47 protein-coding genes and 1 riboswitch (2 of these 48 cut by a window edge) are annotated in these 57,671 nt (G+C 64.9%); of the genes, 15 read left to right on the top strand and 32 right to left on the bottom strand.

Going from position 1 to position 57,671, the window contains the following annotated elements; translation table 11 throughout:
- Together AC3WLY_RS00260 and AC3WLY_RS00265 are read left to right on the top strand one after the other, a co-directional pair.
- Window positions 1-821, top strand: the 3' portion of a protein-coding gene (locus AC3WLY_RS00260; protein WP_175958622.1) for a LysR family transcriptional regulator. It extends 103 nt beyond the left edge of the window; 821 of the gene's 924 nt are visible here — the last part of the coding sequence; the start codon falls outside the window, past its left edge; it ends in the stop codon at window positions 819-821.
- A gap of 98 nt (window positions 822-919) precedes the next feature.
- Window positions 920-1,321, top strand: a complete 402-nt coding sequence (locus tag AC3WLY_RS00265) for an OsmC family protein (protein WP_034185134.1) — start codon at window positions 920-922, stop codon at window positions 1,319-1,321.
- Window positions 1,322-1,425: 104 nt separating this feature from the next.
- Here AC3WLY_RS00265 and AC3WLY_RS00270 read toward each other — a convergent pair whose 3' ends face one another.
- Complete coding sequence (locus AC3WLY_RS00270; RefSeq protein ID WP_310131772.1) at window positions 1,426-2,307, bottom strand: Dyp-type peroxidase; 882 nt, start codon at window positions 2,305-2,307, stop codon at window positions 1,426-1,428.
- Window positions 2,308-2,842: 535 nt separating this feature from the next.
- On the opposite strand from AC3WLY_RS00270, the gene AC3WLY_RS00275 reads away from it, so the two are divergent.
- Entirely contained in the window at window positions 2,843-4,705 is a 1,863-nt protein-coding gene (locus AC3WLY_RS00275) for an ABC transporter ATP-binding protein (RefSeq protein ID WP_175958621.1), read from the top strand.
- A gap of 209 nt (window positions 4,706-4,914) precedes the next feature.
- Window positions 4,915-5,625 carry a riboflavin synthase subunit alpha gene (locus AC3WLY_RS00280; RefSeq protein WP_492308461.1) on the top strand — a complete coding sequence of 237 codons (711 nt, stop codon included), beginning with the start codon at window positions 4,915-4,917 and terminating at the stop codon, window positions 5,623-5,625.
- A gap of 84 nt (window positions 5,626-5,709) precedes the next feature.
- On the opposite strand, the gene AC3WLY_RS00285 is transcribed toward AC3WLY_RS00280, so the two are convergent.
- The 11 genes from AC3WLY_RS00285 to AC3WLY_RS00335 all read right to left on the bottom strand — a co-directional run bounded on the left by AC3WLY_RS00285 (window position 5,710) and on the right by AC3WLY_RS00335 (window position 21,505).
- A complete protein-coding gene (locus AC3WLY_RS00285; protein WP_492308460.1) occupies window positions 5,710-6,951 on the bottom strand; it encodes a voltage-gated chloride channel family protein in 1,242 nt (413 codons plus the stop codon).
- A 79-nt stretch (window positions 6,952-7,030) separates the two neighbouring features.
- Window positions 7,031-7,134: riboswitch (Fluoride riboswitch) on the bottom strand.
- A gap of 82 nt (window positions 7,135-7,216) precedes the next feature.
- Entirely contained in the window at window positions 7,217-8,236 is a 1,020-nt protein-coding gene (locus AC3WLY_RS00290) for a chemotaxis response regulator protein-glutamate methylesterase (RefSeq protein WP_175958618.1), read from the bottom strand.
- Window positions 8,233-10,527 carry a hybrid sensor histidine kinase/response regulator gene (locus tag AC3WLY_RS00295; protein WP_175958617.1) on the bottom strand — a complete coding sequence of 765 codons (2,295 nt, stop codon included), beginning with the start codon at window positions 10,525-10,527 and terminating at the stop codon, window positions 8,233-8,235. Before AC3WLY_RS00295 ends, AC3WLY_RS00290 begins: the two co-directional genes overlap by 4 nt.
- Window positions 10,524-11,231, bottom strand: a complete 708-nt coding sequence (locus AC3WLY_RS00300) for a chemotaxis protein CheW (RefSeq protein WP_425131818.1) — start codon at window positions 11,229-11,231, stop codon at window positions 10,524-10,526. The genes AC3WLY_RS00295 and AC3WLY_RS00300 overlap by 4 nt, the downstream gene beginning before the upstream one ends.
- A gap of 40 nt (window positions 11,232-11,271) precedes the next feature.
- A complete protein-coding gene (locus tag AC3WLY_RS00305; protein ID WP_492308459.1) occupies window positions 11,272-12,666 on the bottom strand; it encodes a CheR family methyltransferase in 1,395 nt (464 codons plus the stop codon).
- Window positions 12,663-13,175: a chemotaxis protein CheW gene (locus AC3WLY_RS00310; RefSeq protein ID WP_175958614.1), complete on the bottom strand. Its 513-nt coding sequence runs from the start codon at window positions 13,173-13,175 to the stop codon at window positions 12,663-12,665. The genes AC3WLY_RS00305 and AC3WLY_RS00310 overlap by 4 nt, the downstream gene beginning before the upstream one ends.
- Window positions 13,172-14,848 (bottom strand): methyl-accepting chemotaxis protein, encoded by a 1,677-nt coding sequence (locus AC3WLY_RS00315; RefSeq protein ID WP_175958613.1) that lies wholly within the window; start codon window positions 14,846-14,848, stop codon window positions 13,172-13,174. The genes AC3WLY_RS00310 and AC3WLY_RS00315 overlap by 4 nt, the downstream gene beginning before the upstream one ends.
- A gap of 126 nt (window positions 14,849-14,974) precedes the next feature.
- Window positions 14,975-16,108, bottom strand: a complete 1,134-nt coding sequence (locus tag AC3WLY_RS00320; protein ID WP_492308458.1) for a hybrid sensor histidine kinase/response regulator — start codon at window positions 16,106-16,108, stop codon at window positions 14,975-14,977.
- A 479-nt stretch (window positions 16,109-16,587) separates the two neighbouring features.
- Window positions 16,588-18,171, bottom strand: a complete 1,584-nt coding sequence (locus tag AC3WLY_RS00325; RefSeq protein ID WP_492308457.1) for a Na+/H+ antiporter — start codon at window positions 18,169-18,171, stop codon at window positions 16,588-16,590.
- A 230-nt stretch (window positions 18,172-18,401) separates the two neighbouring features.
- Window positions 18,402-19,835 carry an aldehyde dehydrogenase family protein gene (locus AC3WLY_RS00330; RefSeq protein ID WP_175958610.1) on the bottom strand — a complete coding sequence of 478 codons (1,434 nt, stop codon included), beginning with the start codon at window positions 19,833-19,835 and terminating at the stop codon, window positions 18,402-18,404.
- A gap of 29 nt (window positions 19,836-19,864) precedes the next feature.
- Window positions 19,865-21,505, bottom strand: a complete 1,641-nt coding sequence (locus AC3WLY_RS00335; protein ID WP_492308456.1) for an acetolactate synthase large subunit — start codon at window positions 21,503-21,505, stop codon at window positions 19,865-19,867.
- Between the two features lie 388 nt (window positions 21,506-21,893).
- Between AC3WLY_RS00335 and AC3WLY_RS00340 the strand changes: the two genes are divergently transcribed.
- Together AC3WLY_RS00340 and AC3WLY_RS00345 are read left to right on the top strand one after the other, a co-directional pair.
- Window positions 21,894-22,172 carry a type II toxin-antitoxin system RelE/ParE family toxin gene (locus AC3WLY_RS00340; protein ID WP_175958608.1) on the top strand — a complete coding sequence of 93 codons (279 nt, stop codon included), beginning with the start codon at window positions 21,894-21,896 and terminating at the stop codon, window positions 22,170-22,172.
- Between the two features lie 12 nt (window positions 22,173-22,184).
- The gene (locus AC3WLY_RS00345; protein ID WP_175958607.1) at window positions 22,185-22,487 is read left to right on the top strand and encodes a HigA family addiction module antitoxin; all 303 of its coding nucleotides are present in this window, start codon (window positions 22,185-22,187) and stop codon (window positions 22,485-22,487) included.
- Between the two features lie 33 nt (window positions 22,488-22,520).
- On the opposite strand, the gene AC3WLY_RS00350 is transcribed toward AC3WLY_RS00345, so the two are convergent.
- From AC3WLY_RS00350 to AC3WLY_RS00375, 6 genes are all read right to left on the bottom strand, one after another.
- Window positions 22,521-23,807: a DUF445 domain-containing protein gene (locus tag AC3WLY_RS00350; protein ID WP_492308455.1), complete on the bottom strand. Its 1,287-nt coding sequence runs from the start codon at window positions 23,805-23,807 to the stop codon at window positions 22,521-22,523.
- Between the two features lie 91 nt (window positions 23,808-23,898).
- Window positions 23,899-25,119 carry an anthranilate 1,2-dioxygenase system ferredoxin--NAD(+) reductase gene (gene andAa, locus AC3WLY_RS00355; RefSeq protein WP_492308454.1) on the bottom strand — a complete coding sequence of 407 codons (1,221 nt, stop codon included), beginning with the start codon at window positions 25,117-25,119 and terminating at the stop codon, window positions 23,899-23,901.
- Window positions 25,109-25,435, bottom strand: coding sequence for an anthranilate 1,2-dioxygenase ferredoxin subunit AndAb (gene andAb, locus AC3WLY_RS00360; RefSeq protein ID WP_034185113.1), 327 nt, complete (start codon window positions 25,433-25,435; stop codon window positions 25,109-25,111). The genes andAa and andAb overlap by 11 nt, the downstream gene beginning before the upstream one ends.
- A 17-nt stretch (window positions 25,436-25,452) precedes the next feature.
- Window positions 25,453-25,929: an anthranilate 1,2-dioxygenase small subunit AndAd gene (andAd, locus tag AC3WLY_RS00365; RefSeq protein ID WP_175958604.1), complete on the bottom strand. Its 477-nt coding sequence runs from the start codon at window positions 25,927-25,929 to the stop codon at window positions 25,453-25,455.
- Between the two features lie 14 nt (window positions 25,930-25,943).
- Window positions 25,944-27,215 carry an anthranilate 1,2-dioxygenase large subunit AndAc gene (gene andAc / locus AC3WLY_RS00370; protein ID WP_492308453.1) on the bottom strand — a complete coding sequence of 424 codons (1,272 nt, stop codon included), beginning with the start codon at window positions 27,213-27,215 and terminating at the stop codon, window positions 25,944-25,946.
- A 69-nt stretch (window positions 27,216-27,284) separates the two neighbouring features.
- Complete coding sequence (locus AC3WLY_RS00375) at window positions 27,285-27,428, bottom strand: hypothetical protein (RefSeq protein WP_175958602.1); 144 nt, start codon at window positions 27,426-27,428, stop codon at window positions 27,285-27,287.
- Between AC3WLY_RS00375 and andR the strand changes: the two genes are divergently transcribed.
- Window positions 27,427-28,386: an anthranilate 1,2-dioxygenase regulatory protein AndR gene (gene andR / locus AC3WLY_RS00380; protein WP_310131727.1), complete on the top strand. Its 960-nt coding sequence runs from the start codon at window positions 27,427-27,429 to the stop codon at window positions 28,384-28,386. The genes AC3WLY_RS00375 and andR overlap by 2 nt on opposite strands.
- 144 nt (window positions 28,387-28,530) lie before the next feature.
- On the opposite strand, the gene AC3WLY_RS00385 is transcribed toward andR, so the two are convergent.
- Window positions 28,531-29,421, bottom strand: a complete 891-nt coding sequence (locus tag AC3WLY_RS00385; RefSeq protein WP_175958600.1) for a LysR family transcriptional regulator — start codon at window positions 29,419-29,421, stop codon at window positions 28,531-28,533.
- A gap of 91 nt (window positions 29,422-29,512) precedes the next feature.
- Here AC3WLY_RS00385 and AC3WLY_RS00390 point away from each other — a divergent pair, with 91 nt between their 5' ends.
- Genes AC3WLY_RS00390 through catC form a run of 3 tightly spaced genes read left to right on the top strand, consistent with a single transcriptional unit; the run spans window position 29,513 to window position 31,915 of the window.
- Window positions 29,513-30,646, top strand: a complete 1,134-nt coding sequence (locus tag AC3WLY_RS00390) for a muconate/chloromuconate family cycloisomerase (protein WP_175958599.1) — start codon at window positions 29,513-29,515, stop codon at window positions 30,644-30,646.
- A gap of 32 nt (window positions 30,647-30,678) precedes the next feature.
- Window positions 30,679-31,581 carry a catechol 1,2-dioxygenase gene (gene catA / locus AC3WLY_RS00395; protein WP_175958598.1) on the top strand — a complete coding sequence of 301 codons (903 nt, stop codon included), beginning with the start codon at window positions 30,679-30,681 and terminating at the stop codon, window positions 31,579-31,581.
- A gap of 43 nt (window positions 31,582-31,624) precedes the next feature.
- The gene (gene catC, locus AC3WLY_RS00400) at window positions 31,625-31,915 is read left to right on the top strand and encodes a muconolactone Delta-isomerase (protein WP_072439273.1); all 291 of its coding nucleotides are present in this window, start codon (window positions 31,625-31,627) and stop codon (window positions 31,913-31,915) included.
- 96 nt (window positions 31,916-32,011) lie between these two features.
- Here the strand turns inward: catC and tssJ are convergent, their stop codons facing one another.
- The 13 genes from tssJ to tssB all read right to left on the bottom strand — a co-directional run bounded on the left by tssJ (window position 32,012) and on the right by tssB (window position 51,080).
- Complete coding sequence (gene tssJ / locus AC3WLY_RS00405) at window positions 32,012-32,545, bottom strand: type VI secretion system lipoprotein TssJ (RefSeq protein WP_310131716.1); 534 nt, start codon at window positions 32,543-32,545, stop codon at window positions 32,012-32,014.
- A 13-nt stretch (window positions 32,546-32,558) separates the two neighbouring features.
- Window positions 32,559-33,683 carry a type VI secretion system baseplate subunit TssG gene (gene tssG / locus AC3WLY_RS00410; protein WP_492308452.1) on the bottom strand — a complete coding sequence of 375 codons (1,125 nt, stop codon included), beginning with the start codon at window positions 33,681-33,683 and terminating at the stop codon, window positions 32,559-32,561.
- A complete protein-coding gene (gene tssF / locus AC3WLY_RS00415) occupies window positions 33,680-35,494 on the bottom strand; it encodes a type VI secretion system baseplate subunit TssF (RefSeq protein ID WP_492308451.1) in 1,815 nt (604 codons plus the stop codon). Before tssF ends, tssG begins: the two co-directional genes overlap by 4 nt.
- Before the next feature lie 9 nt (window positions 35,495-35,503).
- Window positions 35,504-37,087, bottom strand: a complete 1,584-nt coding sequence (tssA, locus tag AC3WLY_RS00420) for a type VI secretion system protein TssA (RefSeq protein WP_492308450.1) — start codon at window positions 37,085-37,087, stop codon at window positions 35,504-35,506.
- Window positions 37,088-37,095: 8 nt separating this feature from the next.
- Window positions 37,096-40,902, bottom strand: a complete 3,807-nt coding sequence (locus tag AC3WLY_RS00425; RefSeq protein ID WP_492308449.1) for an ImcF-related family protein — start codon at window positions 40,900-40,902, stop codon at window positions 37,096-37,098.
- Window positions 40,899-42,050 carry a hypothetical protein gene (locus AC3WLY_RS00430; protein ID WP_492308523.1) on the bottom strand — a complete coding sequence of 384 codons (1,152 nt, stop codon included), beginning with the start codon at window positions 42,048-42,050 and terminating at the stop codon, window positions 40,899-40,901. Before AC3WLY_RS00430 ends, AC3WLY_RS00425 begins: the two co-directional genes overlap by 4 nt.
- Window positions 42,051-42,140: 90 nt before the next feature.
- The gene (locus AC3WLY_RS00435; RefSeq protein WP_492308448.1) at window positions 42,141-42,398 is read right to left on the bottom strand and encodes a PAAR domain-containing protein; all 258 of its coding nucleotides are present in this window, start codon (window positions 42,396-42,398) and stop codon (window positions 42,141-42,143) included.
- A gap of 29 nt (window positions 42,399-42,427) precedes the next feature.
- A complete protein-coding gene (locus tag AC3WLY_RS00440; protein WP_492308447.1) occupies window positions 42,428-43,084 on the bottom strand; it encodes a hypothetical protein in 657 nt (218 codons plus the stop codon).
- A gap of 318 nt (window positions 43,085-43,402) precedes the next feature.
- Complete coding sequence (locus tag AC3WLY_RS00445) at window positions 43,403-43,900, bottom strand: hypothetical protein (RefSeq protein WP_492308446.1); 498 nt, start codon at window positions 43,898-43,900, stop codon at window positions 43,403-43,405.
- Window positions 43,897-46,515, bottom strand: coding sequence for a glycoside hydrolase family 19 protein (locus AC3WLY_RS00450; protein ID WP_492308445.1), 2,619 nt, complete (start codon window positions 46,513-46,515; stop codon window positions 43,897-43,899). The genes AC3WLY_RS00445 and AC3WLY_RS00450 overlap by 4 nt, the downstream gene beginning before the upstream one ends.
- An 8-nt stretch (window positions 46,516-46,523) precedes the next feature.
- On the bottom strand, window positions 46,524-48,863 hold the full coding sequence (locus tag AC3WLY_RS00455) for a type VI secretion system Vgr family protein (RefSeq protein ID WP_492308444.1): 2,340 nt from the start codon (window positions 48,861-48,863) through the stop codon (window positions 46,524-46,526).
- Window positions 48,864-48,943: 80 nt separating this feature from the next.
- Window positions 48,944-50,494: a type VI secretion system contractile sheath large subunit gene (tssC, locus tag AC3WLY_RS00460; RefSeq protein WP_175960474.1), complete on the bottom strand. Its 1,551-nt coding sequence runs from the start codon at window positions 50,492-50,494 to the stop codon at window positions 48,944-48,946.
- Between the two features lie 73 nt (window positions 50,495-50,567).
- Entirely contained in the window at window positions 50,568-51,080 is a 513-nt protein-coding gene (tssB, locus tag AC3WLY_RS00465) for a type VI secretion system contractile sheath small subunit (RefSeq protein WP_034185094.1), read from the bottom strand.
- Between the two features lie 574 nt (window positions 51,081-51,654).
- On the opposite strand from tssB, the gene tssK reads away from it, so the two are divergent.
- The 5 genes from tssK to tssH form a co-directional block, all read left to right on the top strand.
- Window positions 51,655-53,004, top strand: a complete 1,350-nt coding sequence (tssK, locus tag AC3WLY_RS00470) for a type VI secretion system baseplate subunit TssK (protein ID WP_492308443.1) — start codon at window positions 51,655-51,657, stop codon at window positions 53,002-53,004.
- A complete protein-coding gene (locus AC3WLY_RS00475; protein WP_310131665.1) occupies window positions 53,004-53,759 on the top strand; it encodes a DotU/TssL family secretion system protein in 756 nt (251 codons plus the stop codon). The genes tssK and AC3WLY_RS00475 overlap by 1 nt, the downstream gene beginning before the upstream one ends.
- Entirely contained in the window at window positions 53,756-55,519 is a 1,764-nt protein-coding gene (locus AC3WLY_RS00480; RefSeq protein WP_492308522.1) for an OmpA family protein, read from the top strand. Before AC3WLY_RS00475 ends, AC3WLY_RS00480 begins: the two co-directional genes overlap by 4 nt.
- Window positions 55,520-55,613: 94 nt before the next feature.
- Window positions 55,614-56,099 (top strand): Hcp family type VI secretion system effector, encoded by a 486-nt coding sequence (locus AC3WLY_RS00485; RefSeq protein WP_006479553.1) that lies wholly within the window; start codon window positions 55,614-55,616, stop codon window positions 56,097-56,099.
- Between the two features lie 145 nt (window positions 56,100-56,244).
- Window positions 56,245-57,671, top strand: the 5' portion of a protein-coding gene (gene tssH / locus AC3WLY_RS00490) for a type VI secretion system ATPase TssH (RefSeq protein ID WP_492308442.1). 1,288 nt of this gene lie beyond the right edge of the window; the window shows 1,427 of its 2,715 coding nt (coding positions 1-1,427); its start codon is at window positions 56,245-56,247; its stop codon lies off the right edge, out of view.

Below are 57,671 nucleotides of genomic sequence, written 5' to 3' on the forward strand. Positions count from 1 at the left end.
AGCCCGCGGTTACGCACTCACTCAACCGGCTGCGTGCGCATTTCGACGATCCGCTGTTCGTGCGCCAGGGCAACCGCGTCGTGCCGACCGAGCGCACGCGGTCGATCATCGCGGACGTGCAGTTGCACTTGAAGGGCCTGCAAGGCACCGTGCGCGATCCATCGGCATTCGATCCCGCGACGCTCGACCTGAGCATCGCGGTCGGCATTCGCGACGTGCTCGAATCGATCGCGCTGCCGCGGATCGTCGCCGCGTTCGCCGACGAAGCGCCGGGCCTGCGGCTCGTGAGCCGCCGCATCGCAGTGCCCGACATCGAGCGCGAACTCGCATCGGGCAATCTCGATCTCGCGGTCGACCGTCGCGTGCAGACGAGCCCGCGCATCGCCACCGAACACCTGCTCGACGATTCGCTCGTCGTCGCGCTGCGCCGCGATCATCCGCTCGCGCGCGATCCGCTGCGGCGCGGCGACTATTTCGCGGCGCGGCATATCGCGGTATCGTCGTTCGGCGAACCGCAATCGCTCGACGTATTGCTCGGCAGCGACGGGCGCTTCCGCGATATCCGGCTCACCTGCCAGCACTATTTCGCCGCGTGCCAGATCGCCGCGACCGGCGACCTGCTGGTCACGCTGCCGCACACCTATGCGCTGCGGATGGCCGCGCTGCTGCCGATCGTCGTGCGGCCGCTGCCGCTGCGGCTCAGGCCGTTCCCGCTGCTCGCGTACTGGCACGAATCGCGCGACACCGATCGCGCGCACCAGTGGGTGCGCGAGCGCATCGCCGCGCTCGTGCGCAGCAGCGCGGGCGTCGCCGACGCGTAACCACGCTGCGTACGCCGTTACGATCGAAACGATATGCTGACGGCTTCGCGCCGCCATGCGGCGCCCGCTTCCTTCTTCCCGCTTACCGGAGACTTGCCATGTCGCTCATCCATGCCGCCGCCGTCCTCGATGCCGACGCGCCCGATTACGTCGTCCAGCTGCAGGCCGGCACGCACGCGCTGACCGGCGACGAAGCGCCGCGCGAAGGCGGCCAGGATCGTGGGCCGGCGCCGTACGAGTTCGTGCTTGCCGGTCTCGCGCAATGCACGGCCGCGACGCTGCGCATGTATATGCAGCGCAAGTCGTGGCCGGCCGCGCGCATCGACGTGCGCACCGAGTTGCATGCCGATCGCGAAGGCGTGCAATACGTGCGCCGCGTCGTGACGCTCGACGGCCCGCTCGACGACGCGCAACGCCAGCGCCTCGCCGAGATCTGCGAGAAGACGCCGGTGACGCAGTTCATCAAGCGCGGCACGCGGATCGAGACGACGTTGAAGTGACGTGCGCGGCGAGCGGCGCGCGGCACACCATCAGCGCCTGAAAAACAAAACGGGCGGGCCGCGCACGATGCGCAGCCCGCCCGTCCATCGATACAGCCAGGCGCTTACAGTCCGAGCGCGGACAGGTCCAGCTTGCCGTCCTTCATCGGCGGGCACCAGAAATACGCGCCCGTCAGCGGCCGCGTGAAGCGGAACAGGCCGTCGACGATCCCGTCGTCCGCGCCGCTCATGCGGCGCATCTGCACGTCGAACGCACGGAACGAGCAGCCGAACGCAACGAAGTAGAGGCCCGCGCGGCGCGCGTCCGACCACGGCGACGAACGGCGCAGCATGAACGCCTCCGGCTCGTAGCTTTCCTGCGCGGTGCGCTTCACGTGCGCGAACTCGGGCGCGTCGTCGAGTTCCTCGTTGTCCGAGCGGCGGCGCCCGATGATGTTGTCCATGTCGCCCGACGGAATGCGCTCCATCTGGTCGAAGTCGTGCAGCCACTGCTGGACCGCGACGAAGCTCGAACCGTCGAGCCCCGCACCCTGCCCCGCCACGATCGCCGCGTCGAGCGCGTCGTCGCCGGTCGGGTTCTCGGTGCCGTCCTCGTAGCCGGACAGGTCGCGATCGTTCGAATAGCGGAAGCCGTCGACGGCGTCCTGCAGCGCGAACGCCGGCGCCAGCACGCGTTCGATCGCCCGCGCGCGCAGCACGATCTCGCCACGATCGTCGGCGCGCAGCCAGACCCACACGTCGGCCGGCGTCGCCGGCAGCGTGCGGTCCTTCACCGCGAACGCCGGGTAGTCGGTCAGGCCCGGAACCGGGCGCCCGAGGTGCGCCGCCAGCGCCTGTCCGAAACCGACGACCGTGTCGCGTCCATCGACGATCTCGCGCAGCGCGGCCAGTGCCGCCGCTACATTGCCGTCATTCGAAATCGTGAAAGTGAGGTATCGGGCCGCCGTGTCGATCGGAGCCAGGATGCCTTGCTGAACGTCGCTCATCGTTTCCTCAGGAGTGTATCGGGGGTGAATCTTCGAGGGCCGCATCGGGCGGCCGCTCGTCGTGCCGGGCCGCGCCGGGACGCACGCACCGTGGCGTGCCGCGAACGCCGAAGTGTAATCGATGCGCCCGCCGGCCCCCCTGCGCCGCCGCTTCGCGGAAAGCCCTAAAAAGAAGGGCCGGAACCCTGAATACTAACCGTATCGACGCCGCAACGCCGCATTCGTCAGACGTTGCAGCGTGCAGAACACTGCTGATAGAATCTTTAAACGTCTTTTCGGCGTCCTTTCAACCGTTCACTTCAGGGGAGGTGCAGATGTTCCGAATGCCAGCAACCTTCCCGAACGTGGTCCCACGGCGCAGCTGATCCAGCCCGCCGTCCGCGCCGGCTCCCGAGTTTTTCGCTAACCCGTCAGCCGCGCTTTTCCCGACAGCCCGTTTCGTTCCGCCCGCGTTTTCCACGCGGCTCCGGCTGTTGCGTTTTCGACGTTCTCCGAACCGGAAAGTCCCGTCGCGCGATGCGCCGGGCAATGATAAATGACCAGAAAAACCTCCCATCTGGGCGGCCACGCATTCAAGGCCGTCTTCGGCTTCACCATCCGCTACTGGCGCAAGCAGCCGGCACGCATCGCCACGGTCGCGACCTTCGCACTGCTCGCCGCCCTCGCCGACGTGCTCACGCCGCTGTTCGCCGGCCGTCTCGTCGACGCGCTGTCGACCGGCCTGACCGACCGCGCCGCCGCGTGGCATTCCGCCGTCGTCGCGTTCGGCACGCTCGCCGCGCTCGGCATCGGCGCGACGGTGCTGCGGCAATGCGTCTACCTGAACATCATCACGCTCACGCTGAAGATGATGAGCGAGATCGCCGCCGCATCGTTCCACCGCGTGCAGCGCTTCTCGACCGACTGGCACGCGAACAGCTTCGCGGGTTCGACCGTGCGCAAGATCACGCGCGGCATCTGGGCGCTCGACCTGCTGAACGACACCGTGCTGATCGCGCTGCTGCCGTCGGTCGCGATGCTGGTCGGCGCAACCGTGCTGCTCGGCACGCACTGGCCCGTGATGGGGCTCGTCGTCGGCGCGGGCTCGCTGCTGTACATCGCGGTGACGGTCGCCGTGTCGCTCGGCGTCGTCGCGCCGGCCGCGCGGCTCGGCAACCTGTGGGATACGCGCATGGGCGGCGCGCTCGCCGACGCGGTGAGCTGCAACGCGGTCGTCAAGGCGTTCGGCGCGGAAACGCGCGAGGAAGCGCGGCTCGCGCGCGTGATCGGCAAGTGGCGGCAGCGCACGCGCCGCACGTGGGTGCGCGGCACGTTCAACGGCGGGCTGCAGGGCGCGATGCTCGTCGCGATGCAGGCCGCGATGATCGGCGTCGCGCTGCGGCTGTGGGCGAGCGACGAGGCGAGCGTCGGCGACATCGCGTTCGCGCTGACGATGTTCTTCATGCTGCAGGGTTACCTGCGCGACGTCGGCATGCACATCCGCAACCTGCAGCGTTCGGTGAACGACATGGAAGAACTCGTCGCGCTCGAACGCCAGCCGCTCGGCATCGACGATCGCCCCGGCGCGCCGGCCATCCGGATCGGGCAAGGCGAGATCCGCTTCGAGCACGTGACGTTCCGCTACGGCAACCATCCGGTGCCGCTGTACGACGATTTCTCGATGCGGATCGCGCCCGGCGAGCGCGTGGGCCTCGTCGGCCACTCGGGGTCGGGCAAGACGACGTTCATCAAGCTGATCCAGCGCCTGTACGACGTGTCGGGCGGTCGCATCACGATCGACGGGCAGGACATCGCGCGCGTGCGGCAGGATTCGCTGCGCAGCCAGATCGCGATCGTCCAGCAGGAGCCCGTGCTGTTCCACCGCACGCTCGCGGAGAACATCGCGTATGCGCGCCCCGACGCGAGCCGCGCGGACATCGAACGCGCCGCGCGTCTCGCCAGTGCGCACGACTTCATCGTCGCGCTGCCGGACGGCTATGACACGCTCGTCGGCGAACGCGGGATCAAGCTGTCGGGCGGCGAGCGCCAGCGCGTCGCGATCGCGCGCGCGTTCCTCGCCGATGCGCCGATCCTGATCCTCGACGAAGCAACGTCGAGCCTCGACAGCGAAAGCGAGCTGCTGATCCAGCAGGCGATGGAGCGGCTGATGGTCGGCCGCACGACGCTCGTCGTCGCGCACCGGCTGTCGACCGTACGTGCGCTCGACCGGCTGCTCGTGCTCGATCGCGGCAAGGTGATCGAGGAAGGCAACCACGACACGCTGATCCGCATCGCCGGCGGCATCTACCGCCGGCTGTTCGAGCGGCAGGCGCTGGAGCTCGCGAAGGGGCTTGCCGATTCGCCGCGGCGCATGGCGGACGATAACGCCGGGCCGCTGGGCGAGCCGGCGGAGGCTTGACGCAAGCGTGTCGCGATACGGCCCGGCAGTGGGATCATCACCGCCGGGCCGTGTTGACCCGACCGGAATCGGATCGAGGCCGTGCCACGTGCACGGCCTTTTTTGCGTCCGCGAATATCGCCGGCCGCCCCTGAGCCGCGCGCCGCCGCGTCGCTTTTTCCGGGATCACTTATCATGTCGACCAGGAAATTTGCGACGAGGGTTCGATCATGTTTACAGGAATTGTCCAGGGCGTTGGCGTCATCAAGGCCATCAAGGATCACGGGGAGCTGAGAACCTTCAGCATCGAATTCCCCGAGCGGTTTACCGACGACATCGAGATCGGCGCCAGCGTCTCCGTCGACGGCGTGTGCCTGACGGTGACGACCATCCATTCGCCGGAGCTGATCGACTTCGACGTGATGCTGCCGAGCCTGAAGATCACCACGCTGGCCGACCTGGCGACCGGCGCGCGGATCAACGTGGAGCGGGCCGCGAAGGACGGCGCGGAAATCGGCGGGCATCCGCTGTCCGGCCATGTCGACTTCCCGGGGACCATCCTGCACATCGCGTCGTCCGAGCACAACCGGATGATTCGCATCGGCGTGCCTGCCGAATTCAAACGATATATTTTCGCGAAGGGCTATATCGCGATCAACGGCTGCAGCCTCACGGTTTCGGACGTCAATCGAGACGAAGGCTGGTTTGAAATCTGGCTGATTCCGGAAACGCGACGCGCGACGACCTTCGACGCGAAGGGCGTCAACGACAAGGTCAACATCGAGATCGAGCGAAGCACGCAGGTCGTCGTCGATACGATCCGCGAATCGGTCAAGGAAACGCTCGGGGAGTTGACCGGCATCGTCACGGCGCTGCTGGCGGAAAAAGGCGTCGATATCGAGGAACTGCTGGCCCGCAACGTCGCGAAGCTGCCGAAGTAGTAACGGATGCCGGCGTGCCAGGTGATCCGATGGGTCACCGGGTACCGGCTTCCGTCGGCAAACACCTCGACCCACGGTTCCGCCTCACTCCGCCTCGGCCTGCGCCCCCTTCCCCACTGCCACGCGCTGCGCGCGATAAATCCCCGCGTGCCCCGAAAACAGATACGCGACGACGCACGCGACGATCGCATACACGCCGATATCCGCGCCGAACAGTTCGATCGCCATGATCGTCGACGCGATCGGCGTGTTGGCCGCACCCGCGAACACCGCGACGAAGCCGAGCCCCGCGAGCACGGGCACCGGTAGCGCCAGCACCTGGCCGAGCGCGTTGCCGAGCGTCGCGCCGATGTAGAACAGCGGCGTCACCTCGCCGCCCTTGAACCCCGACGCCAGCGTGACGACGGTGAACGCGAACTTGCCCGCGAAATCGTAGAGCGGCAGCGGCCCGTGAAACGCGGCCTTGATCGTCGGAATGCCGAGGCCGAGATACTGCGGCACGTTCAGCACGGTGGCCGCCGCCGCGACCAGCAGGCCGCCGAGCACCGGCTGCAGCGGCGCATAGCGGACAACGCGCCGGAACCACGCGGTCAGCGCATGCGTCGCAAACGCGAACAGCCGCCCGACGACGCCGAACGCGATGCCCGCGACGACCGTCACGGCCAGCCCCGTCGCCGACACGGCCGGCACGAACGGAATCGCATAGGCCGTGTGATGCACGCCCCACGCACGGCACACCACGTCCGCGACGATCGCCGACGCGACGCAGGTCAGCAGCGCGTCGTACCGCACGCGCCCGATCGCGAGCACCTCGAGCCCGAACACGGCGCCCGCGAGCGGCGTGCCGAACACCGACGCGAAACCGGCCGCGATGCCGCCCATCAGCAGCACGCGGCGATGCTCGCGATCGAGGCGGAACACGTGCGTGACGCGATCGGCGAGCGCGCCGCCCATCTGCACGGCCGTGCCCTCGCGGCCGGCCGAGCCGCCGAACAGGTGCGTGACGACGGTCGCGACGAGCACCAGCGGCGCCATCCGCTTCGGCACGAGCGCCTTCGGGTCGTGAATCTCGTCGATCAGCAGGTTGTTGCCGCGCGCGACCGACTGGCCGAAACGATGATAGATCCACCCGGTCGCGAAACCGGCGGCCGGCAGCCCCCACAGCAGCCACGGATGTGTCATGCGCGTACCGGTCGCCCAGTCGAGCGCGATCAGGAACAGCGCGGAAGCCGTGCCGGCCAGCGCGCCGAGCAGGGCCGAAAGCGCGAGCCAGCGGCACACGTAGCGCACGGTCGCGAGCAGGTCGGCAGAAGTCGTGAAAAACATGATTTCCAGATTCGACAGAACATCAAAACCTGGGCGGCAGAATACCGCATGAACGGCCTGCGACCTCCTGACAACCCAGGAACACGCAGGCATCATCAGCCGGGCAAAACCGGCGGTTGAGGGCCGCGCCGCGCGCAACGCGCCGCAACGACCGCAGGGAGGCATGCCATCTCCGCAGGCCGCGATTGTACGCGACGCCGCGCATCGCACGCAATGCAGCGCCAGCGCACCGGGCCGAAACGGTGACGCGCTCCCCGACGCGCGGTCAGTCGCGCGGCACGCGCGCGATGCGCGAAATCAGCTGCGGAGCGATCCGCTCGAGCGGCAGGATCGCCGATGCCGCGCCGATCGCCGCGGCCGCCTTCGGCATCCCGTAGACGGCGCTGGTCGCCTCGTCCTGCGCGATCGTGTAGCAGCCTTTCGCGCGCATCGCCTTCAGGCCGAGCGCGCCATCGCGCCCCATGCCCGTCAGCAGCACGCCGAGCGCCTCTCCCTGCCAGCCGTCGGCAACGCTGTTGAAGAACACGTCGATCGACGGCCGGTACGGCGTCTCCACCGGATGCCGCGTATAGCCGAGCACGCCGCGCGGCGACAGGGTCAGGTGATCGTCGGTCGCCGCGAGCAGCACCTCGCCGGCCTGCGGCACGCTGCCCTGCCGCGCGACCCGCACGGGCAGCCGCGTATAGCCGTCGAGCCATTCGGCCATCCCGAGCGCGAACGCCTGGTCGACGTGCTGGACGATCACGATCGCAGCCGGGAAATCGGCCGGCAGCGCGCGCAGCAGTGCGGTGAGCGCGGTCGGCCCGCCCGCCGACGCGCCGATCGCGACGAGCGCCGGCTGGCCGCGCGCGGGCGTCGGCCCCGGCGGCACGAGCGCCGCGGTGCGGCTTTCGAGCAGCCGGCCGATCTGGTCGATCTTCGCGAGCAGCGCCTGCGCCGACGCGTCGGTCGACAGCCCCAGCGCAAGCGTCGGCGTGTCGACCGCGTCGAGCGCGCCCGCGCCCATCGCCTCGTAGACCGACGACGTGTTCGCGCTGACGCTGACCGTCACGATCAGGATCGCGCACGGCGCGCGCGCCATGATCTGCCGCGTCGCCGCCACGCCGTCGACCTTCGGCATCACGAGATCCATCAGCACGAGATCGGGCGGCTGGGCGATGCAGAAATCCACGGCCTCGTCGCCGTCGGTCGCGACCCACAGCACGCGGTGGTCCGGCCGCAGCGCGAGCACGCGGCGCAGCGCCTCCACGGCCAGCGGCAGGTCGTTGACGATGCCGATGTTCATCCGCGCGCGCCCCCGATCAGGTCGTGCACGGCATCGAGCAGCGCCTCGTCGTGGAAGCTGCTCTTCGCGAGGTAGTAGTCGGCGCCGGCATCGAGCCCGCGGCGGCGATCCTCGTCGCGATCCTTGTACGACACGATCATCACCGGCACGCGCTTGAGCATCGGATCGCCCTTGATCAGCGTGACGAGCTCGATGCCGTCCATGCGCGGCATGTCGACATCCGTGACGACGAGATCGAATGCATCGCTGCGCACCGCGTTCCAGCCGTCCATCCCGTCGACCGCAACGGTCACGTCGTAGCCGCGCTTTTCCAGCAGCTTGCGTTCGAGCTCGCGCACCGTCAGCGAATCGTCGACGACGAGCACGCGGCGGCGCCGGTCGACGAGCGCGAACTGCGGGTCGCGCTTGAGCCGCGCGAGCTGCCCGCCGCGCACGAGCTTGTCGACCGAGCGGATCAGGTCCTCGACGTCGACGATCAGCACGGGGTCGCCGTTCTCGAGCAGCGCGCCGGCCGCGATGTTCTGGATCTTGTGCAGGCGGCTGTCGAGCGGCTGCACGACGAGCATCCGTTCGCCGAGGAAACGGTCGACGGCGACGCCGTACAGCTCGGGCTCGCCACCGACGACCACGACCGCCGTGCTCCCGCGCGCCCCGTCGGGTTCGCCCGCATCGAGCAACTGGTGCGCGGCGACGAGGCCCGCGCGCCGGCCGTCGAACGGAAAATGCGGCTGCCCTTCGAGCACGTCGATGTCGTCGTGCGCGAGCTCGAGCGTGCGACGCACGTGCGCGAGCGGGAACGCATACGGTTCGCCGCCGACTTCGACGAGCAGGCTGCGGATCACCGACAGCGTGAGCGGCAACTGCAGCACGAAGCGCATGCCCGCGCCCGGCTCGCTGAAGATCCGCACCGCGCCGCGCACGCCGCGCACCATCTCCTGCACCGCGTCGAGGCCGACGCCGCGACCCGATACGTCGGTCACCGCATCGCGCATCGAGAAGCCCGGCAGCAGCAGGAATTCGAGCAGTTCGGGATCGGACAGCCGCGCGGCCGTCTCGTCGTCGGTCAGGCGCTGGCGCACGACGGCCGCGCGCAGCGCGTCCATGTCGACGCCCGGCCCGTCGTCGATCACGCTGACGAGCAGCGAGCCGGCGCTGTGGCGCGCCTCCAGCGTCACGCTCGCCTCGGCCGGCTTGCCGCGCGCGAGCCGCGCGTCGGGCGACTCGACGCCGTGGTCGATCGCGTTGCGCAGCAGGTGGCCGAGCGGCGCGTCGAGCAGGTCGAGGATGTCGCGGTCGACCTGCGTGCCCTCGCCGACGATCGAGAAGCGCACCTGCTTGCCGAGCGAGCGCGCGAGATCGCGGACGATGCGCGGATACGCGCGCGTCGCATCGCCGAACGGCCGCATCCGGCATTGCAGCGCCTCGTCGTAGAGCTGCTCGGCGATATGCGTGCTGCGCCGCTCGAAGCGGTCGAATTCGTCCATGCGCTCGGCGAGCGAACGCTGCAGGTCATTGAGCATGTGCCGCACTTCGTTCATCGATGCGAGCATGCTCGCGTCGAGATCGTCGGCGAACTGTTCGTACATCAAATCGAGCGAACGGGCGGCGTCGCGCTGCGCACGCTTCACGCGCAGCATCGATTCGGCGAACGGCTTGAGCCAGCGCGATTCGACCAGCGATTCGCCGGACAGGCTCAGCAGCCGGTTCAGCGTATCGGCGCGCACGCGGCGCATCGCGCCGGCGCCGGCCACGCGGCCGGCCTGGACCGGATCGGGCACCGTGCCCGACACCGCGAGCGGCGGCACCGTGGCGCCGGCCCCGACGGACTCGTTCGCGGCGCCGTCGTGCTCGCGATACGGCACGGCCGACGGCGGCACGACGGCCGCCTGTATCGTCTGCGCGGCATCGGCGCCCGTCAGCGCCGCCGCGAACACGTCGATCTCGGTCGGCGACACGGGCGCCCCCTGCGGATCGCCGACGCGCACCAGCAGGTCGACGCCGGCGAGCAGCACGTCGACGTGCGTGGCCGTCAGCGCGATCGTGCCGGCCTGCGCGGCGACGAAGCATTCTTCCATCCGCCCCGCGATGTCGACGCCGAGCGGCACGCCGACGATGCGCGCGGCGCCCTTCAGCGAATGCGCGGCACGCATGCACGCTTCGAGCGCGACGGAATCGGGTTCGCCCGATTCGAGCGCGAGCAGCCGCTCGGACAGCGCCTGGGTCTGCGTACGCGTCTCCTCGCGATACAGCTCGAGCAGCGACAGGTGGCTCAGATCGTCGTCGCCGCTCATCGCATGCTCCGTGTCACGGCGTCGAACAGGCGATCGTCGTCGAGCAGGCCCACCGACTTGCCGCGCCACGACAGCACGCCGCGCGACAGGCCGGCGCTCGCGCGCCCGACTGTCGCCGGCACGGGCACCCAGTCGGATGCGCCGAAGCGCAGCACGCCCTCGACTTCGTCGACCGGAAACACGACCGGTTCGCCCTGGTGCGCGGCCACCAGCAGCCGCGTGAAACGGCCGTCGCCACCGCCGTTGCCGCCGTTGCCTGCGTCGAGACCGAGCAGCGCGCCGATCGAGATCGCGATGCGCAGCGTGCCGCGGATGTTGACCACGCCGCGCACGGCCGAATTGCGGCGATGCGGCAGCGAATGGATCGGGCGCGTGCCGGCGATCTCGCGCAGCACGCCGATCGGCAGCGCGAGCCATTCGTCGGCCACGCGAAACGCCAGCGCCGCGTGGCGCGTATCGCCGCCGTCGTCGCGCACGCGCGTCGCGCGGAACGCGCTCATCCGGCGTGTCGCGTCGGCCATCTCGGCATCGCCGAGCGGACGCTCGAGCAGCTTCGCAGCGTGATACGCGTAGACCGGGCAGTTCAGGCAGCGCTGGCAGTCGGCCAGCCGCTCGCACGAGCGGTCGCCGTGCGTGCCGATCCGGTTCCAGCAATCGTCGACGTCGATCGTCGTGTCGTCAGTGGCAGCGGCGTCGCGGTTCATGGATTCCTCTGGTCATCGCGGTGTCGGTCCCGTATTCGTGTCAGCCGGCCGAGCGCCGTGCGCGCTCGAGCAGCCATTGCGCGCCCGCGCGATCGCCGCCGACGTCGAGCAACGTCGCGAGATGGGTCAGCGCCTCGTGGTGCGTGGGCCGCAGGTACAGCGCCTTCCGGTAGAAGTCGCCGGCTTCCGCCGCGCGCCCGCGCGCATCCGCGATCAGCCCGTTCAGGTAGAACGCGTCGGCATGCGGCCCGACGCGCGCCGAGAACTGCGCGAGCACGCGTTCGGCCTCGTCGAACGCGCCGGCGTTCGCGAGCGCCTGCGCCTCCTCGAGCGTCGGCGCGACGTCTTCGGCGACCGGCGCGGCCGCTTCGACCGTCGCCACCCACCGGTCGGCCCGTGCATCGAGCGCGACCGTGCGCACTGCGGGCGCCGGCGGCGCGAACGGCTGCAGCCCGTCGCCGAGCCAGGCCGGCGGCGCGACGGCCAGCACCGGGCGCGTCGCCACGAGCGGCGCAACGGTAAAGCGCTCCGTGCGCCGGACCGCCGCCACCGCGGACAGCGGCGCCGCAGCCCGGGCCGCGCTCGCCGTCGCACCGGCAGACTCGCGATGAAATGCGAACGCGAGCGGCACGCGCGCCGAGCGCATCCCGTGCCGCATCGCGACGCCCGTTTCGGCCGGCCCGACGAACAGCATGCCGTCGTCGGCGAGGCACGCGTCGAGCGAGCGGATCACGCGATCCTGAGCGTCGCGGTCGAAGTAGATCAGCACGTTGCGGCAGAACACGAAATCGTAGCGAATGCCCGTATCGGCGATCGGTTCGACGAGGTTCGCGTGACGGAACTGCACGCACGCGCGCACGCGCTCGTCGAGCAGCCAGCCGTCGGCGGCCGGCGTGAAGTAGCGCGCGCGAAATTCCGTCGCGGTACCGCGAAACGCGTTGCGCCCGTAGCAGCCATGCCGCGCCTGCTCGATCGCGCGCGCGCTGAGGTCGATCGCGTCGATCGTGAAGCTGGCCGGTTCGAGCCCCGCGTCGAGCAGCGCCATCGCCGCCGAATACGGCTCCTCGCCCGTCGAGCACGGCGCGCTCAGCACGCGGATCACGCGCCCGGGCGTCGCGGCGAGCCGTTCGGCCGCGAGCCGCGCGAGCGTCGCGAAGGCCTCGCGGTCGCGGAAGAACCACGTCTCGGGCACGACGAACAGCTCGATCAGCGCACGCCGCTCGTCGGCCGACGCGTTGAGCTGCTGCCAGTACGCATCGAGCGCGTCCTGCGTCACGGGCGGCCGCGCCGCCGACGGCAGGCGCTCGCCGTCCGCCTGCAGTGCGTGCACGCGCTCCGTCAGCGCACGGATCAGAAAATCGTTGCCGAGCGAATCGGGGTCGATGCCGGTCTCGCGCAGCAGCCAGCCGCGAAATCGCGATTCGGACTCTTTCATGCGGACTCCTTCCCGTGGCGCGGCAGGCCGTCGAACAGATACAGGCGCGCAACGTCGTCGATCAGGTCGGCTACCGACACCTGCTGCACGACGCCGTCGGGCGTGTTCGCGACGAGCCCGAGCCAGCGCGTGCGCGCGGTCGAAATGCCGCTCGCGCGGAACGCCGCACGATCGATCCGCATCGTCTGCGTCGCGCGCTCGACGATCAGGCCGATCACACGCTCGCCGTCCGCGTGGCCCGCGCGATAGCGCACCATCACGAGCCGCGTCGAGCGCAGCGCATGCGCACGCCGCCCGAGCGCGAGCATCGGCACGTCGATCACCGGCACCGGCTGGCCGCCGCGCATCAGCAGCCCGGCGATCCATTCGGGTGCACCGGGCACGGCATTCGTGATCGCGAGCGGCAGCACCTCTTCGATGCCGGCCGCGTCGAGCGCATAGCGCTCGCCGTCGAGCTCGAACATCAGGAACAGCGCGTGTGCGCCGTTCTGCAGGTCGGCGCGCGTCACGCGTCGACCTTGAAGCGCGACACGCTGGTGCGCAACTGGTTCGCGACGAGCGTCAGGTCGTCGATCGCCTGCGACGACTGACGCAGCGACTCGGCGGTCTGCTGCGCGGCTTCCGACAGCTGCGACAGCGCCTGCGTGATCTGCTCGGCGCCGTTCGCCTGCGTCTGCATCCCTTCGTTGACCATCTGGAAGCGCGGCGCGAGCGTCTGCACCTCGGCGATGATCTGCGACAGCTGCCCACCCACCTGCTGCACGTCGAGCATCCCGCGACGCACTTCCTCGGAGAACTTGTCCATCCCCATCACGCCCGCCGACACGGCCGACTGGATTTCCTTCACCGTCTGCTCGATGTCGTAGGTCGCGACGGCCGTCTGGTCGGCGAGGCGGCGGATCTCGGTCGCGACGACCGCGAAGCCGCGGCCGTATTCGCCGGCCTTCTCGGCCTCGATCGCCGCGTTCAGCGACAGCAGGTTGGTCTGGTCGGCCACCTTGGTGATCGTCGCGACCACCTGGTTGATGTTCAGCGCCTTCTCGTTGAGGATCGCGAGTTTCGCGTTCACCGAACCGGCCGCGTCCATCACGCTGCGCATCGTCTCGCCCATCCGCGTGAGCCCGCTCTGGCTCACGCCCGCGAGCGTCGCCGACTGCTCGGCCACGCCGGCCACCTCGTTCATCGTGCGCAGCAGGTCGCGCGACGTCGCGAAGATCTCGCGCGAGGTCGCGCCGATCTCGGTCGTCGTCGCCGCGGTTTCGTTCGCGGTCGCCTGCTGCTCGCGCGACGTCGCCGCGATCTCGGCAACCGACGTCGTCACCTGCAGCGACGACTGCTGCGCGCGCGAGACGAGCTCGGTCAGCTCGTCGGCCATCCGGTTGAAGCCCGTCTCGAGCGTGCCGAATTCGTCGCGGCGGCGCAGGTCGAGGCGGCGCGTCAGGTTGCCGGTGCGCATCACGTCGTGCACCTCGACGAGCCGCGCCATCGGCACGGTGACCGAACGGTACAGCACGTAGCCGAGCCCGAGCGCGGACAGCAGCATGATCGCCAGCGCGGTCGCGAGCACGACCTCGGTATCCTGCACGGATTCGCGGATCAGCTTCGCGGACTGGTCGGCGAACTTGCGGTTCTCCTGTACCAGGACGTTCGCATTGCGCACGACCTCGCCCCACCCGGGCTGCACCTTCGCGTACGCGGCAACGGCCTCGTCGCGCGACATGCGGTGTTTCTGCACGGCTTCGTTCAGCAGCGGCAGGTAGCGGTCGTAGGAGCCGCGAAACGTCGCGAAGCGCTGACGGTCGTCGTCGCGGAACGTCGTGTTCTGGTATTCGACCGACAGCGACTCGACTTCCTTCAGCGCGTCGGAAATTTTCGCGAGATCGTGCTGCACGGCTTCGGGATCGGTGTCGACGAACGTTGCCTGCTGCAGCAGCATGAACGATTCGTTCACCGAGCCGCGCAGCGACGACGCGAGGTAGACGCCGGGCAGCGAGTCGCGCTCGATGCTGACGGCTTCGCTGTTGATCGCGCGCAGGCGCTCGTACGACACGCCGGCTGTCACCAGCATCAGCACGAACAGCACGCCGAAGCTGAGCAGGATGCGATTGCCGAGCGTCAGCCGGGCAGCGCCGATCGTCGGATGCAGGCTTTCATTGGTCGCGCGGGGCGTCACGGTGGCCATGTTCGTTATGGGCTTTCTAAAATCAGCGTTGAAAAAATCCACGCCCGCCTGCGCGCCGGACGGCGCGCCACGAGCGCCTCGTGGTCGGATGCGGACGACGCGGCGCCGGCGGGCCGCGCCGCGAAATCACCGCTCCGCTTGCGCCGGCAGTCGAAGCGCGACCATGAAGCCGCGCGCCGTATTGCGCATCAAAATCTGGCCGCGATGCCGCGCCGCCGTCGCGCGGACGAACGCGAGCCCGAGGCCGAAGCCGCTGCGCGCCGCGCCATGCGCGGATTCGAGCTGCACGAACGACTCGGTCGCGGCCGTGCGCTGCTCCGGTGCGATGCCGGCGCCGCTATCCTCGACGCCGATCAGCCAGGCGCCGTCCTCGCCGCTCAGCGTGCAGTGCACGTCCGTGCCGGCCGGGCCGTACTTCAGCCCGTTGTCGATCAGGTTCGCGACCGCACGCGTGAGCATCATGCGGTCGCCCATCGTCACGCACTCGGTATCGGGCACGTGCGCGACGACCCGGCTGCCGCACCCGGCCGCCTTCTCCCAAAGCTGGTCGACGGCATCGAGCACGATCTCGTTGAGACTCACGACCTCGTGCGCGCGGCGCTCGGACTGTGCGCGGGTCAGGTGGATGAAACCGTCGGCGAGCGCGAGCGCGCGCCGCGCATGGCCGGCGATGCGCTCCATGATCGCCGGCATGTCGCCGTGTTCGGTCCGGTAGACGTCGAGCAGCGCGAGGATCGACGTCTGCGGCGAACGCATGTCGTGCGACAGGAAATCGAGCGCCTCGTCGCGCTGCCGCGACATCAGATACGAATTCGAGTGATAGCGGATCCGCGCGGTCAGCTCCATCGCGTCGGGGAGCTTCACCAGATAGTCGTTCGCGCCGGCGATGAACGCCTCGCGCTTGACGATCGGCTCCTCCTTCGCGGACAGCACGATGATCGGCACCCGTGCGGTGCCGGCGTTTGCGCGCCATGCGCGAACGAGATCGAGGCCGTCGATCTCCGGCATCACGAGATCCTGCAGGATGACCGTCGGCTTCACGTCGCGCGCGACCGTCATCGCCCGGTGCGCGTCGGTGCACACGTGCAGGTCGATGTCGTGTTCGCTGCGCAGCGCGCGGCGGATCACCTCGCCGACGAACGGTTGATCGTCGACGAGAAGGACCGAAAGCCCCGATTCAAGACAATCCGGGGCATTATCACCGCTCGATTCTTTCATAAATACAGTTTCAAACGCCGAATCTCCAATCGATTCTTTCATAGGAGTTGTTTATCCGACTTGGACGCTATCTTATATTGGCGGCTGTTAAACCCGCCTGATTCTGCCGATTTGGCCTGTCGGCACTGCCTTGCGGGGCTTCGGGGCGCCGATTCCCCCCGTCGGCGACCACATTACCCTCTGCATTGTTTCTCTCAATAAACATAACCGGCTGATTCTAAATGAAATTAGAACACAGCATCTATCTCCTTCCGGTTTAGTTTTGCCAAATATGCGGAAAGAGCCGCAATCAGATAAATCTGATCATTTCCGGATTCGAAAGACGATAACGTTTGCGAGCCCGACGAAGCGAGGTTTGCATGCGCTGCAAGGCTCGATCGCGGCACGTATTGGGGCCTGATGAAAATGCATCGTATCGGCCGGAGGAAGGGAGAAAAAAATGCGGCGCGCCGGGCGAGGATCGCCCCGTACGCGCATCGGGCCGGCAGGGAGCCGGCCCGCGTGATGGCGGTGCGGCCCGCCTACCCGCGCGCGTGCTGCGCGGACACTTCCTGCAGGTCGAGATCGCGTTCGAGCATGTGCAGCATCTCGTCGTGGATGCGGCCCGAACGATGCAGGCGCAACAGTTCCGAGCGCCCGGCCTTGATTGCGGCCAGCACCACGTCGTAGTGCGCGGCGCGTACTTCCGCCGGATACGCGGGTTCGTTCTTCGTCCGCTCGGTCAGTTCCGCGCGATACGTGTATTGCTCGAGCAGGCGCGGATGGATCACCGCGCCGTTCTCGTCGCGTACGAGCGGCTGGATCGCCGCGAGTTGCGCGGCCTCGACGTACGCCCACGTCTGCGGCTCGGTCAGGTGATGCGCGGCGCGCTCTTCGCGTTGCGGCAGGCGCAGCAGCCGGATCAGCGGCCCGATCGTCGTACCCTGCAGCAGCACCGTGACGAGGATCACCGCGAACGACGCGACCAGGATCACGTCGCGGCCGGGCATCGCCTCCGGCAGCGACAGCGCGATCGCCAGCGTGACGACGCCGCGCATCCCTGCCCAGCTCATGATCGTCGCGGCCTTCCAGTCGGGCGCGTCGCCGCGCCGCGCGACGCCGCGCACAGGCCACTTCAGCGCCTCGACCGCGTAGATCCACACGAAGCGCGACACGATCACCGCCGCCAGCACCGCGAGCACCGGCGGCACCATCGTGGCGAGCACCTGCTCGAAGCCGCCGAGCCGGTGCATCGCGCCGCGCAGCGACAGCCCGATCAGCACGAACACCATCGCTTCGAGCAGGAACACGATGACCTGCCAGAACGCGGTGCCGCGCGTGCGCACGGCTGCCGAGAACACCTCGTGCTGATGCCAGCCGATGATCATGCCGGCCGTGACGGTCGCGATCACGCCCGATACCTCGACCATTTCGCCCGCGATGTACGCGATCCAGCCGGCGATCACCGCGACGGTGATCGCAAGATAGTCGTCGTCTAGCAGCTTCAGGAACCACACGACGAGCCTGCCGACCACGAAGCCGACCGCCACGCCGCCGAGCCCGAGCTCCGCGAAGCGCACGACTGCGTGCTCGAGGCTGAACGCGCCGGTCAGCGCGGCCGCGACCGCGAAGCGGAACAGCACGAGGCCGGCCGCGTCGTTCAGCAGGCTCTCGCCTTCGAGCAGCACCATCAGCCGGCGCGGCAGCGCGACCCGTTCGAGCACGGCCTTCGCGGCGACCGCGTCGGGCGGCGACACGATCGCGCCGAGTGCGAAGCACGCGGCCCACGGCAGCGCCGGCGCGACCCAGTGCACGGCGAAGCCGACCGCGAACGTCGTGAACACGACCGCGCCGATCGCGAGCAGCAGGATGCCGCCGACGTTGCGCTTGAATTCCTCCCACACGGAGAAATACGCGCCGTCCATCAGCAGCGGCGGCAGGAACACCAGCAGCACCAGCTCGGGATCGAGGTTGATCGGCGGCAGGCCGGGGATGAACGCGATGCCGATGCCGCCGATCAGCAGCGCGGCCGCGGGCGGCAGCCGCAGCCGCTTGGCGATGCATTCGAGCGCGACGATCGCCAGGAATGACAACAGAACCAGCTTGAATGCCGAGACGGGAGACATGAATCGACCTCGTGAAGAATGAATTCGCGCTTTCCGGCGTCGTACCCCGGTCGGCAGTTTGGCGCGATTACATCACGATGCGATGCCCGCAGTCGAGCGCGTTCGGGAGGCCCGCCACGCGGCACGGGCCCGACGCGGCCCGGTACGCGTGCCGCGATGAAAAACGGCACGCGGGCCGGCACGATCGCCGGCCCGCGTGCCGTCGCGGCACCGCGCTGCCCGCCTGCGCGTTACCGGCGCCGCACGACCATCAGCCGCGGCTCGGTCATGTCCTCGATCGCGTAGCGGATCCCTTCGCGGCCAAGGCCCGAATCCTTCACGCCCCCGTACGGCATGTTGTCGACGCGGAACGACGGCACGTCGTTGATCACGACACCGCCGACCTCCAGTTCGTCCCACGCGCGCTGCGCATGCGTGAGCGAATCGGTGAACACGCCGGCCTGCAGCCCGAAATCGCTGTCGTTCACGCGCGCGAGCGCGTCGTCGAACCGGTCGAATTTCTCGAGGATCGCGACGGGGCCGAACGCCTCCTTGCGGTACAGGTCCTGCTCGTGCCCGACGTTTTCCAGCAGCGTCGCCTCGAACATCGCGCCGTCGACCTTGCCGCCCGCGACGATCTTCGCGCCCGCCGCGACGGCCGCGTCCATCCAGCCCGACAGCCGGCGCGATTCGGATTCGGAAATCATCGGGCCGACGAACGTCGACGGATCCTTCGGATCGCCCATCTTCAGCGAACGCGTCTTCGCGATCAGCTTCTCGCGCAGCGCATCGTAAAGATCGGCATGCACGAGGATCCGCTGCACGCCGATGCAGCTCTGGCCCGACTGGTAGTACGCACCGAACGCGAGACGCTCGACCACGTAGTCGAGCCGGTCGCGCTGGTCCGCATCGACGATCGCGGCCGCGTTGCCGCCGAGTTCCAGCACGACTTTCTTCTTGCCGGCCTTCTCCTTCAGAGCCCAGCCGACGGCCGGCGAGCCCGTGAACGACAGCAGCTTGAAGCGCTCGTCGGTCGTGAAAAGATCGGCGCCGTCGCGATGCGCGGGCAGCACCGAGAACGCGCCCTTCGGCAGGTCGGTTTCCGCGAGCACCTCGCCGATGATCAGCGCGCCGATCGGCGTGCGGCTCGCGGGCTTCAGCACGAACGGACAGCCGGCCGCGAGCGCGGGCGCGACCTTGTGCGCGGCGAGGTTCAGCGGGAAGTTGAACGGCGAGATGAACGAGCACGGGCCGACCGGCACGCGCTTCGTGTAGCCCGTATAGCCCTGCGCACGCGCGGAGATCTCGAGGTTGATGATCTCGCCGTCGATGCGCACCGATTCCTCGGATGCGACGCGGAACGTGTCGATCAGCCGCGTCACTTCGCCCTTCGAATCGTTGATCGGCTTGCCGGCTTCGATGCACAGCGCCTCGGCCAGCTCGTCGAAGCGCTCGCGAAAGCGCGCGACGCAATGGTCGAGCACGGCCTGCCGCTTGAAGGCCGGCAGCTCGCGCATCGGCTTCGCGGCATCGACCGCCGCGCCGATCGCCGCATCGATCGCCTTCGCGTCGGCCAGCGCGACGCGCGTCGCGACCTCGCCGCTGAACTTGTCCGTCACTTCCAGATCGGTGTTCGCGTAGACGGCCTCGTTGGCGAGGTAGTACGGATAGGTTTCCTTCAACATGGAACGACTCCTTCCTGTGGACGGGGAATTCAGAGTTGCGCCGACAGCCGCTTGATCTCGCGGTTCAGCACGCGCTCGTTGTCCGAGTAGTCGATCGGCACGTCGATCACGTGCACGCCCGGCGACGAGAAGCACTCGCGCAGCAGCGGCTCGAGATCGTCGGCCGATTCGACGCGATGCCCGTGCGCGCCGTAGCTTTGCGCATACGATACGAAATCGGGGTTCTGCAGCGTCATCGCGAAATCGGGGAAATTCATGTTCTCCTGCTTCCAGCGGATCATCCCGAATGCGTCGTCGCGCAGGATCATCACGACGATGTCGAGCTTCAGCCGCACGGCCGTTTCAAGCTCCTGCGAATTCATCATGAAGCCGCCGTCGCCGCACACGGCGATCACCTTGCGCTGCGGATGCACGATCTTCGTCGCGATCGCCGACGGCAGGCCCGCGCCCATCGACGCAAGCGCGTTGTCGAGCAACAGCGAGTTCGGCTCGTGCGCGCGCCAGTAGCGCGCGAACCAGATCTTGTACATGCCGTTGTCGAGGCAGACGATCCCGTCGGCCGGCAGCGCGCTGTACAGGTCGTTGACGATGCGCACCGGGTACATCGGGAAGCGCGGGTCATGCTGGCCCTTCTGCAGGTGCGCGTCGAAATGCTCCTTGATCATCGCGAAGCGCGTGAAATCCCAGTGCGGCTGCGGCGCGAGCGTCTCCTTCATCTGCCACACCGCGTTCGCGATGTCGCCGACCACTTCGATCTGCGGGAAATAGACGGGATCGACCTGCGCACCGAGGAAGTTCACGTGGATCACGGTCTTGTCGTCCGCGCGCATGAAGAACGGCGGCTTCTCGATCACGTCGTGGCCGACGTTGATGATGCAGTCAGCCTGCTCGATCGCGCGGTGCACGAAGTCGCCGTCGGACAGCGTCGCGTTGCCGAGCCACAGCGGATGCGTCTCGTCGATCACGCCCTTGCCCATCTGTGTCGTGAAAAACGGGATGCCCGTCTTGTCGACGAACTCGAGCAGCATCTTGCAGGTCGTCTTGCGGTTGCCGCCCGCGCCGATCATCAGCAGCGGATGGCGCGCGGCCTGGATCGCGTCGACCGCGTGCGCGACCGCCTTCTCCTCGGCCACCGGCCGCCGGCTGTAGCTGCGCGGGATCGGCTTGCCGTCGCCCTCCTCGTGCGCGATATCTTCCGGCAGTTCGAGGTGGGCGGCGCCCGGGCGCTCTTCCTCGGCGCGGCGGAACGCCTCGCGCACGGCCGACGGGATGTTGCCGATCGACACGATCTGCCGCGTGAACTTCGTGAGCGGCTGCATCATGCCGACCACGTCGACGATCTGGAAGTGGCCCTGCTTGCTGGACTTGATCGGCTTCTGCCCGGTGATCATCAGCATCGGCATCCCGCCGAGCTGCGCATACGCGGCGGCCGTCACGAAGTTCGTCGCGCCGGGCCCGAGCGTCGCGAGACACACGCCGGTGCGACCCGTCAGGCGGCCGTAGGTGGCGGCCATGAAGCCGGCCGCCTGCTCGTGCCGGGTCAGCACGAGCTTGATCTTCGATCGCCGCAGCGATTCGAGCAGATCGAGGTTCTCTTCGCCGGGAATGCCGAACACGTACTCGACGCCTTCGGCTTCCAGCGCCTTCACGAACAGATCCGATGCTTTCATGGGGGACTCTCGGTTATGCCGCCTGCCCGGCCTACGGACACGCGGCGTACATGACGCGCGCCGGCCTACGGCACGCGGACGCTTTACCTACTGGACACAGACCACGGCACTTCCCGCCGCGCAACATGCAGCGCGCGGCGGCACCTCCGGGTACCGGAGGACGAACGGACCCGCCCGCGCGCGGCGGGCGCGCACGGGCGGAAAAGACGTTTTTGATTGTAGACGGATTCGGAAGATTTCGACTTCGACGGCCCGCAGGGGCTGGCCGAACGGCCAAACGGACCCATCGACAGGCAGGCAGCCCTATATTCGGGACAGTCGAGCCCGTTCATACCGCCCTTTTTCATTCCCATTGACGTATTACGGTTAACGTAATACGCTTTCCGTCATGATCCACTCGTTCCGATGCAAGGTCACGCAGTCGCTGTTCGCCGGAGAATCGCCCGGGCGCTTTCGCGCAATCGAAACCGTTGCTACCCGCAAACTGCAAATGGTCGCCGCCGCGAAAGAACTGCGCGATCTGCGGGCGCCTCCCGGCAACCGGCTCGAAGCACTGCATGGCGATCGGGAAGGCCAGCACGGCATCCGCATCAACGACCAATGGCGGATCTGCTTCGAATGGACCGACGACGGCCCCGCCAACGTCGAGATCGTCGACTATCACTGACTGGAGATTCGCATGCTCAAGAACGGAATGCGCCCGATTCATCCGGGTGAAATCCTGCGGGAAGAATTCCTCGTCCCGCTGGAAATAAGCGTCAACGCGCTGGCGCTCGCGTTAAACGTGCCGGCGACGCGCCTGCACGAAATCGTCAAGGAACGGCGTGGAATCACGGCCGATACGGCTTACCGGCTCGCGCGCTACTTCGATACGTCGCCGGAATTCTGGCTGAACCTGCAAGCCGCTTACGACCTCAAGACGCTGCCAACGCGCAGCGAGATCGACCGCAAGGTCGAACCGCGCGAACGCACGCACGCGTAAGCACACCGGCCGCCGTTCGCGGGCGTGGCCGCGTCAGTGCAGCCACCCGGCCGCCCAGCGCGGCACCAGCGACACCAGATACAACCCGAGCCCGATCAGCCCGCCGACCAGCGTGCCGTTAATGCGGATGTACTGCAGATCCTTGCCGATGTTCAGCTCGATCTGCCGCGACATCTCGCGCGCATCCCAGTTGCGCACCGTGTCGCGGATATGACGCATCAGGAAATCGGCGAAATCCGGCGCCATCTCGTGCACGGCCTTCTCGATATGCTCGTTCAGCGACGCGCGCAGCGCCGGGCTCTCGGCGAGCCGCGCACCGAGCCAGCCGCCGAGCGTCGCGGCCTGCCGGTGCAGCGTCGAATCGGGGCGTGCGAGATCGGCCTTCAGCCATGCGCGCAACTGGTCCCACAAGTCGCGCGCATACTCGTTGAACGCATCGCCGTCGCGGATGTAGCGCTTGATCTCCTCGCCCTTCGCGATGAACGCGGGATCATGCTTCAGCCGCTCGGTCAGCCGCGCGACCGTCCGGTCGAAGCGCTGCCGCAACTCGTGCTCGGGGTCGGCCGCCACGCCTTCCAGCACGCGGCTCACCGCGCTCGCGAGCATCCGCGCGCCGTTTTCGCCGAACCACTGCGTCGGCATGATCTTCTCGACCTTCGGGTACTGCGTCTTCAGCCATTCGACGATGAAGCCCGCGATCACCTCGCGGTTCTCCTCCTTGTCGAGCACGTCGACCACCTGTTCGATCGCATCGTCGAGCAGCGCCTGGTGGCGGCCGTCCTTCGTCAGCGTATCGAGGATCACGCCGGCCGATTGCGACAGGTCGACCCGGTCGATCACCGCGCGAAACGCGTCGTGGACGAACGACTGGATCCGCGCGTCGTCGGTCATGTCGAGTGCGAAGCTCATCAGTTTCGTCACATAACCGCCGAGCGCGTCGGTGTTCGCGGGCTCGCCGAGCCACGCGCCGAGTTTCTGCGCGGGATCGTGCTGGCGGATCTGCGCGGCAAGCGCATCGGGGCCGAGGAACTTCTCGCGCACGAACACCGCGAGGTTGTCGGCGATCTTGTCCTTGTTCTTCGGGATGATCTCGGTATGGCGCGACACGAACGGGATCGGCACGCGGCGGAACAGCGCGACGACCGCAAACCAGTCGGCGAGCGCGCCGACCATCGCAGCCTCGGCCACGGCCTTGACGCCGTCCACCCACGGGCCGCGCGGCAGCAGGATCGTCGTGACGAACACCGCAACCGCGGCCAGCAGCAGCCACAGCGCGCGGCGCTTGCTTCGTTTCAGTTCGAGGGCTTTGTCTGGCGGCATGGAGAACGGGCGGCTCGGCGATGCCGCTAATATCCCCGATTTCGCGTCAACCGACAAACGCGCGGGCCGAGCCGGCCCGCGCGCCCAGCCGTTACAGGAACGTCTTCAGGTTCACCGCCGGATCGGCGAGTTTCACCGGATCGGGCACCGCCCCCGCCGCGATCAGCCGGCGCGATGCGCCGATGTCGCGCCCCAAGTTCGCCGCGGCCACCGCGACGATTCTGCCGTCGTCGCCCAGCCCGAACACCGTGAACGGCCCGCTCGCCGGATCGCCGCGCACGACGGTCGTGCGTTCGCTGCCGAACAGCCCGAGCATCTGCAGATTGCAGTCGTACTGATCGGACCATAACCACGGCAGCTCGGCATAGGTCTCGTCGGCGCCGAGCAGGTTCGCGGCCGCGACGGCCGGCTGGTTTTCGGCGACCTGCCACGATTCGATCCGCACGTGACGCCCGAGCAGCGGATTGAAGTGCATCGTCACCTCGCCCGTCGCGAAAATCGCGGGATCGGCGGTGCGGCAGCCCGCGTCGACGCGTATCCCGTTGTCGACGTCGAGCCCGGCCGCCTGTGCGAGCTCGACATTGGGCACCACGCCGATGCCGACCACGACGATATCGGCCTGCACGTCGCCGCGATCGGTCTCGACGATCGCACCGCCGGACGGCGCACGGCGAACCGCACGCGGCAGCGTCGCCATCTGAAACACGACGCCGCGCGCGTCGTGCAACTGACGCGCATACGCACCGACGACTTCCGGCAGCGCACGCTGCAGCAATCGGGGAGCCGGATCGATCACTGTCACGTCGCAACCGAGCTGGCGTGCCGCGGCCGCGACCTCGAGGCCGATGAAGCCGCCGCCGAGCACCGCGACGCGGCGGCCCGGCGCAAGTTGCGCGCGCAACGCACGCGCATCGTCAACGGTGCGGACGTAATGCGGCGCGACGCCTGCGTCGATCGCGCCGCCGAACGTGCGCACCCGCGAACCCGTCGCGAGCACGAGCCGCGCGTACGGCAGCGTCGTGCCGTCGTCAAGCCGCACGCGCTGCGCGTCGCGCTCGATCGCATCGACGCGCGTGCCGAGCCGCAGCTCGATACGCTGCGTGTCGTACCACGCCGCGTTGCGCACGAACGCGCGCTGCTCGCCGCCGTCGCTCATCAGCGCATCCTTCGACAGCGCAGGCCGGTCGTACGGCAGCTCGTGCTCCGCGCCGATCATCACGATGCGCGCGGCGGTATCGCGTTCGCGCAGCGCTTCGGCCGTGCGCCGGGCCGCGTGGCCCGCGCCGACGATCACGAACGGATCAGCCGACATTGACTTCCACCTGCCCGTCGACGATCCGGAGCGGATAGGTCCGCACCGGCTCGGTGATCGGCGCGCATTTCGGCGCACCGGTGCGGATGTCGATCAGCCCCTGGTGCAGCGGGCATTCGACGCAACCGTCCTCCACATAACCTTCGGACAGCCGCGCATGGCCGTGCGTGCAGAGGTCGTGCATCGCGAACAGTTCGTCGCCGATCCGGAACACGGCGATCGGCTTCTGGCCGGCGACACGCGCTGCCGGCTCGTCTTCGGAGAATTCGTCGAAAGCGCCGAGCGGATGCCACTCGGCGAGCGTTGCTTCGGTCATGTCGGTTCCTTGCTTCGTCAGATCGGGGTTGCGAGCAGCGTCTGCACGCGCGACGTGTCGTAGATCACGCGCTTGGTCTTGTAGCGCAGCCCGTCGGGCGTGCGCACGACCGTGTCGTAGTACTTGCCGGCCTGGTACACGTTCGACTCGCCATTGCTGCGCGTCTGCACGACGACGTAGTTGCTCTCGGTGTCGATCTCGCCGTCGCGTTCGGCGACGATCGTCAGGCCCGACGTCATGTGCCGGTACGTGTGCTCTTCAAAGATGTTCGCGTGCCGCAGCGACACCACGCGGTCGCGCAGCATCCGCTGGTTCGTGCAGTGGACGATCCCGACCGGCAGCCCGAGATCGGCGTTCTCCTTCGGCACGATTTCGTACGTGCAGTCCTCGGTGAACATGTCCGGCCAGTGTTCGAGCCGGTCGTTGTCGAGGTGCCCGATGTAGCGGTTCTGGAGCATGTAAATCTCGAACCACGTCTTCATGTCTTCCGTCATTTCTCGCTCCCGCTTCAATAGCCCATCAGCTTCTGGTAGCCGACCCAGAACTTGCGGATCAGGCTTTCGGTGATCACCGTGTCCTGCTGGTCCGGATTGCCGCGCGACATCTCGATCACCGACGTCGCATCGCCGTCGCGCACCGTGCCGCGCTGCACGAGCTCGGTCGCCTCCGTGTCCTCCATCGAGATATAGCCGGCCGGCCCGACGAGGTTCGCCTGCTTGATGCGCAGCGCGCGCAGCTCGGGCGTGTCGTCCGCATAGCCGAAGAAATGGAAGATCAGCTCGAAGTTGTCGGGGCCCTTCGGCAGGATCTGTCGCGCGACCAGCGTGTTGTGGATCTGCTGGATCACGAGCTGCGGGAAGATCGGCTGGATATGGTTCGTGCAGTCCTCGTCGTATTCCGATACGAGATCGAGGATCGATTCGTCTTCGAGGTGGAACCCTTCGTCGAACGAACGGATGTTCTGCTGCTTGTACGCGGCCGACGTGTCGTCGTTCGTCTTCGTCACCGTGATGATGCTGTGCAGCCCGTGGTTCGCGTCCGGAATCGAACGCGCCTTCATCCCGACGCGGAAGATGTTGAAGGTCGTATGGAACAGATGCAGCATGCTCGCGTGATACGGGTCCTTCACGTTCTCCATGTACAGCTTCCAGTTCGACTTCGAATACTGGCGCGTGCAGCCGAGATACTCGATCGGCTTGTGGAAGATCCGGTCGATCCACGGGCGCATCTGCTCGCCGAGGTAGTCGGATAGCGGCATCACGTCATCGCTGAAGGTCGCGAACACCAGCCCGCGATAGCTGTCGACGCGCAGCTTGCGCAGCCCGTGCTGCTTCGGATCGAAATCCGCCGGCATCCCGGTCATCCCCTTCTGGCCGCGCCGGAACGGCACGCCGAGCAGGTTGCCCGTGTTGTCGAAGCTCCACTGGTGATACACGCACGTGTGCGAGCTCGCGTTGCCGCGCGACTTACGGCACACCTGTGCGCCGCGGTGCGCGCAGCGGTTCACCCATGCGGCGAGCGTGCCGTCCTCGGCGCGCGTGACGACCACCGGCGTGTCGCCGACGAACGTGCTCTTGAAGTCGCCTGGGTTCGGGATTTCCGCCTCCAGCGCGACGAAGTTCCACGTCGGCCCGCGGAAGATGCGTTCCTGCTCGCGGTCGTAGACGGCACGCGAGCTGAACACCTTGTACGGCACGCGCGAGCCGTCGTCGCGCGGAAAGCTCACGTCGGATGCGTCGTCGCGCGCGGCGAACACGACGGGCGATTCTGTCTGCTCCATGTCGGACTCCTGGTCGTTCCGTTTCATTAACAAGATGGAGCCCATTTTTGAAAAGCTAATATTCGCCGTCTATCCGGAAAGTGCGATTGCGGCGATGCAATATCCACTTTCGGCGGATTTCTGAGCTAGCATGGCGGCACACACGATGCGGCACTTGATCGAGACCCATTCGTCGGATCGAAGCGCGCCGTCCACAATCAGGCTGATGCCCATGTCCCCAACGTCGTTCGAGCCGCTCGCGCTGCGCGCGCACCGGCTGTTCGAATCCCGCGATCTCGACGAGACGCGCGAGCGGATCTCGCGCGTGATGCAGCCGCACGCGCTGCTGCCGAACGGCCGCGTGCACGGCGCGTCGCATATGGATTTCGTCAAGCTCGGCGGGCTCGGGATCGGCACGATCGCGTTCGGCGACGCGATGCGCGTGCAGGTGGACGCGGTCGACGGCTATTACCTGCTGATGTTCTGCCTGTCCGGCCAGGCCGAGGTGCGCGCGATGGGGCGGCAGCTCGGCGTCGACGGCCAGACCGGCGTACTGTGCGCGCCCGGCGAACGCTTCGACGCGGTGCTGTCCGCCGATTGCGAGCAGTTCGTGCTGCGCATCGACGCGGCGACCGTCGGCTCGCTGACCGGCGACCCGCGCGCACTGCTCGACCCCGTGCTGCACATCAGCGACGCCGCGCTCGCCGCGTGGCGCCAGCAACTGATGCTCGTCGCGCGTTCGCCCGAACTGCTCGAACGCGCGAACGCGAACCCGCGCGTCGCGTCGCAGCTCGAGCACCTGCTGATCGACCTGCTGATCGAAGGCCACCCGCCGTCCGTGCTGCACGCTTCGCACCGCGATCCGGCGCCGGGCTTCGTGCGGCGCGCGCAGGAGTTCGTGAACGCGCATTACGCGCAGCCGCTGCAGCTCGCCGATATCGTCCGCGCCGCCAACGTGCCGGAACGGACGCTGCGCGACGCGTTCCTGCAGTTCCGCGGGATGAGCCCGATGCAATACCTGCGCGCGACGCGGCTCGGCCATGCGCGCGAGCTGCTGCGCGGTGCGGCGTCCGGCCGGCGGATTGCCGATGTCGCGCTCGATTGCGGGTTTACCCACCTCGGGCGGTTCGCGATCGCGTACCGGGAGAAGTTCGGAGAATCGCCGTCGGAGACGCTCGACGGGAAGCGGTGACGACGTATCCGCCGCCGCACCCGGCAGCTTGCAACCGGCAACGGCTTCACACGGGACGGCGCGACACCGCGATGCCCTCTCCGCATTTGCCTGCGCACGCCGAAACAGACCGTTAGTTGCGGTTTATAAAACCGGCGACGACCGTTACCCCGCCGGCGCGAACATCTCCCGCGCGATCGCGCAGAACGCGGCCGTCGCCGCGCTTTCGCCGTGCAGCCGGCGGCTCATGATGATCGGCGACGTCGCCGCCGGTTCCGGCAGCCGCCGGTAGACGACGCCCCTCACGCGCACGCCCTCCACGCTCTCCGGCACCAGCGACACGCCGACCTGCGCGGCGACGAGCCCGAGCGCCGTCTGCAATTCGCGCACTTCATGGACGGCCGCCGGCACCAGCCCGCCGTCGCGCAATGCGGATAACTGCTGATCGGCGAAGCTCGGGCGCGGCGTACTCGGATAGACGATCAGCGTCTCGTTCGCGATATCAGCGAGCGCGAGCGGCCGGTCGGGATCGGCAAGCGGATGCCCGGCCGGCAGCGCCGCGATCAGCTTTTCCTCGATCAGCGCCTCGCGCACGAGCTGGTCGTCGTCGAAACGCAGACGGCCGAACCCGACGTCGATCCGCCCGCCCTTCAGCGCGCCGAGCTGTTCGAGCGTGAACATTTCGATCAGCGACAGTTCGACGTCCGGCTGCGCCTCGCGAAATGCGCGGATCACGTCCGGCAGCGCGCCGTACAGCGTCGACGGCACGAAGCCGATCACGATCCGCTCGGACAGTTGCGCGAGCCGCCGCGTCAACGGCCCGAGCTCGTCGGCCTGGTCGACGAGGCGCTTCGCCTGCGTATAGAACACGCGCCCGGCGTCCGTCAGCTTCAGCGGCCGCGCGCCGCGCTCGAACAGCGGCAGCCCGATCTCGTCCTCGATCGCCTGAAGCTGGCGGCTCAGCGGCGGCTGCGTCATGTGCAGCCGCTCGGCAGCCCGCGTGATGTTCATTTCCTCGGCGACGGCGATGAAGTAGCGGAGCTGACGCAATTCCATTTCATGCCTCAAAGGTATGGAAGTAGTCGGAAAGAGTGTTGGACGACGCGGGGCGGGCATTCCTACCATGTGCACCAACAGGAGGAATCGCATGATAGCAACTGCCGCCACCATCGAACGCATCGAGACGCTGCTCGTCGACGTGCCGACGATCCGGCCCCACAAATTGTCGGTCGCCACGATGAATTGCCAGACCCTCGTACTGGTCCGAGTTCGATGCACGGACGGTATCGAAGGCGTCGGCGAGGCGACGACCATCGGCGGCCTCGCGTACGGCGAGGAGAGCCCCGAAAGCATCAAGGTCAACATCGACACCTACTTCGCGCCGCTGCTGCAGGGCATGGACGCGACGCGCCCGGGCGCCGCGATGGCACGCGCGCGCAAGCTGTTCCAGGGCAACCGCTTCGCGAAGTGCGCGATCGAAACCGCGCTGTTCGACGCACAGGCGCAGCGTCTCGGCGTGCCGCTGTCCGAACTGTTCGGCGGCCGCAGGACCGATGCGGTGGACGTCGCATGGACGCTCGCGAGCGGCGACACGCAGCGCGACATCGCGGAAGCCGAAGCAATGCTCGAAGCGCGCCGCCATCGCGCATTCAAGCTGAAGATCGGCTCGAACGCGGTCGATGACGACGTCGCGCACGTGGTCGCGATCAAGCGCGCGCTCGGCGAGCGCGGCGACGTGCGGGTCGACGTGAACCAGGCGTGGAGCGAAACCGACGCGATCCGGGCCGGCGCGCGGTTTGCGGAAGCCGGCGTGAGCCTGGTCGAGCAGCCGATCGCCGCGACCAACCGCGCGGGGCTGAAACGCCTCACGCAGCTCGCACAGGTTCCGATCATGGCCGACGAGGCGCTGCACGGCCCCGTCGATGCGTTCGCGCTCGCGCAGGATCGCGCGGCCGACGTGTTCGCGGTGAAGATCGCGCAATCGGGCGGCCTGCAGGGCGCGGCGAGCGTCGCGTCGATCGCGGCGGCCGCCGGCATCGAACTGTACGGCGGCACGATGCTCGAGGGCGCGGCCGGCACGATGGCGTCCGCGCAACTGTTCAGCACGTTCGACTCGCTGAAATGGGGCACCGAGCTGTTCGGCCCGCTGCTGCTCACCGAGGAAATCCTCGTCGAGCCGCTGCGCTACCAGGATTTCAAGCTGCACCTGCCGGCGACGCCCGGCCTCGGCATCACCTTCGACTGGGCCCGTATCGAACGGATGCGACGCGACGCCCGCTGATCCCCACACGACAACCGAAACCGGAGACACAGATGAACAAGCAAGCCATCGACGCCCTGCTGAAGACCTTCGACGACGCCGCCGAGAAGCCCGGCAACCCGCGCGTGCGCGCGATCGTCAACCGGATCGTGAAGGACATCTGCTACACGATCGAGGACTTCGACGTGCAGCCGAGCGAGTTCTGGACGGCCCTCAACTACCTGAACGAAGCGGGCCGCGAATTCGGTCTGATCGCCGCAGGCCTCGGCCTCGAGCGCTTCCTCGATGTGCGGATGGACGAGGCCGAGGAAAAGGCCGGCATCCAGGGCGGCACGCCGCGCACGATCGAAGGGCCGCTGTATGTCGCCGGTGCGCCGGAATCGGTCGGCCATGCGCGCCTCGACGACGGCACCGACCCGGGCCAGACGCTCATCATGCGCGGCCAGGTGCTCGGCACCGATGGCGCGCCGATCGCGAATGCGCTGGTCGAGGTGTGGCATGCAAACCATCTCGGCAACTATTCGTACTTCGATCAATCGCAGCCCGCGTTCAACCTGCGCCGCTCGATCCGCACCGATGCCGAGGGCCGCTACAGCTTCCGCAGCGTGCTGCCGGTCGGCTACAGCGTCCCGCCGGGCGGCAAGACCGAGCAGTTGCTCGACCAGCTCGGCCGCCACGGCCATCGTCCGGCGCACATTCACTTCTTCGTTTCGGCGGACGGTTATCGTAAGCTGACGACGCAGATCAACATCGAAGGCGATCCGCACATCTGGGACGACTTCGCATTCGCGACCCGCGAAGGGCTGATCCCGAAGATCAAGCAGGCCGAAGGCGCGGAAGGCAAGCCGTATGGTGTCGACGGGCAGTTCGCGCTGATCGACTTCGATTTCTCGTTGCTCAAGGAAAAGCCCGACGTGCCGGCGAGCGAAGTCGAGCGGGCACGCGCGCAGGCCTGAGCGGCCTTCCCGTTCGACGAATCGATAACGCAAGGAGTGCAGGATGCTGTTTCATGTGGAAATGACGGTCCGTCTGCCGGCGGACATGGATCCGGTCAAGGCGGCGACGCTGAAGGCGGAAGAAAAGGCGATGTGCCAGCGGCTGATGAACGAAGGGATCTGGCGGCATCTGTGGCGAATCGCGGGGCGGTACGCGAACGTCAGTATTTTCGATGTCGAGAGCGTGCAGCAACTGCATGATCTGCTCAGCCAGTTGCCGCTGTTTCCGTATATGGAGATGGAAGTGCGGGCGTTGTGCCGGCATCCGTCTTCGGTTCGGGAAGACGATCGGTAAACAAGCGTGAAGGATGTCGGCGACGGCATCCTTCACTAATTCGTTCCGCTCGTTGCTTGCCGCGCAGATTCAACTCGTTGTGAAGAGCGCCGGCGGCTATCGGCTGGTCCCGTACTCCCCGGAATCGCGACCGCCCGCCAATTCGGTCATCGACAATTCGAGCTTGAGCGGCTTGTCGGCGTCGAGCTTCTTCTTCTCGACGATGCGTTTCCAACCATCCCTGTTTCCCGGAGCGCGATAGAACGCGACGACTGCAACGTATCGCGTATCGGCCTTCATCGGCTGAGACAGGCTTGCCGATGCCCCGGGGCTCACGACCGTCGACATATCTGCCTGCAGATCCTGGGCGAGCACCGTCCGGTCGTGCTTCAACAGATCGTCATACGATGCTGTATCGAACAACTTGCGGTCCTTCAGTTGGTAGACGCGAATGGCCACCGATGTAGGCCGCCCCGCGTCGTCCGGGTTCAGTGCGGCGCGCGCAGACAGATCGACGTCAAGCACCTTCACCTGCTTGAAAAATACGGCGCGATACGCATTCGATGACGCGTCCGACACGGACTGCCAGGCACCGCAACCTGACAGCAGCAATACGGCGGCAGCGGTAACCGCACTCATTCGATGGAACATGGAACCTCCAAAATCAGATCGTGTGCGGCACGAGGTGCGGGTTGGGTTGCGGTACGGGAAACGCCTCGTACACGCCAAGCGCGATGCGAATCACGCGTTCATCGACTGACGGCAGCACCGTCGTCCAGCCGAGACGCGGCGCCGGGTCGGCACGTTCGACGCCGACGGTCGGGTGCGGAACGAACCGCGACGACACTTCCATCCGCAAATGCACATCGGCCTTGACGCCGACATACAGCTGGATGAATGCCATCACCTCCCGATGCAGCCGCGCACCGGGCAACAGGTCCTGAGCCTGCCGCTCGTCGACCGGCCGCAATGTCATGCGCACCGCTCGGCTGCGATACGTGAGGCGCCTGCCGAGCACGTAGCCGCCGCCGAGCCCGCTGCGCCTCCCTTCCGCCAGCACGTCCGCATCCGGCTCCGCCGACGTCAACGACGTCGGTCGCCCGGTACTCGTCGTCACCGCCCAGAACTCGTCGACGCGAACATCGACCCCGGGCGCCGCGAGCGCCACCACCCCGGCCAGCCCTTCCGATGTACGCGTGCGCTGGATCAGCAAACCCAGCAACGCAAGCATCCGGGAATTCGGCAAGCCCGCCCGCAACGGCTTGTCGCCCCATCCGAATCCCGCCAGACACAGCAGGCTCTGCGAATAATCGTCGACACCGCCGGCCCGAAAACGCTCCGGATAGCGATACTTCTTCCATGCGCGATACAGCAGTGTCGCCGCGCGGTGATTGAACGGATCGAGAAATGCCTCGACCGCCTCGTGCCCCTCCTCCCGCAGCACGATCTCGTCGATCATGTGCGACGGCATGGCCGCGTCAACGCCGTATAGCCCCATGAAAGTCGTGCGTACGGTCGGAGGCGCATCGGGGTGCTCGTCGTCGAATTCGACAGCGGCCACCTCGCCCGCCGGAAACCCCAACCGCGGACGCGGCCGGAACCGCACCGGCTCATGTTCCGGCGTATCGCACATGCCGAACCCGGGACGTTCGGGCGCACATGCCTCCAGCAGACGACAGAACTGCATGAAAGTCATCTTCGGCGCCCGCCGGAACAGCGTCCCGGCAACCGTCGGCGGCCCCTTCGACGCGGCAGCTTCGGCCGCCATCCGATCGATCGAAGCCGTCATAGCGGTGCCCGCTGTGCCTTGCTGCGCGGCCATTCCGTCCGGGATCGGGACGGCAGGCTGACGATCGCCAGCTTCGTGAACAGATTGATCTCCGCATACGCGCCGAAGAACCGGTGCAGCAACTCGCCGAACAGCATCACGTCGCCTTCGCCGGAGAACGCATGCGAATCGAGCGTGACCTCGATCAGCACGCCGCGCTCGACCGCGCCGCCCGACACCTCCTCGATCATTTGCTGCGACACATGCAGGATGCCGGCGAGCCGCCGCCGGTTCAGTTCTTCGTTCGTCCAGTCGTACAGCGCCAATGCGCCGCGCAACACTTCCGCGTTCATCATCGACAGGAAATTCGGCGCCAGATGCGACAGCACGCGCCACTGGAAGCGATCCTCCGTCGGCGGATACAGCGGCAGCGTCGGCGACACGAGATTGCGCACGCACGCGACGTTCGGCGTGCTGGCCGCCAACTCATCGAGGCTCGCCTCGCGCAGTCCCTTGCGCGGCAGCAACCCGTTCGTGCCCGTCACGCGCAGCGACAGGCTTTCCTCCGGCAGCGTATCCATCGTTTCCCACGCGTGGCCGCCGAGAATCACCCACATTTCGTGCAGCCCCGATACGCCAGAGCGCACGCGTGTGTGGAAATAGCGTTCCGGCGCCTCGTGCCGCAGCATGCCGCCGCGGTGCCGGAACGTCGCGAACGGCACGTATTCGTATCGCTCGGCCGTATCGTGGTCGAACGTCGCGATCGCATCGACCGAATACGTTTCGACATGCTCGCCCTGATGACCGGCCGGCACGACGCGATATTCCGTTTCGTGATGGTCGATCTCGATCGGCTCGGCATCCAGTTCGAACAGGTTGATCACCGGCGAACAGAACAATCGCACGTTATCTGCGCTGAACCGCTGATCCGGCGGATAGACCTCCTTCAGAACGATCTCCAATTCGAAGCGGGTCGATTTTTCGGGCAACTTCGTGATCTCCAGTCCGCACAGATCGACGAACAGAAATTTTTCGCGGAACGTGAAGTATTCGAGCAGCAGCTGATATCCGGAAAACGCCGCATCGGCTTTGGGCCACAGCCGCTCTTCCGTCGAAAAACCCGCCGGCTCGATCGTGACGCCCGGGAGCGGCACGGATTCGCCATCACGTATTTCCGGAACGCGCCAGTGAATCGAGTCGACCTGGCGCGTCAACGCGAGATGCATCGCGAACGCGGTCGGCAGATCGGCGTTCAGATGCAGCCGCAGCCGCGACAGATCCGTCTCCTTGCGCAGCGCCGATCCTTGCAACGCGAAGCCGAGGCGGATCACCGAGCGGCCATCGTGACGCACGGCCGGCCCGGCATGCGTGATCGAGACCGGCTGCAGCGCAACGGCCTGCGTCGTCCGATACAGACATTGCACCGTCCGCGGCGCCACGCCTTCCGCGCCGCTCGGAGAAGGCACGTTGATCGGCGCGGAACGCACCGGCACGCCGGCCGGCACGACTACCGTTTTCTGCAGTTTCTCCGCGAACGGCGTCAGTTCGACGATCGACAGCGAAGGGATCATCCGCAGATAGTGCGGCCACAACAGGCTGACAAGCCCCTCGGTGAGTTCGGGCAATTCGTCGTCGAGTTTTTGTCGAAGCCTGCCGGTCAGAAACGCAAACCCTTCGAACAGACGTTCGACGTACGGATCGCGATCGCCGACGCGGTCGAGATTGAGCAGGCGCGCACGGTCGGGATGCGCCTTCGCGAATTCCTTGCCGGATTCGCGCAGATAGCGCATTTCGGCTTCGTAGTAGCGCAGGATGGGATCGTTGTGGTCCATGGTAATCCGTTACGACAGGGTCAATGCGCGGGCGGGATCGAGTACGGTCAGCTCGGCCTGCAGTTCGGCGACGCGCCGCGCGAGTGCCGGCTTGTCGGCATCCTTCCGGTTGCTCATCGCCTTCAGTACCTTCACCAGTTGCTGCTTGACATCGAACGTCAGCGCCGGCTCCCAGCGCATCAACGGCAGCGACCGGGCGGACGCATCGAGTTCGGCCAGCAGCGCGAGCGATGTATCGAGCCGGCCGGCATGGTCGGCCAGACGGGCCATCACGAGCCGCTGCAAGTAGCGACGGCGATCGGTCTTCATGCCAGGAAGCGTTTCGAGCCATGCGAAGGCCGTCTCGATGCCTTCGCGTGCGGCCAGTTCACGGGCCTGAGTTTCGATCTCCGGCCAGTCGCCGACGGCATCGCTTTCGCTATCGGCGGAGACGGGCAACGGCGCAACCGTCTCGCCCGCCTCCAGATCGCGCACGACCGCGTGCCGGGCAATCCATTCGAGCGTCGTGTCGTCGGCGAACGGCGTGCCATCGCTGAACGACAGTCGTTCGATGCCCGGCAGTCGCTCGAGAAACAGCGCAAAGTCGGCGCGCAGCAATTCGCGCCACGCGCTGTACGGCGTGCCGACGTGATCGAGCGCGACGTGCTGGAAGTACTGCAGGTCGAACCACAGGTGATTCACGCCTTCCATGAACGCACCCTCGACACGCTCCAGCAACTCGTGCCAGTGCTTCTGCAGCACAAGGCGCTTCATCTGCTGGCGCAACTCGGCGCGCGGCGGCGCCAGACGCGTATGCGATGCGGCATCCGACGGCGGCACGTCGTGCAACGTGTCCCATCGAATGCTGCGCACGAGACGTACCGACGGCAAGTAGCCGTTTTCCTGATCTCGAAGCCACGCAGACATCGAACGTGCCTGATCGAGCAGGTCGCGCGTCGATGCGATCGATCCGGTCGACGCGGAAACCGAAGCGATCTTTTGCAGCGGGACCGCGCCCGGATTCGCACCCCAAGCTGGCTCCTCCTTGCGCTCGAAACGGGCAACCAGCGGCTGCAGATTCGGCCGCGCGGCTTCCGGCCAGTTTCCCGTTAGTTCGACGAGCACGTCGAGCGCAGCAAGCGCACGTTCGAGATCGGTCGACGCGATGTCGCCACGGCTGTCCAGCGTCTCGATCATGCGCGAAGTCGCCAGCATTTCCAGCGCCGCCCGCTTCGCCTCGGCCCGCGCAGGCAGCACGGCCTCGCCGAACCGGTCGACTAGCGAAGCAGCCAGTTCGAGTCCGTCGGCAAAACCGGCCGGACCGTCCTGCCGCAACCTCGCAAACGTGTAGTAGCCGACCAGACGCAGATCCTTCCCGGTTTCCTTGAGCAACTGTTCGCAGGTACGGAAAATCAATCCGTCGTCGATTCCCGACAGCTTGTTCGCCTCGTCCTTCAATTCGAAGAACGCATCCTCATAGCCGGGATCGCGACCGCACGCGTGTTCGCCCGGCATCGGGACCAGCCATGCCGCCCAAGTGGTCTGTCGGGATGCCTGCAGCGAATCGACGCGAGGACCGCCGACGAGTGTCTTTACGAAATTGGCAAGCGTCATGGCAGGTCTCAGAACGCAAATGCGTCGCCCAGCAAACGGAGGGCGTGTCCGAACGGTCTGGTGGAGGCATCGGAAGATGCCGACGTCGTCGCCAGCGAAGACACCGCCATCCGCGGATCGCTCTTTGGCGGCTTCTCGCCGGGTGTGCTCGGTCGCGCTTCCGCTATCGCGGTCGTCTGACGGGATACCTTCTCGGCCTCCATCGGCATCGCTTCATCCGGCCACGTCATCGCACCCGGCAGCCCTGGTGGCAGCGGCACGGCAGCGTGCCTGGCTGCGGCAATCGCCGCAGCCGGCAACGGCGGCGGACTGGCCGTCGACACCTTCGGCCCGGCGCTCACCGCACCGGTCATGAAAATCCGTGCCGGCAGCACGAAGTTGCGCAACTGGAGAACGTCGAGCGGGCCGGCGCCCGCCTCGCTGCGCAGTTGCACCTTGAGCGGGATACCCTGGCTCGTATCCGGCGTCCAGGTCAGCAAGTAACGTGCGTTGTCCTGTTGCGTGACCTTCGCCCGCTCGAACAGACGAATCAGGCCGAAGCGCCCCTGCGAATCGAGCGCCGTCCGCAAACCGCCCTGCTCGGTCTGCCATTCGATATGCGACAGGTTTTCGAGCGACTGGCCAGGCCATTCGAACGGCGTCCATTCCTGTTTCTGGTTGAAGTAGTGCAATTCGCGGCCGGACAACACGAATCGCGCGTCGGTGACACCCGGCGTCGGCACCGCCTGCAACTCGTAGCGCACGCGCGCATCGCCGGACGGGAACAGCACCGTCGAAATACGCGTGAGTTTGTTCAACCCGCTCAGGAAACCCGGATCGATCGTCAGCGCACCAGAATCGGTGCCCTGTGCAGACACCCAGCGGTCGCCCTGCCGTTCGACGACGCCGGCAAGCTGCGTCGTCACGAATTGCGTGATCACGCCGCCATCCGGCCGCATGAAGCGTGCCATTTCGGGCAGCGACGCGTCGTTGTCCGAATCCGCGAACGGATAGCGGCCGCCGAACGACTTGTTCCAGTCGGCCACGATCGCCGCGCGCCAGATTTCGTTCAGGCTCGACGCGGCCGGCTGCACGATGACCTGCCATGCCTGATCGAACGGCGCCCGAAACAGTGTGCCGAAGCCGGACCATTGTTCGCCGAGGCTCGCTGCAACCCGGCTCGCATAGTCGCGGCTGTCGGCGATGTCGGATGTCTTGCCCTGCAACACCGACTGGGCGGCCAGTCGCGCAACCGCATCCGGATCGGCACTGGAGACGATCTGCGACGTCTTCAGGCGCATGGCCGTAATGCGCTCCAGATAGCGGGCAAGGCTCAGGTCGCCTGTCGCGGCCATTTGCGCTGCGGAGGTTTTGCCGTTGGCCGGCACGCCGGAGACGAGATCGCTGCCGGTCAGGCGCAGGATCGGCCCGAACACCGCCGCCAGCGGTGCGAGCTGCGGCTTGACCTGCTTCGACGGATCCTTTTCGTCGGCTCCGACGAGCTGCTGCGCCTTGCTGATCAGCGTGTCGGACAGCGACTGCGTATTGGCTCCCGTTCCCGCCTGATAGACGATCGCGTTCATCAGCGCGACGAGCGGTGAACGTTGCGGATCGCCCAACAAGGTCAGCTGATCGGACGTTGCGGAAAGCGTCGACGCCGGTTGCCAGCGCACGCTGTTGAGGAACTGTGCCCAGGCACGCGCATAGTCGTCGAAATAGCGTTGGCGCAGTTCGTCCTTTAGGGTCGACGAGGACTGGCCGGCGGCCTTGGCGTCGGAAAGCACCCAGTCGCTTGCCACGTCGTGTTGCTCGCCGGCTTCGTCGATGGCCTTGGCGATCCGTTCGTCCCATGCTGCGCGCGTGAATACGCCCGGTATGGTCATGGTCGTGTTGAACAAACCACGGCTTGTCGCGCCACCGGCACCGGCCTGGGATGCCGCGTCACCCAGCAGCGTGGCGAGCGATACCGGTGGGTACTTCGGCGTCGCTTCGTCGAGGATCTGCTGGTAGACCGCGTCCCGCGAATTCTGAATGCCCCGAACGCCGATCACCGTCTGGCGGGTTGCTGCGATCAAGGTACCGTCCGGAGCAATTGCCAACGCAGCCGCCGTCAACTTCGCACCGGGTTCCAGATGATTCGTGAAGAATGTAATGGCTTGCTGCCGCAAGTCCTCCCATCTGCCTGGCGACAACGATGAATTGACGGGGCGCGCCGGCATGGACGTCGCAACGAGCTGGGATGTCAGGAATGCTGCCACCGCGCGCTCCGGCTTCGCGAGCATCAGATAGGCCTTGAGCGTGTCGTATGCGGCTTGTACTTGCGCATCGCCGCCGCTGGCGATTTCTGCGTCGGATAACGATGCCAGTTGATGCAATCGCGCCTCGAGCTGCCGGCGAATCGGACCGACGAGAATGCGGTTCGCCGCATCCGCATAGTGCGGCCAGAGGGCATCGAGCAATGCGTGGTCGCGGTTCAGGCCGAAGCGGGCACGCAGCGGTGCGCGGGTGCGCTGGTGGATTTCAAGCGTGTCGATCTGTCGGTCAAGGTCGGTGAGCATTTGCAGTGACTGCGTCGGATTCCGGATTCCCTTGAGCTTCGAGACCGTGTCTGCAGCACTTCCGATCGTTGCGCGGTTGACGAAGCCGGACAGCATCGTGCCGGCAATCCAGAAGCCGATCACGGCGATCGCCATCCACGCCGCCGTGGTCGACGGCGAAAAGCCGACGCGGCGACCATGAACCTTGCGGCTGTGATCGGCGACGGTCTGCCAGATCGTTCGGTGTTGAGGACCGGTTGGCGAGTCGTCGTCGTTCGTATCGCTTGATAACGGCAGCCCTGGTTCGCGCTCCTTGAACAATGGCGCGAACAGTAGGCCGTGAACCCCATGTTTTCCGATACGGGGTTGGTTAGCTTTCAGCACGAGACCCGTCAACGCAGAGCGCAGATTGGCAATATGCTGCGACAGCTCGACGGGATAGCGATCGCGTGCGTCTTTGGTGAGGCGTACAACCCCCGTGCCCGCCAGGTCGTAGGTGAGATCTTGCAGCGACGAATCGATATCTTCAGCGTTCAGGCACGCGTTCGACCAGGTAAAGCCGATTGCTTCATCCGGGCTCGACGTCATGCTGCCGAAATCGGTGGCGTCGAGCAGATATGCGGGCGCCGCCCAACGCAGGGCACGTGCGTGAAGCGCCAGTTGCCGGCTAACGCCATCGACGTCGAACGGTACGTCCGCCGAACTGCGGTTACGTGTCACCGCAACGATCGCGTCAATCGGCTGGTACCGGCGCAGGCGGCGGATCTGATCGAGCCATTCCGTCTCGAGCGTGTCGCGGGTTTGCCCGGCGTACAGCAGGATCGTATCGCCGTTGATTACGTACCCCGTGTCGGCAAGTCCCGGTACCAAGCGCTTCACCAGCGGCAGGTCGCCGGCGACGAGCACCCATCGTTCGCGATAGCGCCAACGCCAGCCGTGACGGTCACGCAGGAGGTTCCGCAGCGCCGTAGCTCTGTCGACTGGCCCCGGTGGACCGCCCTGATCGTTGTGGTCGACGGACGCTGCGCGTTTTCCGGCGTCGTAACGAGCAAACCAACGGGATGCTCTCAGCGAGGCAATCGAAAGCAGCACAAACTCGAAGTACTTGATCAGCAGGATCACGATCAGCAAACCCACCGCTAGCGAAAGCTCGATGATGATCCGGGTATCGCGCGACCATCCGTGGCGGGGCCCCTCCATCCATACCGCGCTACCGAGCGCAAGGAAGACGATCACTGCTGCGATGCCTATGAAGAGGCCTGCCGGCAGGGTCTTGTTGTCGTTCTTGTTATCATTCATGTCTGCTTTCTGCACATGAGGGCGATCAGTTCTTCACCTTCGCCACACATCACTAGTTGCGGGTCGCCCGTTGTCCGGGCACTTTCTGCAGCAAGGACAGCAGCCAACCACGGCCCTGCGCCGGAACAGTCGCCCACCGACGTCTCGAGCGAGATCCATCGCGTCTCGTCGGGAAGCGACGCGGCTTGCCGAACTGCACTGACTCTGTCGCCGGTCAGGCCATGCGTCCACACTGTGCGCAGACGGTCGCGCGAAGTTTGTCCCCAGTGCGCGGCAAGCTCAAGCGTCCGGGCGGCGGTATCGAGCGAGCCTCGGGCGGGGCGATGCAATCGCAACCCGGCTGGCATGGCCGATGACTCAAGGCGCGGGTGTCCGACGAGCAGCGCGACACCCGCCTCTGCAACGCCATCGGACAGGACGGAACTGATTGCATCGCGAAGCTCAACGGCGACCAGCAGGTGGACCGTATCGACAGCTCGATTGTCCAGCCACGCGTCCGTTCGGAAGAGCGAAATCGTGTGTTCACCCGATGTGACGTCCACCTTCAACGCAGGCACTCGTTCAGTGAGCACCTCCCGTAGTCGGGTCTCGAAAGCCTCGGATTTCAGCCTGGATCGATGATGAAGCTCGATCTGAAGCTTCGTTCGCGGCGGGAGCGTATTGAGCTGTGGCAGGAAGCGGTCTATCAAGCGTTCGAGCAGCCACGTACACACGGCATGATGCCGAGCATGTTCAGTGAGTTCGTTACCCGGATGAAAATGCATCTCCGGGATGTCGAGCCAACGTGCATTGACTTCGCTATCCGCGACCGCGCCGCTCGGCCGAAGCTTCGCCAGCTCAGTTCCCGTCAGTATCCGTTCAAGCGAGTTTTCCCAATCGTTCGCGGCGAAGCACCATGCATGGCCCAGTATCGCAAGCGGTCTGCTTGCCATTGCGTGACATGCCTGCTCGGCCTCATCACTCACGCGGTTGGTCGCGATCGCCTGATTGCGACGGGTGTAGCCATACGCGAGCCACGCGAATAGCAGGAAAGCCCAGACCAGGAAGGGATAACCAACGACACAGAGCCAGAACCACGCCGCATTCGTCGGGCGGTCCGTCGGCCAAAACGTGATCGCCAGCCCAGCCCCGGCCGCCATGACGAGCACCAGCAAGGGTATCCAGACGATCATTGAGACCCGAGGCGGAGGCGGTACATCCACTCGCGGCGGCACGCGATTGAAATCGACGGGCATCGCTTACCTGACCTGCGCTCCGGTGGACGAGGCACTGAGCACCGCCCCACACCGCGTGTGATCGCCATCGCGCGATAGCGGCGTGGTGCCATCCTTCATCCTGCCGCTGCCTTCGACGATTTCGTTGTCGCCGTGAATCGGGCACGAGACTTTGTCACCCACACGGGCGGCTCGGCGTTCCTTTACCTTGATGCGATCCGAGCCGGTCGGGGTCTTGCCGCCGTGGCTCGTTGTGTCGCCTTCGTATGCGATATTTTTCATTTCGCGTTTTCCTTTGTGGCTACGGACAATTACTTAGCGCAAAAATCAATTTCCGAGCAGTCAATCCATTTATTAAGACGATTCCCATTTTTTGTTAAAAATTCAATTTTCCAAAATTTTAAATCGGCAGATACCTCGACCACCCTTACCGAATCGCCCTTGATCACATAGGCGCGACTTACTTGCGATTTTGATGGAGAATCATACAAAAATGCTATTTTTGCCACGACCTTTCTCTCCACGGAGTGATATCTCAACAAATCATCTCGGTGCAACTCAACTCGAAGGGGACCGTAGTAATCTCCACCTTGCGGTTGCTCAACAACATTCCATAGCAATCGATCGCCACTCACTGTAATTTCCGCCACTCCATCGGCGGCACCAAAAAACGAATAAAAATTCAAACGCGCCTTATTTTTACCATCTTCAACACGACCACTTAAATTTTTCTCCCCGTCCGGGCTGCAATCAATCCTATTTCCGTAGCGCGCAATGAAACAATATGATCCGGAAATATTTCCCGCCGCATCTTTGTCAATTTCGATGGCAAATGTAGAGTATGACTTGCCTTGCCTCGCGACATCCTCCCTGATTGACCAAACCCTAGAAAATGATTGATCGCTTGCAAACGAAAAAACTGGCACTAACGTCATAAAATTAACTGAAACCCAAAACATTAATTTCACGCTCACACCTCAAACCCAACATAAAATTATTCATTTAAAATGATTTAGCCCCCCCCAAAAAAACATTTCGAACCGAATCGCACTTCAGCTCGCGCACCGCCGACGCACGATTGACTCACGAATATGTCGAATTAAGATTCCGGGACTACTTGGTGATGTATTGTCTCGGGGCGCAAGCCAAACCAGGCAACACCATCGATTTCTCTACATCACGGATCCGTACTTCGGACAAATTTACCCCGAATAAACTCACACTATATTGCACTAACTCACACCAGAAGCAGTGACAAGGCAACGCAGGGAGTATCGAAGTGCACATCAATTATCTACACCATCAACAGGTGGCCCCGCCCTTAACCCACGAAATGTCCGCTGGTTTAATTGCTGGTATTCACCTTGCCCGCAGACTTCATTTGAAACGAGATTTCCGCGTCTTTTTATATAAACACCACTCGGAGAACCTTGATATATAACATAATCATACCTTCCAAGCTTGAATTTTATATGCACATAATTCAAATTTCCAACCGAAATATCACTGATCGCGAAACGCCTATTCGGAGGGTAAGGCTTATTTGGAAACTGAATTTCGATATGATCCAGCACACCATACCTATACTGCACGTATCCATTGTTTGGCGAAATATTACCTGACGCACACAATGAAACTATCTTTTCCCCGAGCGAGCAACTAAAGTAAATTTCCTCATGTGGCTGGCATAGCGTGATCTCAACCGCATGCGCCTCCCCCTTGACCCCAATCGCGGAGATTATGCCAATTGAGAAAAACAAAACACAACACATATGACGACTCAATTAAAATCTCCAAGATTGTGAAATTTTTCAAAGTTATCAACCCGCTTAGCGTAGCTATCAGTTCTTTTATTTACAATAGCAGTAATTGCATTCACTTGATTTGCCGTCGCACCTCTATCGGCTATATCTGGAAGATGACGGCTTACCCAAAAATACGCAGCGGATCTAGCGGCGTATCTAGGCTGCGTCAAGAGATCAGGGTCTTCTTCGAAATCCACAACATCCTCAGGCCACTCAGCGCAATTTATTTTGTTCCAACCAGTGAAATCCTTATAATTTTCGCGACCTGTGAGCTGTTTCATACCTCGCCCTCGGTATCTCCATCCGTCGCCGCTTTCATAATCCCCGTTTCCCAGTTCGGCTCGACCGCCATACGCACCATTCGCGATAACCTCAAAATCCTCCCGGGTCATACGAGTTCCATCCGCCTTAATTCCTTTTTTTGTTTCATAACCGTGCGCCCTGGCGATTTTTGGATTTTTCTTAAAATATGAGAATTTTATTATCAATGCCTCGGAACCCCAAACAAAACCTTCCTCAAGATTTAAAGACGGTCCAGTCTCCTGCATTACTTGCGCAAAAAAATGTTCCCGCCGAAGAGGTGTATTCAACTTATAAGTATCGATATGCGCATTGAACTCATCAATCACGGCCTGGAGAATTTCAATGTCGGCAGCCGGAAATATTCGCTTCATCATTTGCAAGGTGAACTGAAATTTACCCCCAATAAAATTGCCTACCATTCCGATCGGGTTAACGTGAAAAACGTCTGCTCCTGGGAAGTCCGCCGCCCCTGCCCTTACATCCTCCCACCACGCAAGTTGGTCGATGCGTTTCTGTTCTTCTACATACCGAGGCTTCAGCCCTGCCTGCTTTTCTAATTCCGCGATCAACTGCTTCCATTTAGATGGATTCGCCCACTCACTTTCGTGTTTCACGATCAGCCGAGACGCCGCCTGCATCAACCACGGATATCCACCACGCTCGGTCCGCGACAGCATGCATAGTTCATCAGCCGCTCGCTTGCCATCTCCTGCCGTAAACAGAGCGTCATACACCTTGAGCATCAACGGACTGAGCTTCGACCGCGAAGCAAGGTCGTCAACATTGGCGCCGCTCGCATAATCAACCCACGCCTGTGTTGTCGCAAAGATCGTATGCGCCGGATCATGGGCATCCGCCACGCACTCGAAATCGATCCACTTCTGTGCGAATTCCCGCGTCACCCGACCGCCCGCGTGGTTGAAGTCGCACACCCAGCCGTCAATCGGCTGACCTTGTGCATTCACACCGTCAACATGCCACCAGTTCACCGAATAACCCGGATCTGGATTCGGACGCGGCTCGGCGACTCGTCGATTCGGGTCACGTGCCAGTTCAGCAAGCGAATACACCTGAACGGCGTCCGTCTTTCTCGACTGTGGGTCAACACCAGGGACAAATTTTTTCTTGTCTTGAGTACGTTGATACAGCAGCGTACCCGGTGCAATCCGCAGGATCGTCGGCTCCGATGGCAGGCCCAGTGCCGCCCAGTCCTCCTTGTTCGGGCCGTGTCGATCGACCCATGCACGTCCTTGTTCGAGGAACGACTGAATGCTGTCATCGCAGAAGACTTCGATGTGTGCCATTCGGGTCCCCGAACTGCATTGGTTCAGCGAGTCGTAGCGCCCCAAGTGCCCAATCAGGTCTCCGGCCTTGACTGGAATGCCGGACGCGTCACCTGGCGCACTCTGGCCCGTCGTCACGACAACCCGATCAAATATAGAGTCCTCAACCGTCTCTTCGGCGACCGGACCACCGTTTTCCTGGCCGAGAAAGACCCACTGACCGATCGCACTCGACGGCTCGACGTATTCACCTGCTTTCTGTGGATACAGTGATGTCCCACGAAGATCCGTCAACTGTCCCCACGGCTTTCCGTTCTTCGTCTCAATCTTCCCGATGCCGACGTTGGCGCCTTGCGGAAGAATCGCGATGGGGCTACCGCCCGGGGTCTTGCGAATACGCAGTCCCTGCTGTGCCGGATCGGGAGCCTGCCCGCTTCGGCCTGACGCTTGCTTGTCCTGCGCATACTGCGTCACCAGCCATTGCCGCGGCCAATACGACGGCCTTTCCCGCTTCGGGAGGTTTGCGTAGTCCTCCCAGGACATCAGATGCATGTATAAGCTGTAAAACGTCAGCTTCGTGTCCCGTGGGAACTCCATCGTGTGTCGCACCAGCGCAAAGGCCGTGCTATACGGTGCCTCGTACGGCGATCCGCCATCTGCCGTTGCAACCTCGCTGACTGGATAGGTCTTATTAGCGCGAAACGCGATCAACATGCCATCGGCGATGCACCGCAATCCCGCATCGAGGTCCAGCGACTGCCCAGCACCAGCCTCCGTGATATGAATGCCGCCATGCCACATGCCGTTACTGCTCGCGAGATAGGTACCGGACGACTCACGCTCGGCCAGCAATCGATAAATATCGTGCTCGTTGGTGAATCGAGTGGACGCCTCGGACTGACCTTGCCCTTTGCGCAAAAACGGAAACGCGAACGACAATTGCTTCAAACCGGCTTTGGCAGGCTGCGGCGGCGTCGGTGATTTCTTCGGTGCGGCTTTGGTCGCCATGGTCGGGCTTACTCCGAAAATCCGAAATTCAATGCGTTCTTCACGTCGTTGAGCGGCACCGCGGACCAGGTCGGGAATTTGAAACTACCGCCGGCGGCGTCGTTGACGGTCAGGTTGCCTTTCAGTTCGATCTCGCCCGCAGGACTCCCGAGAATGATCCTTCCGCCTGACAGCTTGATATAAGCGCCCGCGCCGTCACCGATCGTGACGCCCTTTCGACCCGTTATCGTGACTTCGCCGTCCGACGAGCTCATCAGCATGTCCTGCATTGCCATCAGCTCCATGCCGTCGCCTTGTGCCTGAATCTGTACCTTGCCCTTTGCTGCGAAGAGCCGGATTCCGAACTTTGCCGCGAGGAACGAAATCGCTTCGCCGGCCGCCACCGTGACGCGTTTCATCACGCCGATGTCGAGCCCTTCGCCAGCCGTGACAAACATCTGTTTGCGTGCAGCGATCTGAACATGCTGCCCACTGGCGATGCCAACACCTTCTGGCGCACTCGCTACAATGACTGGCTTCTGGAGGCGGCTAAGCGTCTGCTCGATCAGCACGCGTTGCTGGTTAGCCTCAGCCTGGAGTGCTTTGGCCGCGTTCGCGGCGTCATTGAGCGAACGCAGAATTTCTTCGGCCTGCGCGAACGTCGCGTCCGCATTCTGCATAGCAAGCTGCTCGCCGGCCGCGCCTGGTTGTGCCTCGGCCGATATGAGCACGCCGTCTGCTGCCCTAATCGACGCGTGACCGGCGGTGGCGAGTTCGGCACCTTTTCCGCGCGCCTTGCGATCGGTGTCCACCATGAAGCCGAGATTCAGCTGACTCGCGCGGAATGGCGTTATCAGATGGACGTGTTCGTTGCCCTCCTTATCCTCCATCCGCAACTCATTCTGAGCAGCAGTACGAATAAGATTCCGCGTATGGTTCAGGTTGTTGACCAGATCCGGATGCACGCTGTCATGCATCGCCCCGATGATCACCGGCCGGTTCGGATCGCCGTCCGTATGGACAATGGCCACCTCCGCCCCGTCGATCAGCGGAAAGTGATGTCCATAGTTGTCACCGCTATAAGGCTTCGCAAACCGCACCGGCCGGCTCGTCCCACCCGGGCTCCATTCGTCGAGATCGAACGGCAGCTTGATCACGTACCAGCCCTGCTCGGTCAGATACGCGTACTTGTAATTCCCCGGTGACGTAATCCGAGCCGGCAGAATCCCGTCAACCACCGGCCGCGAAACCGAAGCCACCGACGTACGCCACACGCGATCCGACGGAATCCCCTCGAACGCCACCCAGTACGCCTCGTTCCGCCCGCCGCGCGACTCGACCGACGTCACGAAAATCCCGTGCTTCGCATCGACCTGATTCGGCTCGACCCGCATCACCTCACCGGCTTCGAGCCAGAACGGATTACCCGTCCCCTTGAACGTGATCTGCTCGGCCAGATAGGCTTCGTGCCGCAACCGGGCCACCCGCTTACCTTCTTCGGGCGTCTCGTAATGCTCGCCCCAGCGATAATCGATGGCGTTCGTCGTCTTGTCGTCGCGCGCCGTGTTTTCCTCGACCAGCAACGACACCTCGGCCTGCCGATGGTTGTAGTCATGCAACCGCACCGCTTCCGGCACACGCTTCATCTCGCGCCCGAGTGTCTTGATCGCATCGGCGCCGACGCTCTCCAGCCCCGAGTCACGTCGATACGGCACCGTGCGCTGCTTGCGCGCATACGCATCCAGATCGTCGCCGAACACGACCACGGCGCGATCCTTCTTCTGCTCCCAGCGAAACCAGATTCCCTCTTCCGCGCAAATGCGCCGGATAAACGCGAACGTCGTCTCGTGATACTGCGTCACGTAATCGCGGCGCTTGTACTGCCCGCGCAACTGAAACTGGAAATCGACACCTGCGCGATACCCGTAATGCCGCAGTGTATCGGTCACGATCTCCTCGACCGACTGCTTCTGAAACAGCCGGCTGGTCACCCCACGATCGAGATCGGCCAGCGTAGGCTCAAGCACGACCCGGTAGCGCGTTTCATCCGCCGACGTCTCCAACTCGTCGAACTGCGTGATCACGCCATGAACCGTATACACCGCAGGCTTCGCACTGAACTGCGCCGCGTTCTCCCCGAACATCTTCCGCAGGTAATCCATGTTCGGATCGATCGGATCGGCGCTGAACTTCGCCGGCCGGCCCAGCACCTGGTCCATCGGAATCCCGGCCGCCGGGCTTGTGAATTCGATCTCGTATCGATAAAGCTGGCTCACGCGGTCCAGCCCGGTGAACGTCAGGATCGAGAACGGCGCCGGATGCGGCGCCAGCTTCAATTCATAAGCCTGCGTAGGCAAAATCATCGACATGGATTCTCCCGGTCGCACAAAACGCGCTGCGCCGCCGGGGCAACCATCGACGCCCCGGCGGCTCGCACACAAACGTCAGATCAGTTCTTGGCCTTCGGCATCTGCGACACGAGCGACAGCCCGATATCCATCCCTTCGACCTGGAAGTGCGGCACGATGAACAGCTTGATCCGGAAGAAACCCGGGTTGTCGTCGATGTCCTCGACCGTCACCTTCGCGTCGCGCAGCGGATGCGATGCCTGCAACTCGTCGCCGGGATCCTTCATCTCGGTCACGAGCCCCTTGATCCAGCCGTTCAGTTCGAGTTCGAGCAGACGGCGATCCTTGGTCGTGCCGATGTTTTCGCGCTGGATCAGCTTCAGGTAGTGTGCGATGCGAGACAGCAGGAAGATGTACGGCAACCGCGCGTTGATGCGGCTGTTCGCCGTGGCTTCCTTGGTCTCGTACAGCGCAGGCTTCTGCGCCGAGCTCGCGGAGAAGAAGCATGCGAAGTCGTGGTTCTTGTAGAACGACAACGGGATGAAGCCGAGATTCGCGAACTCGAATTCACGCGTTTCCGGGATCAGCACCTCGGTCGGAATCTTCGGCTGGTAGCCGGTGCCGAGGTCGTACAGGTGGACCGGCAGATCCTCGACCTTGCCGCCCGCCTGCGGCCCGCGAATCTGCACGCACCAGCCATTGCTGACGAAGCTGCGCACCATGTTCGCCGCGAACGCAAACGACGCGTTCATCCACAGGTACTTGTTGTGATCGGGGCCCTTGACGGCTTCCTCGTAGTTGAACGCCCGCACCGGCGCCGTATCCTTGCCGTACGGCAGACGGCCGAGCACGCGCGGCATCGTGAGGCCGACATAGCGCGCGTCGTCGGTATCGCGGAAGCTCTTCCACTTGATGTATTCGGCGCGATCGAAGTAGTTGCCGATGTCCTGGATCGCCGCCACTTCCTCCATCGACTGCTTGCCGAAGAACGCCGGCCCGACCGAGCCGATGAACGGCATGTGCGCGGCGGCAGCGACCTTCGAGATGTTCCGCAGCAGCGCAACATCCATCGGCGAATTCGCAAACTCGAAATCGCTGATCATCGCGCTGATCGGCTGGCCGCCCGGCGTGTCGTATTCCTCGATGTACGTCAGGCGATAGAGGCCGCTCTGGATCAGTTCAGGCGTGTCCTCGAAGTCGCGCTGCAGCGCATCCTTCGACACGTCTAGCACCTCGATTCGCGCGTTCTTGCGGAAATCGGTACGGCTCACGAGCATCTTCAGGCCACGCCAGCGTGCTTCGAGCGCCTGGAATTCCGGCGCATGCATCACCGCGTCGAGCTGGCGGCCGATCTGCCGGTCGATCTGGCCGATATGGAAGTCGAGCAGCGACTTGTCCAGCCGGTCGACGGGCTGGCTCGCCTTCGCGACGAGCTCGAGGAACGCGCCCATCCCGCGTGCGATGCGCTCGTCGGCTGACGCCTCGGACAGCATGTCGTTGTCGCGGAACGCCTCGAGCGGGCGCGCTTCGTTGACGGGCTTCAGGTTGATCTTGCTGCACAGCGATGCATAGACGCTGTCGATATCCCCGTGCGGGGCGTCCAGCACGACGGTTTCGGTCGCGCCGGCCTGCTGCGTTTCGGTGGGTTTCATCTCGGGTCCTGTCTGCGATCGAATCGCTACGATGTTGCGGAATGCGCTGAACGCGCGTTTTGCCCAGCGTCGCTCACGCATGCCCTTCCGGCTGCGTCGCGGCGGTCGCGATCTGCGCGAGTTCGCCACGGAGCTTCGCGGACAGGCGGTCGTCCTTCAGCACCTTCTCGAACTCGCGACGGAACGTGCCGTTGTCGAGCAGGTTCGATTTCAGGTCGCGCAGCAGATTGCGCATCGCGAGCAGCGCCTGAAGCTCGGGAATCTGGCGCGCCACCTGCTCGGGCTCGAAATCCTTGATCGACCGGAACGACAGGTTGACGGGCAACTCCGAACCGTCGCCGGCCAGCGTGTTGTCCGCAGCGATCTTGAGATCCGGTGCGTAGTCGGCCAGCACGGCATCGAAGTTGTTCTTGTCGATGTTCACTTTCTTCCGCTCGGCCAGCGGCGCCTGCTCGCGACCGGCGCTGAAGTCGCCGGCCACCAGCAGCTTCAGCGGCAGCTCGACCTTCTTTTGCGCCCCGCCCGTATGCAGATCAAGGGTGATCGACACCCGGCTCTTCGGGATCTCTCGCTGAAAGCTATCCAATTCGTTCTCCTTATCTCAGGAAGCTTGAAGACTCCGCGATGTGCACCCGCAACCGCTGGTGCCCTGTCGTTCACGTCACCCTTGCTCAACCCTGCAGCTCGTACTGACGGACGACCGATTCGGATATTCGCGGCACGACATCCGATTCAGGCGGCAAAAAATATCACGCCCTTTCACATGAAGTAAACCACCAAAATTTAAAATCGAATATCAATCGAAAACACAACCTCTCGAATAATACTAGTACGAATACACAAAACCCGACCGCACTTCAACAAACCGAGGTCCACCCACATCAAAAACCAATCTCAAATAACGCCACACGCCACCCAAATAGATGATTTTTATGCACAAAAACCAATCCCAAAGGGCACACAAATCCCAATAAAACAGCGCATCGCAAATCCACCCGCCACAAAGCCAACTCACCCACAAAATCTCAAAATTAAACCCCTACATATCTCGATATAAATGACACATTCGTCAACGATTTACCCAATCCCGGGGTATACGAAATCTGAAAACGATGGTTAGAATCGGCGCCTCATAATTCCTAATCGATATAGACCAAACCATGCGGATCGACAAACCGCTCTGGCATGAAGGGCTGATTCTTACGCAGCAGCATTTCCAGCAGCAGGAGCGCTGGAACGAGTTCGCGCTGCAACAACTGGCGTCGGCATTGTCCGTATCGCCATGGGGAACGCTGAGCGTCGAGGTCGACGAGGAGGCATTGTCTTCCGGTCGCCTGAAGCTTACCCGGCTGCAATTGCGCTTCCCCGACGGCACGCCTGTCGACACAACCGTCGCCGATGCATTGCCGCCGGCACGCGACCTCGCCGGCGAAATTCCGGCCGATGCCCAAACCGTCGACGTGCTCGCCGCGCTCGCGCTACCCGATGCGAATGGAAGCAACTGTCGTTTCGACGAAACGGCGCTGGCCCGCCCGCGTCGCGCGTATCGCGAGTTCGTCAAGGTGACGGACCTGAACGGTTCGAGCGAAACCGAGATCGCCGCCGAACGCCACGCCGTGCGGTTGCTGTTCGGCTTCGAATCGCATGCGGACGACACGGCATGCGCAATCGCACGCCTGACGCGCACGACGGGCGGCCAGTTCCAGGTCGACCGCCGATATGTGCCGCCCTGCCTGTCGCTGTCTGGTCATGCACTGCATATCGAGCGCATCCGGCGGCTTGCGGATATCCTCGCCGCCAAAAGCGCGCTCCTCGGTGCGCGCCGCAGCGAGCGCATCGAGCAGGTGGCCGAGTACGGCATCGCCGATGTCCAACTGTTCTGGCTCCTGCATTGCATTCATCAGGCATGGCCGCAGCTGCGCTTTCTCGCGTCGCATCCGGCACAGCCCACCGATCGTCTGTATCAGGTGCTCGCCCAGTTGGCGGGATCGCTGCTCACGTTCTCTACACACATGTCGCTGACCGACATTCCCCCCTACGATCACGCGGACGCCCACGGCGTCTTTACGACGCTCGAATCTCTGATCCGCGATCTGCTCGACGCAATCATCCCGTCGCGCGTCGTGTCGATCGGGCTTTCGCACACCGCGCCTACAACCTGGGCCGGCCAGTTCCGCGACGAGCGCATCATCGAAGGTCCGGCGGACTGGTACCTGTCCGTCAACGCCGCGCTGCCGGCATTCGAGCTCGTCGAACAGTTTTCGCGCCTGTGCAAGATCGGTGCGCCGGACGACGTCGAGCACATCGTCAATTCCGCGGTGGCCGGCATTCCGCTCAAGGCCGTGCAGCGCGTGCCCGGCGCCATTCCGGTCCGGCTGGACAACCACTACTTTGCGCTCGATGCGCATGACGCCGCGCATGCGCGGATGCTCGCCGCACGCGCTTGCCAGATCTACCTGCCCGCGTCGATTCCGGACGCGTCGATCGAACTCTATGCGGTGCTGCGCTGATGAATGCCATCGTCTCCACTCGTCACGAATCCGCGTTGCTGGCGCAGGAGCCATCGTCCGGCCGCTCGCCCCTGCCTTCGATGCGGGCGCTGCTGCGCGATACCGCGCTGCTCGTCACTCACCTGTCGAACGGTGGGCAGGTGGACAGCCAGGAGAATCTGCGTCAGCAGTGCGTCAGGCTCATCGCACAGTTCGCGACGGCACTCGATGCGCAAGGGATCGCCGCCGACATCCGGGACGACGCCGTCCTCGCCCAATGCGGGCTGATCGATGAAGCGGCATTGCGGTACCTTCCCGCATCGGACAAGGGGAACTGGGAGTCGCGACCGCTGCAGGTCGAGCGCTTCGGCACTCACGATGCGGGAACGCGCATCTACGAGCGCCTCGAGCACCGGATGCGCGAACCCGCGCCGAACGTCGACCTGCTCGAATGCTATGCGGCCGTGCTCGGCCTCGGATTTCGTGGCCGCTACGCCGCCCGTTCGAACCTGTCGGCGGAAGCCCACGACGGCGAAGCGAAGCGTCAGGCCGTGATCGCTGCGCTGGTCGCACAGATCGATCGGTTGCGACCGGCCGCGCAGCCGGGGTTCGTCACCGACCGCTCGAACACGCGGCTGATCGACGGGCTCAGACGTCTGTCGCCGTGGGCGATCGCGGGAACAGCATGCGTGATCGCGATACTCGTGTGGGGCGCGTGGGATCGCATCCTCGATGCGGAGCTGGCACAACTCGTCCAGAAAGCGAAGCGGCCGTGACTTCCGATACCGCTCTCCCGCCGGCGGCAACCCGTGCCGACTCCGATGCCGCGCGCGCGGCCCTGTCGGGCCTCGGCTACCCGCTGCGCACGGTCGTGATGATATCGGCCGCACTGGCGCTTGCCGTCATCGGATGGGTTTTGCCCATCGACCGCGGCGTCATGTGGGGATTGATTGCGATCGTCGTCGCGCTTTCGGCGCTGATCGTCTGGTTGCATTCGCGCAGATTGACGCATGCCCGCGAACAAAACGTGCACGTGATCGCGCAACTCGGCGCGGCGACCGCCGACCTGCCCGTCGCGCTGCGCACCAGGATGCCGCTCGCCCTCGTCACCGGGGACGGCCTGCCCGCGTTGTTCGATCGCGACGCGACGCGGTCGCGCTTCGTCCATGTCGGCGACGGCGCAATCTGGTTGCGAGCCGATCGCCCGCAGGATCTTCCCCGCCTTGCCGTCGCGGTCCGCCAGTGGCGAGACGGTCATGCCCCCGATTGCGTCGTGTTGTCGGTCGCGCCGGGACTGCATGCGAACGACGATCTGCTGTCGCAAACGCTCCGCGTCATCCGGCAGGCGGTTGCAGACACGTCGCGCATGCTTGGCGCGTCGTTGCCGGGCTACGTCGCGATCTATCAGCGACTCTCCGATACAGCCGCTTCAGCGGGGCCGGTGGCCCAATGGTATGGCGTATCCGCAGGGTCACCGATCACGGACATGCACCGTTTCGACTCCGCGATCGACGCAGCCGAATCCGATGCCCTCCATGCCGACGGAAGCCACGCAGTCGCGGCACGCGCCGCCGGGATCGGATCGATGATCGGATGGACTCGCCGCGCCGTGTTCGACACGCTGACGGACCGACGCCAGCCTGCGTCGCCCTGGCCGTTGTTCGGCGCCGGCTGGATCGACCATGGCCCCGCGACGGGCCCCGGCAAGCCATGGGAACGTGACGTCCGATCGCGCATCGGCATCGCACCGGCCGCGCTACCTGCATCGCCTTCCCCATGGCCGCTGCCGCAGCCGCTGATCGACGCGATGCCGCGCCGGTTGCGGCGGGCGCCGCGCGTCACCGCAGCCGCGCATGTCGTCGCGATCGTTGCTTGCGCCGCTACCGCCGCCATCTGCGGCGCCGCGAAGAACAACGAAACGCTGATGACCCGAATCGGCGAACACGTCGAGCGCTACAACCGTCTCCCCGCTGCGCAAGACGCCGCGAAGCGCGACGCGCTCAAATCCCTTTCGTCGGACCGCGACGAACTCGACCGGCATGCCCGCATCGGCGTTCCGCTCCGCCTGTCGTTCGGCACGTATCGCGGCGCTCGACTGCTGCCGATGCTCAACGACGCGATCGCCTCCTACGAACCGCCCGCGCCGCCGCCCGCCGTCATCACGCTGGACAGCATGTCGCTGTTCGACAGCGGCAAAGCACAACTGAAGCCGGGCACCACGCGCGCGATGGTCGATGCGCTCGAACTGATCAACGCGCATCCCGGCAAACGCGTACTTGTCGCGGGCTATGCGGACGACCAGGGCCGCCCCGACCGCAACCTGAAACTGTCGATCGACCGCGCGACCGCCGTGCGCGACTGGCTCGTCGATGCATCGGGCTTGCCGACGACGCAATTCGCGATTCAGGGCTACGGCGATACGCGGCCGGTGGCGGACAACGCCACGCCCGAAGGACGGGCGAAGAATCGTCGAGTCGAAATCACGCTGGTGCCCGACATGCCGGCGCCGGCCGTGTCGATCGGCACCACGAGGTAATACGCGTTTGGGTTCCCGGGACATCCGTCCCGGGTTTGTCAGTGCCGGAATCCGGTTCCGGCGATTCGTAGTACGAAGAAGAAGGAGTGAACAGATGGCAATTCCGGCCTACATGTGGCTCAAGGACGACGGCGGTGCGGACATCAAGGGTTCGGTGACCGTCCAGGATCGCGAAGGCAGCGTCGAACTGGTCGCGTTCGATCACGGCGTGCACATCCCGACCGACGGCAATACGGGCAAGCTCACCGGCACGCGCGTGCACAAGCCGATCACGCTGACGAAGGAGACGGACGCGTCGACGCCGTACCTGTACAAGGCCGTGACGAGCGGCCAGACCCTGAAGTCGGTCGAGATCAAGTGGTACAAGATCGACGACGCGGGCAAGGAAAAGGAGTACTTCAACACGAAGCTCGACAACGTGAAGATCGTCGCCGTGAAGCCGAAGATGCTCGACATCAAGAATCCCGACTACGAGAAACACAACCATCTCGAAGACGTCGAACTGCGCTACGAGACGATCACGTGGTCGTACAAGGACGGCAACATTATCCACAAGGACACGTGGAACGAACGTTCCTGATGCGCTGACCGACTGGCGGAATCCGGTGCGTGCTCGCGCCGGATTCCGACGCATCGGCTGCCCGCCCGCTCGCCCGCAACCGGTTCCGCAGGTTCGCATGGGCATCGACGAGCACGCCCTCCTCCCTTCCTGATCCGCTATCGACATGACGCCGCCTCTCCGGGACGCCTCCCATCTCATTCGCCGTCTCAATCCTCATTGCACGCGCGCGCTCGAAGCCGCCGCGAGCCTGTGCCAGACCCGGCTCGCGGACGAAATCGCGGTCGAGCACTGGGTGCTGAAACTGATCGAAGCAGATGACGGCGACATTCCGGCGATCCTGCGCCACTACGATCTCGATATCGATGCGGTGTGGGATGCGTTAATCGACGTGATCGACCGCATGCCGCGCACGTTGCGCGGCATGCCGGCGCTGTCACGACAGCTCGCGACGGTGATCGAGGATGCGTGGACGCATGCGGTGTCGGACGATTCCGATGGCACTATTCGTTCGGGCCATCTGCTGCAGGCGATCGTCGACGCGCCACACGTCTTGCGCACGCAACGTGCGTGGCCGCTGTTGTCGGTTTCAAGCGCGCAGATCCGGCGTGTGCTGCCCCGGATCGGGCGGCGTTCATCCGAGAACGCGTCCGATGAAATGACGTTGCAGCCGAAAACGTCGCCAACCGCCGATCAGTCCGGCAATGCAGAGACGGAAGCCTCCACCGATCGTCACGCCCGGCACGCACCGTCTCACGCCACCGACGACAATGCCCTCGCACGCTTTGCGCTCGACCTGACCGAGAAGGCCCGCCGTGGCGAGATCGACCCCGTCTTCGGCCGCGACCGGGAGATCCGGCTGATGATCGACGTGCTGGCGCGCCGTCGCAAGAACAACCCGATCCTGGTCGGCGAGCCGGGCGTCGGCAAGACCGCGCTGGTCGAAGGGCTCGCGTTGCGCGTGATCGAAGGCAGCGTTCCGGAAACGATCCGCGACACGCGCATCCTGACGCTCGACCTCGGCTTGCTGCAGGCCGGAGCAGGCGTGAAGGGCGAATTCGAGCAACGACTGAAGAACCTGATCGACGAGGTGCGGACATCGGCGACACCCATCCTGCTGTTCATCGACGAAGCGCATACGCTGATCGGAGCGGGCAACGCGGCGGGCGGCGCCGACGCGGCAAACCTGCTCAAGCCGGCGCTCGCGCGCGGCGAGTTGCGCACGATTGCGGCGACCACATGGGCCGAGTACAAGGAATATTTCGAACGCGATGCAGCGCTCGAACGGCGCTTCCAGGTCATCAAGGTCGACGAGCCCGACGACGACACGGCCTGCCTGATGCTGCGCGGGCTCGCAAGCCGCTATGCGAAGCATCACGACGTCCACATTCGCGACGATGCGATCGTCGCGGCCGTGCGGCTGTCGCGCCGCTACATCCCGGCCCGCCAACTGCCGGACAAGGCCGTCGATCTGATCGACACGGCGGCCGCGCGAGTGCGCATGGCGCTCGACGTGCCGCCGGTGGAACTGCAGCAGGCACGCGCGACGCTGACGGCACTCGAACTGGAACGCGCCGCGCTCGATGCGGATTC

The sequence above is a fragment of the Burkholderia sp. FW306-1C-G01B genome (assembly GCF_058781685.1).

What these genes read in the sequence shown, in the direction of transcription:
- AC3WLY_RS00265 (WP_034185134.1), top strand. Translation starts at nt 920, where the DNA reads ATGTCGCTCATCCATGCCGCCGCCGTCCTCGATGCCGACGCGCCCGAT.
- AC3WLY_RS00270 (WP_310131772.1), bottom strand. Translation starts at nt 2,307, where the DNA reads ATGAGCGACGTTCAGCAAGGCATCCTGGCTCCGATCGACACGGCGGCC.
- AC3WLY_RS00275 (WP_175958621.1), top strand. Translation starts at nt 2,843, where the DNA reads ATGACCAGAAAAACCTCCCATCTGGGCGGCCACGCATTCAAGGCCGTC.
- AC3WLY_RS00280 (WP_492308461.1), top strand. Translation starts at nt 4,915, where the DNA reads ATGTTTACAGGAATTGTCCAGGGCGTTGGCGTCATCAAGGCCATCAAG.
- AC3WLY_RS00285 (WP_492308460.1), bottom strand. Translation starts at nt 6,951, where the DNA reads ATGTTTTTCACGACTTCTGCCGACCTGCTCGCGACCGTGCGCTACGTG.
- AC3WLY_RS00290 (WP_175958618.1), bottom strand. Translation starts at nt 8,236, where the DNA reads ATGAACATCGGCATCGTCAACGACCTGCCGCTGGCCGTGGAGGCGCTG.
- AC3WLY_RS00295 (WP_175958617.1), bottom strand. Translation starts at nt 10,527, where the DNA reads ATGAGCGGCGACGACGATCTGAGCCACCTGTCGCTGCTCGAGCTGTAT.
- AC3WLY_RS00300 (WP_425131818.1), bottom strand. Translation starts at nt 11,231, where the DNA reads ATGAACCGCGACGCCGCTGCCACTGACGACACGACGATCGACGTCGAC.
- AC3WLY_RS00305 (WP_492308459.1), bottom strand. Translation starts at nt 12,666, where the DNA reads ATGAAAGAGTCCGAATCGCGATTTCGCGGCTGGCTGCTGCGCGAGACC.
- AC3WLY_RS00315 (WP_175958613.1), bottom strand. Translation starts at nt 14,848, where the DNA reads ATGGCCACCGTGACGCCCCGCGCGACCAATGAAAGCCTGCATCCGACG.
- AC3WLY_RS00320 (WP_492308458.1), bottom strand. Translation starts at nt 16,108, where the DNA reads ATGAAAGAATCGATTGGAGATTCGGCGTTTGAAACTGTATTTATGAAA.
- AC3WLY_RS00325 (WP_492308457.1), bottom strand. Translation starts at nt 18,171, where the DNA reads ATGTCTCCCGTCTCGGCATTCAAGCTGGTTCTGTTGTCATTCCTGGCG.
- AC3WLY_RS00330 (WP_175958610.1), bottom strand. Translation starts at nt 19,835, where the DNA reads ATGTTGAAGGAAACCTATCCGTACTACCTCGCCAACGAGGCCGTCTAC.
- AC3WLY_RS00335 (WP_492308456.1), bottom strand. Translation starts at nt 21,505, where the DNA reads ATGAAAGCATCGGATCTGTTCGTGAAGGCGCTGGAAGCCGAAGGCGTC.
- AC3WLY_RS00340 (WP_175958608.1), top strand. Translation starts at nt 21,894, where the DNA reads ATGATCCACTCGTTCCGATGCAAGGTCACGCAGTCGCTGTTCGCCGGA.
- AC3WLY_RS00345 (WP_175958607.1), top strand. Translation starts at nt 22,185, where the DNA reads ATGCTCAAGAACGGAATGCGCCCGATTCATCCGGGTGAAATCCTGCGG.
- AC3WLY_RS00350 (WP_492308455.1), bottom strand. Translation starts at nt 23,807, where the DNA reads ATGCCGCCAGACAAAGCCCTCGAACTGAAACGAAGCAAGCGCCGCGCG.
- andAa (WP_492308454.1), bottom strand. Translation starts at nt 25,119, where the DNA reads ATGTCGGCTGATCCGTTCGTGATCGTCGGCGCGGGCCACGCGGCCCGG.
- andAb (WP_034185113.1), bottom strand. Translation starts at nt 25,435, where the DNA reads ATGACCGAAGCAACGCTCGCCGAGTGGCATCCGCTCGGCGCTTTCGAC.
- andAd (WP_175958604.1), bottom strand. Translation starts at nt 25,929, where the DNA reads ATGACGGAAGACATGAAGACGTGGTTCGAGATTTACATGCTCCAGAAC.
- andAc (WP_492308453.1), bottom strand. Translation starts at nt 27,215, where the DNA reads ATGGAGCAGACAGAATCGCCCGTCGTGTTCGCCGCGCGCGACGACGCA.
- andR (WP_310131727.1), top strand. Translation starts at nt 27,427, where the DNA reads ATGTCCCCAACGTCGTTCGAGCCGCTCGCGCTGCGCGCGCACCGGCTG.
- AC3WLY_RS00375 (WP_175958602.1), bottom strand. Translation starts at nt 27,428, where the DNA reads ATGGGCATCAGCCTGATTGTGGACGGCGCGCTTCGATCCGACGAATGG.
- AC3WLY_RS00385 (WP_175958600.1), bottom strand. Translation starts at nt 29,421, where the DNA reads ATGGAATTGCGTCAGCTCCGCTACTTCATCGCCGTCGCCGAGGAAATG.
- AC3WLY_RS00390 (WP_175958599.1), top strand. Translation starts at nt 29,513, where the DNA reads ATGATAGCAACTGCCGCCACCATCGAACGCATCGAGACGCTGCTCGTC.
- catA (WP_175958598.1), top strand. Translation starts at nt 30,679, where the DNA reads ATGAACAAGCAAGCCATCGACGCCCTGCTGAAGACCTTCGACGACGCC.
- catC (WP_072439273.1), top strand. Translation starts at nt 31,625, where the DNA reads ATGCTGTTTCATGTGGAAATGACGGTCCGTCTGCCGGCGGACATGGAT.
- tssJ (WP_310131716.1), bottom strand. Translation starts at nt 32,545, where the DNA reads ATGTTCCATCGAATGAGTGCGGTTACCGCTGCCGCCGTATTGCTGCTG.
- tssG (WP_492308452.1), bottom strand. Translation starts at nt 33,683, where the DNA reads ATGACGGCTTCGATCGATCGGATGGCGGCCGAAGCTGCCGCGTCGAAG.
- tssF (WP_492308451.1), bottom strand. Translation starts at nt 35,494, where the DNA reads ATGGACCACAACGATCCCATCCTGCGCTACTACGAAGCCGAAATGCGC.
- tssA (WP_492308450.1), bottom strand. Translation starts at nt 37,087, where the DNA reads ATGACGCTTGCCAATTTCGTAAAGACACTCGTCGGCGGTCCTCGCGTC.
- AC3WLY_RS00425 (WP_492308449.1), bottom strand. Translation starts at nt 40,902, where the DNA reads ATGAATGATAACAAGAACGACAACAAGACCCTGCCGGCAGGCCTCTTC.
- AC3WLY_RS00435 (WP_492308448.1), bottom strand. Translation starts at nt 42,398, where the DNA reads ATGAAAAATATCGCATACGAAGGCGACACAACGAGCCACGGCGGCAAG.
- AC3WLY_RS00450 (WP_492308445.1), bottom strand. Translation starts at nt 46,515, where the DNA reads ATGGCGACCAAAGCCGCACCGAAGAAATCACCGACGCCGCCGCAGCCT.
- AC3WLY_RS00455 (WP_492308444.1), bottom strand. Translation starts at nt 48,863, where the DNA reads ATGTCGATGATTTTGCCTACGCAGGCTTATGAATTGAAGCTGGCGCCG.
- tssC (WP_175960474.1), bottom strand. Translation starts at nt 50,494, where the DNA reads ATGAAACCCACCGAAACGCAGCAGGCCGGCGCGACCGAAACCGTCGTG.
- tssK (WP_492308443.1), top strand. Translation starts at nt 51,655, where the DNA reads ATGCGGATCGACAAACCGCTCTGGCATGAAGGGCTGATTCTTACGCAG.
- AC3WLY_RS00475 (WP_310131665.1), top strand. Translation starts at nt 53,004, where the DNA reads ATGAATGCCATCGTCTCCACTCGTCACGAATCCGCGTTGCTGGCGCAG.
- AC3WLY_RS00485 (WP_006479553.1), top strand. Translation starts at nt 55,614, where the DNA reads ATGGCAATTCCGGCCTACATGTGGCTCAAGGACGACGGCGGTGCGGAC.